Here is a 55,472-nt window from a genome sequence, read left to right as displayed (position 1 = left end):
GCCTGGGCCAGCGGGATGTGGATGAGGGCGCTGAAGCCGCACAGCATCGAGGCCAGCGTGATCAGGCCGCGGAAGATCTGCAGGCTTGGCCGATCGGTCTTGAAAGCCAGAGGCAGGCTGCGGCCAGCGATGACGAAGACCACCGCGCTCATGATGATCTGGCGGATCATCAACGTCTCGATCAGCGGAATCGCGGTGCCCAGATATTTGAAGGCGCCGACCATCACCGCGTAAACCAGGAGCGCCGTGATCATGTAGACGGTGCCGCGCAGATTGGGGCTCGCCCCGCGCCACCAGAGGCGCGCGCGATTGCGGCGCGCGGCGAGCCAGGTCTCGCGGGAGGGGGCGGACAGAACCGGCGGCAACGGCCGCTCGGGCTGACGCGTTTCCGGAGGTTCCGGCGGAGTGCCGTCCTCGTCCGTGGCAGCGGGCCGCGCTTCGGCCAGGCCGATGGCCTCGCTGCCGCGACCGGTCGTGTCCGAAAGGCGATCTTCGCTCATCGCTGCCCCGAGCCGGGCGGACGACGCCGACGGCCTGTCAGATATCCTGCAGGATTCGACTGTTGCCGATTTTCCGCCCGTTCGTCAGTAACTTGCGGGCATGGCAGGGTTGCCTGTCACGGCTGCCGCCGCGTCCATTCGCTCCGCCACGAGGGCAGAGGCGGCATGCCGACAAAGCCCTGTCATCGCCATGCGGATGGCGTATAGCAGCGCCGTGGCGCGGCCATGGGTATGCGTCTCAGGGAGGTGAGCGGGGCGATGCGGGATCTGCTGAGGGACGCGGTCGATGGCATCCGCGAATTGTCGTCGCGACGATTTCCCTGGCGCCGGTTCCTGTTCGCCCTCGCGCTCGGCACGATCGGCGGCTGGCTCTTTGCCTATTACCGCCTGCCATTGCCCTGGATGCTGGGCTCGATGGTGTTCTGCACCATAGCCGCAATCGCCCGCGCGCCGGTCGCTGCGCCGCCGGTGATCCGCCCGCCCATGTCGGCGGTGATCGGGGTGATGCTGGGCTCCGGCTTCAAGCCGGAGATCGTCGCGCAGATGCCGAACTGGCTGCCGACCATTGGCGGTCTCGTGCTGTTCATGGCTGCCTGCGGCCTGTGCTGCGTCACTTACTTTCGCCGCGTCGCCGGCTACGACCCCGTGACCGCGTTCTTCTCCGGCATGCCGGGCGGCCTGGTCGAGATGGTGATTACCGGCGAGGAGAAGGGCGGCGATGCCCGCACCATCGCGCTGATCCACTCGGCTCGCATCCTCTTGGTGGTGATGACGCTGCCTTTCATCGTGCAATGGCTCGAAGGCGTCTCGCTCGGGATCAACCGCAACCAGGGGCCGTCGATGTTCCAGACGCCGGCCCTGGGCTGGTTCTGGCTGGTCGCCAGCGCGATCGCCGGGGTGATGCTCGCCCATGCGCTGCGCCTGCCGGCGAAGCAATTGCTCGGGCCGATGCTGGTCTCGGCCATCGTGCATCTCGTGGGGTTCAGCGATTCCGTGCCGCCCTACGAGATCGTCAACGTCGCCCAGCTCATTCTCGGCGTCACCATCGGCTGTCGCTTCGTCGGCACGCCGCCGCAGGCGATCCTGCGCATCCTGCTGATCTCGGTCGGCTCGACCGTGATCCTGGTGGTGCTGACGCTGATCTTCGCCTTCCTGGTGGCCCACATCTCGAGCTACAAGCCGGTGCCGCTGATCCTGGCCTATTCGCCGGGGGGGCTCGCCGAGATGAGCCTGATCGCGCTGGCGCTGCACACCGAGGTCGCCTTCGTCGCGGCCCATCACATCATCCGGGTCTTCCTGGTGATGATCGGTGCCGGCCCGTTCTTCGGCTTCATCGTCGGGAAGAAGGCCTAGCGTCGGACCGAAAAGTGGAATCCGCTTTTCGGGGCAATCCGACGCGTCACTGAAAGGTCTGATCGCCCTCAGCCGCCGCGCCGCGCTAGCTTCTGGCGCAGCACGCGCAGGAGGAAGGCCGGGTTGCCGACGACATAGCGCCGCCAGAGCCGGCGCGGTTCGAGCCAGAGGCGGTAGGTCCATTCGATCCGCAGGGCCCGGAACGCTTCCGGCGCCCGCGCCACCTCGCCGGCGAGGAAGTCGAACAGCGCGCCGATGCCGGCCGCGACGGCGCAATGGCGGGCATCGATATGGTCGGCGATCCACTGCTCCTGCCGCGGATTGCCGAAGGCGACCAGCAGGAGATCGGGCCGCTCATGCGCGAGCCGCGCCAGCAGGGCCGCTTCCTCGTCCGGTCCGAAATAGCCGTGGCTCAGCACCGAGAAGCGATGCTGCGGATGGTCGGCCCGCAGCCTCGCCGCGGCACGGTCCGCAACGCCCGGCCGGCCGCCCAGCAGCATCACGCGCAACGGCTGCTTGCGGGCGGAGAGGATGGCGGGCGTGAAGTCGGTGCCATTGAGATTGGCGGGGAAGGGCGCGCCGTAGAGCAGGCGCGAGGCGATGTCGACGCCGATCCCGTCGGGCAGGATCAGGAAGTCGGCGAGACGCTCGCGCAAGGCGGCATCGTGGGCGGCGATGTTGACGAGGTTGGCGTTGCAATAGGCCAGGTGGAGATGGCTGCCGCCGTCGAAGGCGTGTTCGATCAGCGCGAGCGCCTCCTCGCGCGTCAGCGCCGCGACCGGGACGCCGGCGATGTCGCGGCGCGGCGGTTCGGGCGGGACGCCGAGGGCAGCCGGTCGCTGCGAGGGTTTGAAGAGAACGACGTTCATCTCGATCGCTGCTGGCGCACGCATCGCCATGCTGACGGCGTAGGCCTTTGTCTTCGTTGCGTTTCTGGCCAGGGTCAAGCGAAACCCCGCCATAGGATGAATGCGGCCTTTCCCTGATCTTGTAGCCGATCTTGCCGCCTCGCGGCGCCTTGTCCCGGCGGTTGTCCCGTTATGGCACGCCTTGTCGTCATGCCTCGCTCGACATTGGCCGGACCAGCTAGATTCCAGCGCGTTTTCGCCGGAATTGCCGCGATGCCGCTGCGGCATCGCCCTTGCCACCTCGACCGCCAAGGCGGCCGCCGGCGCATCCCCTGTGCCGAAACCGGACCGCTTGCGACCGAGTGTGAGCGCGGCATGATGAGCGTAAACGACCTGGACTATGAAGTCGCAACAGCAGCCGACCAGCGCGCCAATGCGCTGCGGCATTGGATCGGGTTGATCACGGCGATGGTCGACGCGGCGACTGTGGCGACCGTGGTCGCCGGCACCTCGATCGTCTATCACTTCGTCGCCTATCGCCATCTCGGCAACGACAAGGTCACGGTCGAGCTCGCCTCGATGATCGCCGCGATCTTCGTCTTCACCAATATGATGCGCGGCCGCTACCGGCTGGAGAATTACCTCTCGACCAAGGGTCAGATCGCCTCCGCCTTCGCGGTCTGGAACCTGACGATGATTGCCTTCGTCGCCATCGTCTTCATGGCCAAGATCAACGACCAGTATTCGCGCGCGGTCGTGCTCGCCACCTATGTCGCCGGCGCCCCGCTGATCGCGCTCGCCCGCTCGGCGATCGTGCGCACCATCTCGATGGCCTCGAAGACCGGCCGCATCACCTCCGAGCGGGTCTTCCTGATCGGCCGCGAGAGCGAGGTGATGTCCTTCGTCTCGCGTCATCAGCCGTGGAACATCGGCTTCTCGATCGTCGACGTCGCCTTCCTGCGCAGCAACGATCCGCGCCGCATCAATGATCCGCAGGCGGCGCTCGCCGCCGACCTCGTCACCGCTTCGGCCCGCGCCCGCGACCTCAAGCCGGACGCCGTCTTCATTGCCCTGCCCTGGTCGGACCAGGAGACCATCGACGCCTGCATCGACGCCTTCATGAACCTGCCGGTCGCGATCCACCTGACGCCGGAACGCGTCATGGACCGTTTCGACAACCCTCATATCGTGCGGATCGGCTCGCTGGCTTCGCTGCGGCTGACGCGCCCGGCCCTGTCCTTCGCCCAGATCATGTTCAAGCGCGTCTTCGACGTCTTCGCCGCGAGCGCCATCCTGCTGGCCAGCCTGCCGGTGCTGCTGCTCGTCGCGATCGCGATCAAGCTCGACTCGCAGGGGCCGGTGCTGTTCCTGCAGCGCCGCTACGGCTTCAATCAGGAGCCGTTCCGCATCTTCAAATTCCGCACGATGACGACGACGGACGATGGCGAGGTGGTCAAGCAGGCGACGCGCAACGATCCGCGCATCACAAGGATCGGCGGTTTCCTGCGGCGCTACAATCTCGACGAGCTGCCGCAGCTCCTGAACGTGATCGCCGGGCAGATGTCGCTGGTCGGCCCGCGCCCGCATGCGCTCGCCCATGACCGCGAGTTCCAGCGCAAGATCGCGCTCTATGCCAGGCGCCACAACGTCAAGCCCGGGATCACCGGCTGGGCCCAGGTCAACGGCCTGCGCGGCGAGACCGACACCGACGACAAGATGGCCCGGCGTATCGCCTATGATCACTGGTACATCGACAACTGGTCGTTCTGGCTCGACATCGGCATCCTCCTGCGCACCGCGTTCAGCCCGCGCGCCTTCCGCAACGCCCGCTGAGGGATTCCGACGCCGTAAGTCCGATACGATAAGCAAATAGGTAGATCACGGTTGCCGCGTCCATTCGGGCGCGGCGATCTAGGGAATGGTCACGACGACGTTGCCGATCGTCCCCTGTTCCACCGCTTCATGCGCTGCGGCAGTTTCGGCAAGCGGAAAGCTCGGCCCGATGCGGCTGACCAACCACCCTTGCTCGAGCGCGCGGGTGACGCCGGCGATGGCGCGATCACGCTGCTCCGCGTCGAGCTGGTAGATCAGGAAGAAGCGCAGCGTGACGGAGTTGACCAGGCAGGCGAAGGCCGGGATCGTCGCCTCCGCATCGGTGCCGTAGACAATCACGCGGCCGTTCGGCCGCAAGGTTGCGGATATCAGGCCGGCATTGGCCGCCAGGTTCATCTCGATGATCGCATCGACGCCGCGCCCGCCGGTGATCTCGGTGACGCGCGCACCCACATCCTCGCGCCTGTAGTCGATGCAATGATCGGCGCCGGCTTCGCGTGCGGCCGCGGCCTTGTCCGGCGAGGATATCGTCGTGATGACGCTCGCGCCCCGCGCTTTGGCAAATTGGATGGCGTATTGGCTCACGCAGCCCGCGCCGCCCGATACGAGCAAGGTCGCGCCGTTCTCGGCTCCGGCCAGCTCGACGACATGGAAGCCGGTCAGCGCGGGTATCCCGAGCGTAGCCCCTTCCGGAAAGCCGACATCGTCAGGCAGGCGCACCGCCTGCCGGGCAGGCAGCGCGATCTGCTCGGCGGCCGTTCCGAACGGGCGCTGCCATTGCCCGTTCCAGATCCAGACGCGCTCGCCGATACGCGATTGCGGGACGCCCGCACCGACCGCCTCGATCTCGCCGGCGCCGTCGCTATGCGGGATCACCCTGGGAAAGGCCGATTTGCGGTGGCCGCGGCTCTTCACGTCCGAGGGATTGACGCCCGAGGTCCGCAGGCGCACTCGCACCTCACCGGCGCCAGGATCAGGTGTCGGCATCTCGCCGATCCGCAGCACGTCCCGAGCAGGCCCATTGGCTTCGTAGAACACGGCGCGCATGACGGCCGCCTCCACATTCAGGAGCACGCTCGGCAGAATAACGGGATGGAGCCGCTCTGACGAGCCTTGATACGATCGAGACGCCGGGCGAATGCAACCCTCTCATGTGAAATGGGATGTTCGTCAGCGCGCCCTTTCGGTTAGGCTTCTCCCGACGTCACAAGGGGCATTCTTTCCATGAACCAAATCGATTTAAAGGGCCGGGTCGCCATCATTACGGGCGGCGCGCAGGGGATCGGCCGTGCCGTTGCGGAGCGTCTCGCCGCCAGCGGCGCCAAGGTCGCGATCTGGGATCTCGACGGCAAGCTCGCCAGTGAGGCGGCCGCGGCGATCGGCCCGGCTGCGAGCGGCCTCTCCATCGACGTCACCGACGCCAAAGCGGTGAATGCCGCCGCTGCCGAGCTCGAACAGCGCCATGGCAGCGTCGACATCCTCGTCACCAGCGCCGGCATCGCCGGGCCGAACCTGAAGACCTGGGAATACCCGCTCGACGAATGGGCCAGGATCATGCGCCTCAATGTCGACGGCACCCTGCATTGCTGCCAGGCGGTGATCCCCGGCATGATCAAGCGCAATTACGGCCGGCTCGTGCTGGTCGCCTCGATCGCCGGCAAGGAGGGTAACCCCAACGCCTCGGCCTATTCGGCCTCGAAGGCGGCGGTGATCGCCCTGACCAAATCGCTCGGCAAGGAGCTGGCGCAGCAGGACATCGCGGTGAACTGCATCACCCCGGCCGCCGCCCGCACCCGCATCTTCGACCAGATGAGCGAGGAGCATATCGGCTACATGCTGGCCAAGATCCCGCGCGGGCGCTTCCTGCAGCCCGACGAAGTCGCCTCCATGGTCGCCTTCCTGGCCTCGGCCGAGAACAGCTTCACGACGGGGGCGGTCTTCGACCTCTCGGGCGGACGCGCGACCTACTGACAGCCAAATCGATCCCACCGCGCTAAAGCGGGCTGGCCACGTCCACGGCCGGCCCGCTAGATTGAAGCCATGACCACGACCCTGCCTTCTCCCGCCGTTCTCGGCGCCCGTGCCTTCGCCACGCTCGCCGGCCTCAACCGCTTCACCGACGAGCCGGGCAAGCTGACCCGGCTTTACCTCTCGCCCTCGCACCGGCAGGGCGCGGAATACGTCAAGGGCGCGATGGAGGTCGCGGGCCTCGCTGCCTTCATCGACGCGGCCGGCTCGGTGCAGGGGCGGCGCGAAGGCGCGAGCCTCGGCCTGCCGGCGGTTCTGATCGGCTCGCATATCGACACGGTCCGCGATGGCGGCCGCTTCGACGGCAATCTCGGCGTCGTCGCCGGTATCCTGGCGGCGCAGGCAATCCGCGACGCCGGCATCATCCTGCCCTTCGCGCTCGAAGTGATCGCTTTCGGCGACGAGGAGACGGTGCGCTTCCCGACCTCGCTCTCGACCTCCTCGGCGCTGATCGGCCATTACGATCCGGCCTGGCTCGATTCACGCGATGCCGACGGCGTCGTGCTGCGTGACGCCCTCGTCGCCTTCGGCGGCGATCCCGCGGGGATCGCGGCGCTCGCCCGCAAGCCGGGCTCGGTCAAGGCCTATCTCGAGGTCCATATCGAGCAGGGCCCGGTGCTCGAGGTCGAGAACGAGGCGGTCGGCATCGTCACCGCGATCAATGCCCAGAGCCGCGCTGCCGTGCGCGTCAGCGGTGAGGCCGGCCATGCCGGCACCGTGCCGATGAAGCTCCGCAAGGATGCGCTCACCGCTGCCGCGGAGATGGCGCTGGCGCTGGAGGAGATCGCAGGCAGCCATGACCAGGCGGTCGGCACGGTCGGCGTGTTCCGACCCGATCCCGGCGCGACCAATGTCGTGCCTGGCGCTGTCGACTTCACCATCGACTATCGTGCGCCCATCGGTGCGACCGTCTCCGCCATGGAACGGCAGATCCAGGAGCGCTTTGGCGAGATCGCGGCCCGGCGTGGCGTTAGCCTGACCATCACGCCCTATTCGCGCGAGGATGCGACGCCGATGGCGGCCGGGCTGCAGGAGGCGCTCGCTACCGGCATTGCCCGCACCGGCTCGAATCTCTCGGCCCGCCGCCTGCCCTCCGGCGCCGGCCACGACGCCATGGCGATGGCGCGGCTCTGCCCCTCGGCCATGCTGTTCGTGCGCTGCGAGAAGGGCATCAGCCATTCGCCGCTGGAGAACATGACTGAGCTCGATGCCGGCATCGCTATCCGCGTGCTGATCGAGACGATCCTGGAACTGGCGCGGCGCGAGGGCTGAACCTCAGCCGCCGGCGGCCTCTGAAGCCATCGCGGGCCGGCGTTGGCGCCGCTCCGGCTTCGGTGCAGGCTTGCGGAAGAGGTGCAGAATCGCCAGCGCGAGCCCGGTGAGCGCGATCCAGTGGCCGGGCCGCAGCGCGGTCCAGTCCTGATAGACGACGAGGTCGGCATTGGCCTGGAAGATCAGCCAGGCCGAGGCGCCGGTGGCGAAGGCGTACCAGGCCGTTTCAGCCAAAGCGGTCGCGAGGCCGGCGCCGAGCGCCGTCAGCGCCAGCGAGCCGAAGCTCAGGGGAATCCCGAGGCGACCAAGCCCGCGATAAGCCATCAGCAGCGCGAACAGGCCGGTCAGCAGCACCGGCTGGGTGACGTCGATCTTCGACTGCAGCGCGAAATGGAACAGGCCGAGGCAGGCGATCAGGTAGACGATGTTGTGCAGGCGCTGCCAACGGCCCGAGCCGAGCCGGCGGATCATGCTGTCGGTCGAGGTGATGCCGAGCACGACCAGGCCGATCAGGGCGGTGATGCCGACGACGAGATAGAAGCGCTTGACGATCTCGGAGAGGATCAGCCCCCAGTCGAAGGCGAGGTCGATGCAATAGAGCGCGAGATGGCCGAGCGCATACGCCATAGCCGACAAGCCGAGCATGCGGCGGATGCCGATCAGCTTGTTCCAGTCGAGGATGCGGCGCAGCGGAGTCACCGCGAGGGTGATGACGAGGATGCGCAGGGCCCAGGTGCCGGTATCGTGCACGGCCTGCGTCCACGGCTTCGAGCCGAGCTGGTGCGCCCAGGCTTGCCAGGCGAGGATCAGCGCCGGGACGAGCACGAGCGCGAAGCAGCCGGCGCGCAGGGCAGAGAAGCGCCCCTGCCGATCATTCCATGGCCAATAGCTGCCTGTTCCCACTGAAGCCATGAACTGTGCCTTGTTGCCGAGCCTCAACGCGAATACGCCAGAATCGGCGTGAAGGTTACGCCAGCCCGCACACAAGGGCGTGAGTCGCGTCGACCCCGTCGCCGCAAACGGAGTGGAGAAGCCTATCCATGCCTGCCAATCGCAAGGTCGTGTTCGACGTCGGCAATGTCCTGCTGCGCTGGGATCCGTTCCATCTCTACCGCAACCTGATCCCGGATGACGCCAAGCGCGACTGGTTCCTCAGGAATGTCTGCACCGCCGCCTGGAATATCGAGCAGGATCGCGGTCGGCCCTGGCCCGAAGCTGTCGCGCTGCTGGTCGCCGAGCATCCGGAATGGGAGGCCGAGATCAAGGCCTATGACGAGCGCTGGCACGAGACGGTGCCCTCGACGATCGAAACCAGCGTCGCGACGCTTGCCGCGCTCAAGGCGAAGGGCGAACAGGTCTACGCCATCACCAATTTCTCGCGCGAGAAATGGGCGGAGTGCCTGATCCGCTTCCCGTTCCTGCAGAGCTTCGACGGCGTCATCGTCTCGGCGCATGAGCGGCTGCTCAAGCCCGATCCGGCGATCTACAACGTCCTGCTGGAGCGCTACGGGCTCGATGCCGGCGAGTGCATCTTCGTCGACGATAGCGCCAAGAATGTCGAGGCGGCCCGCTCGGTCGGGATGCAGGCGGTGCATTTCGTCGAGCCGATCGACCTCAGGGCTGAGCTGCGCGGTCTCGGCGCCAATCTCTGATCGACGTGCTTCCATCCTGCGCAGCCCGGCTGCGCAGGATGGTCACGCTGGAACGCTACCAGTAGCGGCGGCGATAATAATAGCGCGGCCGGTAATAGCGGCGCCGGTAGTAGTAACGCGGCCGGTAGTAGTAGCGGCGGCGGCGCCAGTAACGCCTGCGCCAGCGCCGCCGACGGCGATAATAATACCGGGCGTAGTCGGCGTCGGCCTTGTCGAGCGCTTCCGCATCGACCTGCGGCGCCGGCTCGGGTACAGGCGGCTCAACGGCAGGCTTCGGCTGCGGGGCCGCGAGCGCCGCCGTGCCGAGGCTGCTGGCCGCCGCAAGGCCGCCGATCAGGCTCACGAGGAATGAGCGTCTGTCCATGATGCTGTCCTCCCTTCGGGTGAAGGCTTGAGGGTCAACATCGTGCCGGGGGAAATGGTTCCCGACCTCTCGACGCTTCGGCCGAGTCTTGCGGCTCAGTCGTCCATCTTCAGCGCCGCGATGAAGGCTTCCTGCGGGATCTCGACGCGGCCAAACTGCCGCATCTTCTTCTTGCCTTCCTTCTGCTTGTCCAGGAGCTTGCGCTTGCGCGAGGCGTCGCCGCCATAGCACTTGGCGGTCACGTCCTTGCGCAGCGCCCGGATGGTCTCGCGGGCGATGATCTTGCCGCCGATCGCCGCCTGGACAGGAATCTGGAACATGTGCGGCGGGATCAGCTCCTTGAGCTTCTCGCACATCGCGCGGCCGCGGGCGTCGGCGCGCGAGCGGTGGACCAGCATGGAGAGCGCGTCGACCGGCTCGGCATTGACCAGGATCGACATGCGCACGAGGTCGCCCTCGCGATAGTCGGTGATGTTGTAGTCGAAGGAGGCATAGCCCTTCGAGATCGACTTCAGCCGGTCGTAGAAGTCGAACACCACCTCGTTCAGCGGCAGGTCGTAGACGACCTTGGCGCGCGAGCCGACATAGTTGAGGTCGATCTGCAGGCCGCGCCGGTCCTGGCAGAGCTTCAGCACCGAGCCGAGATACTCGTCCGGCGTGAAGATCGTCGCCCGGATCCAAGGCTCCTCGATGAACTCGATCTTCATCACGTCCGGCATGTCGGCCGGATTGTGCAGTTCGAGCGTCGTGCCGTCGCGCAGCTTGAGATGGTAGACGACCGAGGGCGCCGTCGAGATCAGGTTGAGGTTGAACTCGCGCTCGAGCCGCTCCTGGATGATCTCCAGGTGCAGCAGCCCGAGGAAGCCGCAGCGGAAGCCGAAGCCGAGCGCCGCGCTCGTCTCCATCTCATAGGAGAAGCTCGCGTCGTTCAGCCGCAGCCGCGACATGGCGCTGCGCAGCACCTCGAAATCGGCGGCGTCGACCGGGAAGATGCCGCAGAACACCACCGGCTGCACCGGCTTGAAGCCCGGCAGCGGCTCGGCGATCGGCTTCTTGTCGTCGGTGATGGTGTCACCGACGGCGGTGTCGGCGACTTCCTTGATCGAGGCGGTGAAGAAGCCGACCTCGCCGGGGCCGAGTTCCTTCACTTCGAGCATCTTCGGCTTGAACACGCCGACGCGGTCGACGCCGTAGCTGGCGTTGGCGCGCATCATCCGGATGGTCATGCCCTTCTTCAGCACGCCGTCGATGATGCGCACGAGCACGACGACGCCGAGATAGGCGTCGTACCAGCTGTCGACCAGCAGGGCCTTGAGCGGGGCTTCGAGATCGCCCTTGGGCGCCGGCAGTTTCTTGACGATCGCTTCGAGCACGCCCTCGATGTTGAGGCCGGTCTTGGCCGAGATCGGCACCGCCTCGGAGGCGTCGAGCCCGATCACGTCCTCGATCTGCTGCTTGATCCGCTCCGGCTCGGCGGCCGGCAGGTCGATCTTGTTGAGGACCGTGACGATCTCGTGGTTGGCGTCGAGCGCCTGGTAGACATTGGCCAGCGTCTGCGCCTCCACCCCCTGCGAGGCGTCGACGACGAGGAGCGAGCCTTCGCAAGCCGCCAGCGAGCGCGAGACCTCATAGGCGAAGTCGACGTGCCCGGGCGTGTCCATCAGGTTGAGAATATAGGTCTTGCCATCCTCGGCCAGGTAATCCAGCCGGACGGTCTGCGCCTTGATGGTGATGCCGCGTTCCTTCTCGATATCCATCGAGTCGAGGATCTGCTCGCTCATGTCGCGCGCCGCCACCGTGCCGGTCTGCTGGATCAGCCGGTCGGCGAGGGTCGACTTGCCGTGGTCGATATGCGCCACGATCGAGAAATTGCGGATGTTGTCGAAACTGCGGGTGCTCATGCGCGCGCCATAGCAGTGCGCGCGGGTTGCGCCAAGGGTGGCGCCACCGGTTTGCTGCGCCGCTGCGCTATTCTGCCGCGAGTTGGCGCTCCTGCGCCCAGTTCAGCGCCCGATAGTCGAACCCGGCTTCCAGCGTCGGCTTGACCACGGCGAAATAGGGCGAGATGTCGAAATCGCGCGGCATGTAGAGCGAATGATGCCGGATGTGCAGGACTTCACGAAGCTCTTCCGCGCCCATCGCCTGCGCATATTCGACGGTCGGCAGCACCGGATAGCGCGCCGCCTCGAAGGCCTGGGCGATCAGCGTCGAGCAGATCGCCCGCGTCGGATCGCCGGAGCCGAGCGCGATCATGCGCCGGCGCCAGCTCGCCGGTGCCCACGGGATCGGGGCCAGCCAGCGCGCCAGGTCGAGGATGTTCTTGAGGTCGTATTGCGTGCCGAGCCGGGCGAGGACGTAATCGACGGCGCTCTGACGGCCTTCGCGGTCGAGCGCCTGAGGCCGGCAGATGCGGGTGCCGAAGGCGCCGTATTTCGACAGCGGCGAGAGCACGCAGCCGACATCCATCTCGACCTCGGCCAGCACCAGCGGCTCGCCTTCGGGGCTGACCTTGCCGGTATCGCCGACATAGAGCGCGGCATGCGACCAGGTCGATTGCGTCAGGTACTTGATCGCGGCCGAGACCTTCATGTGCCCTTCGACCAGCAGCACATCGCCCGGCCGCAGCGCCGCCTTGAGCCGGGCCAGCGCCTTCGCGTCGACCGCACCTGCCTGCGGTTTGCCGCGCGTGATGAAGCGGACCACCGATCGGCCGATGAAGTCCAGTCCCCTGTTCATCGACGCCTCCCCTTGCGCCGGCGCCGTTTCCGGCGTCTTCCGGCTCTTAGTAGAACGCGAGCCCGTGACTTTTTCGGAAATCACCTGGCTGATTTGGGCAGGGGTGACCGGAATTCGCCGAACGTCGTAAAATCCGGGTTGACGGCGAGCTGCGGCGATCTTGCTCTGGCGTGATCCATTATGTTGGAATTAATCTTGCATAATGGATTGTGCCGCCGATTTTCGGTGCGAGGAGATGGATCATGACGGCGCCCGACACTATGACCATCGAGCGGCTCGACGGGGATGGGACACGGGCCGCGGTGCCGGCCTTGGCGGAGATTCTGCGCGATTCCGTGGCGAACGGTGCCTCGGTCGGCTTCATGGACTGGAACACATCCGCTGATTTCGAGAATTTCTGGCGCGGCATCGCAGTGGAGGTTGGCGCCGGGCGCATTCTGCTCTTCGTCGCGCGTGACGACAGCGGCATCGTCGGCACGGCGCAGCTCCACCCGGTCGGAAAGCCGAACCAGCCGCATCGCGCCGAGATCGCCAAGGTGCTGGTGCATTCTCGGGCCCGCCGCCGCGGCATCGGCGAGGCGCTGATGCTGGCGGCGGAGGCCGCCGCGCGGGCGCTCGGGCGCGATCTCCTGGTGCTTGATACCGACGAGGCCGGAGCCGCACGCCGGCTCTACAACCGCCTGGGCTGGACCGAGCTCGGCACCATCCCGCGCTATGCGTTGATGCCCGATGGGCGCGATTGCGGTTCGACCTTCTTTTACAAGCAGTTGGGCTAGGAGAGTTCCCTCTCGAACGGAACCACACCGTCCTTCCGGGGCAGGCCGTAGGCCTGAGCCCGGAATCCAGAACCGCGGCAGCAGGGGAGGAGGCGTATCGGCCGTCGCACCATCGTCGCAACCGGTATCGGTTCTGGGTTCCGGGCTCTTCGCTGCGCGAAGCCCCGGAATGACGGCGCGGTTCCGTGCAAAGTCAGCGCTGCGCTAGCCGAGTTCCGCGCCGCGCGAGAGCGCGCCGACGATCCGGCGCATGCCGGTCAGCAGCGCCTCGCGTTCCGCTTCGGAAAAGCCGGCCAAAGCGCGCGCATTGACGCCCTTGGCGGCGGCGAGCGCCGGCTCCTGCAACGCCCGGGCTCGTGCAGTGAGCTGAATACGGCGGGCGCGGGCATCGGCCTGGTCAGGCCGGCGCTCGACCAGGCCGTCGCGCTCCATCCGGGCCAGCGTCGCCGCCATGGTCGCCTGCTCGACATCGAGCCGGCCGACCAGATCCTTCTGCGTCAGCCCTTCCTCGCGCCAGAGCTCGAGCAGCACCATGAACTGCGCCGGGGCGAGGCCGAGCGGACGCACCGCCTCGGCGAGCTCGCGCGCGAACAGGCGGGCGACATGGTTGGCGAGATAGCCGGCGGAGTTGGTCTTGAAGCTGGTCATGCAGGGCTCGATCCGGAAAGCTTGCAGTTGAACAGCATGCTATGCAATGATATATAGCATGCTGTTCATTTCAAGGAGATGGCCATGCCTGACTCCAGTCTCGATGCGACCGCGCCGAAAAGCGGTGCTTCCGCCACGGGCCTCGTCGCGCTGATCCTGGCGACGCTGTTTGCTGGAGCGGCGATCTACATCCTCGTCGCCGAGCAGCCGGCGCGGCTCGCGCTCACGGATACCCCGCTGCTGCTGCACTGGCAGGAAAGCTACCCCCGCGCGGCACGGATGCAGGCCGGGCTCGCGGTGCTGGCGAGCCTTGTCGGTGTGCTCGCCTTCTGGCGGGCGCGAAGCCCGCTCTGGCTGGTCGGCGGGGCGCTGATGCTCGCCAACCTGCCGTTCACGCTGATCGTGATCGCGCCGGTGAACAACGCGCTCTTGGCGCTCGGCACCGAGCAGGCGGGAGCGGCGAGCCGGGCATTGATCGAGCGCTGGGGATCGCTCCACGCCGTGCGCGCCGGACTATCGGTGCTGGCGATCGCCGCTTTCGCGCTGGCGATCGCCCGCGGCAAGCCTCATTCGGCGCTGCGGAAATAGGGCTCGACCGCGCCCTTGAGCTTCACCGTCATCGGGTTGCCGTGGCGGTCCTTGGCATTGCCGGCGGTGAGGCGGACCCAGCCCTCGCTGATGCAATATTCCTCGACATTGGTCTTCTCGACGCCCTTGAAGCGGACGCCGATGTCCTTCGCCAGCAGCTCTTCGTTGTAGAAGGGGCTGTTGGGGTTGGAGGACAGCCGGTCGGGGAGGGTGTCGGTCATGGCGCTACTCGTCTGCGAAGTGATTTGCCGGACAGGTAGCAGGCCATGGCGCGTTCGGCAAAAGCGCAGGGCGGACCGTGAATGCAGAGCGGCCGGCCTGAAGGTACAGGCCGGCCGCTCTGAATGATCTACGCCGGATCTCAGCGTTCGGCGAAGGCCTTCTCGATGACATAGTCGCCGGCCTCGCCGTGATTGCCTTCCTGGAGGCCGCGCTCCTCGAAGATCTGCTTGAGGTCGACCAGCATCTGCGGGCTGCCGCAGAGCATGAAGCGGTCGCCGGCTGGATCGAACGGGCCCAGGCCGGTATCGCTGAAGATCTGGCCGGAGGTGATGAGGTCGGTGATGCGGCCGCGGTTCCGGAACGGCTCGCGCGTCACGGTCGGGTAGTAGATCAGCTGCTCGCGGATCATCTCGCCCAAAAACTCGTCGTTCGGCAGTTCCTTCTGGATGCGCTCGCCATAGGCGAGTTCCGAGACCTGGCGGCAGCCATGCATGAGCACGACCTTCTCATAGCGCTCATAGGTCTCGGGATCGCGGATCAGCGACAGGAAGGGGGCAAGGCCCGTGCCGGTGCCGAGCAGGAACAGGCGCTTGCCGTCCTTGAGGTTGTCGAGCACCAGCGTGCCCGTCGCCTTCTTGCCGATGATGATGGGGTCGCCGACCTGCAGGTTCTGCAGGCGGGAGGTCAGCGGGCCGTCCGGCACCTTGATCGAGAAGAATTCGAGGTTCTCGTCGTAATTCGTGCTGGCGACGCTGTAGGCGCGCAGCAGCGGCTTCTCGCCGACCTTGAGCCCGATCATCGTGAACTGGCCGTTCTTGAAGCGGAAGGTCGTGTCGCGGGTCGTCGTGAAGCTGAAGAGCGTATCGGTCCAGTGGTGGACGGAGAGGACGCGCTCCTCGTAGAAATTGCTCATCTCGTCGATCCTCAGATAGTCTAGCGATTTAGCAGATTATCGGATACAGGCCACCCAATATCACATTGCTGGGCGTTCGGAAAGCAGGTCGATCTTGTCCGGTATTCCCTTCCAGTCGTCGGCATCGGCCGGCGGCTCGCTCTTCTGCGTGATGTTCGGCCAGAGCGGCGCCAGCCGGGCATTCAAGGCCAGCCATTGCTCGGCTCCGTCGGCGCTGTCGGCGACGATCGCCTCGGCCGGGCATTCCGGCTCGCAGACGCCGCAGTCGATGCACTCGTCCGGATGGATGACGAGCATGTTCTCGCCCTCATAGAAGCAGTCGACCGGGCAGACCTCGACGCAATCCATGTACTTGCAACGGATGCAGGCGCTGGTGACGGCGTAAGGCATGCGCGATCCTTGCTGCTTGACAGCCGGGTCCGGACGGGGCAAGAATTCATTCGTATACAAACAATATGTCGTGTCCTGCGGTGCTTGTCAATCGGGCTTGTGGCGATGAGGATGACGGCGGATTCCGGACAACGACGACAGGGCGGATACGATGGCTGAACAGCAGGCGACCACGGTCAGCAGCACCCACAAGCTGGTGGTGAAGAATATCGGCCTGATGCTCTCCGGCGACATCGAGCGTCCGATCCTCGAAGCCGACACGCTCATTGCCATCGGCGGCAGGATCGCCGCGGTCGGCCGATTCAAGGATCTCGATACAGAAGGGGCCGATACCGTCATCGACGCCAACGGCACGGTGCTCTCGCCCGGGCTGATCGACAGCCATGTCCACCCGGTCGCCGGCGACTGGACGCCACGCCAGAACCAGCTCGGCTGGATCGACTCGACCATGCATGGCGGCGTCACCACGATGATCTCGGCCGGCGAGGTTCACACCCCCGGTCGGCCCAAGGACATTGTCGGCCTGAAGGCGATGGCGATCTACGCGCAGCGCGCCTTCACCGCCTTCCGCCCCGGCGGGGTCAAGGTCCATGCCGGCGCGCCGGTGATCGAGCCCGGCATGGTCGAGCAGGACTTCAAGGACCTGGCCGATGCCGGCGTGAAGCTGCTCGGCGAGGTCGGTCTCGGCGGCGTCAAGGACGGCGCGCGGGCGAGGGAAATGGTGGCCTGGGCCCGCAAATACGGGATCCAGTCGACCATCCACACCGGCGGCCCCTCGATCCCCGGCTCCGGGCTGATCGGCGCCGACGTTGTCCTCGAGGCCGATACCGACGTGGTCGGCCACATCAATGGCGGCCACACTGCTCTGCCGGACAAGGAGATCCGCTGCATCTGCGAGGGCTGCAAGCGCGGCCTCGAACTGGTCCATAACGGCAATGAGCGCGCCGCGCTCTATACGCTGCGGGTCGCTCGCGAGATGGGCGATCTCAAGCGTGTCATCCTCGGCACCGACGGACCGGCGGGCTCCGGCGTCCAGCCGCTCGGCATTGTCCGCATGGTCTCGATGCTGTCCTCGCTCGGCGATGTCCCGGCCGAGGTCGCGTTCTGCTTCGCCACCGGCAACACCGCCCGGATGCGCAGCCTCGATTGCGGGCTGATCGAGGTCGGCCGCTCCGCCGATTTCGTCTTCATGGACAAGGCCCAGCACTCGGCCGGCAGGAACTTCCTCGACTCGATCCAGCTCGGCGACCTGCCCGGCATCGGCATGATCGTGATCGACGGCATCGTCCGCAGCGGCATCAGCCGCAACACCCCGCCGGCAGAGAAGATCCCGTCGGTGGGGCACTAGGCGCCTGAGAGACGAGACATCCGCGGGATCCCCTCTCCTGGAAGGAGAGGGGTAGGGGTGAGGTGTTCGGACTGAAAACGTTGGCCTGAACCCGACTGCGGGGTTGGCGATTGCGAAACTGGTCTGACCACCTACACCTCACCCTGCCCTCTCCTTACAGGAGAGGGTTCCCCGCGCCTTTCTCGCTCAGGTCGCGTTGCGGCGGCACGGTGTGCCTCCGCCGCTGAAATCCCACTTGCAGCCCCCTTCGATTTATCATTATTCTCATTCGTATACGAACGATCTCGGTGGCCGTGACGATCAGGACGATCAGGCGCGCCTCGCCCCGCCTGGGCGAGCCATGAGGACGACGAAGCGCTTCACGCTTCGCGTCAACGGCGCGAGCCATGAGGTCGAGGGCGAAGCCCAAACGCCACTGCTGTTCTTCCTGCGCAACGACCTCTGCCTCAACAGTCCGAAATTCGGCTGCGGCCTTGGCGAATGCGGCGCCTGCACGGTGCTGATCGACGGCCAGGCGGCGCGCGCCTGTGCTCTGCCGGTCAGGCTGGCGGAGGGCCGTGAGATTGTCACGCTCGAAGGGCTCGGCAGCGTCGAGGCGCCGCATCCGCTGCAGCAGGCCTTCATCGACGCGCAGGCGGCGCAATGCGGCTACTGCATCTCGGGCATGGTGATGACGGCGAAGGCTTTCCTCGATGCCCAGCCCGACCCGAGCGAGGCAGAAGTTCGCGAGGCGCTGCGCCACAATCTCTGTCGCTGCGGCACCCATGTCGAGATCGTCAGGGCTGTGCTGCTCGCCGCCGAGCGCGGCCGGCAGGACGTGGCGCTATGATAATCCGAGTCTCCATGCTTTCGATCGAGCGCCACCGCGCTCCCTCCCCCCTTGTGGGGGAGGGTTGGGGAGGGGGGTATGCCACCCTCGACGGTTCTCCCGTCGGCGATCGCGTTTTGCCAACCCCGCAAGCTCACGGCTGGCTACCCCCCTCTCCAGCTCTCCCCCACAAGGGGGGAGAGGGTAGCGCGTGGTTCCGGCCCGCTTCCTGCCCCCCTTGGCAGGCGGCGTCATGAGCGAAGCGCCAGCTCCCATCTCCCGCAAGGCGCTGTTGAAGCGCGCCGGCGTGATCGGCGTTGTGGTGCTGCGCAAGGGCGCAGCCGCGGACGCCGCGCCGGAGGACGGGCTTGACCTGCATGTCTGCCTGACAGCGGAAGGCCGCGTCCTCGCTTTCAACGGCCATGTCGATCTCGGCACCGGCATCCGCACCGCTCTCGCCCAGATGGTGGCGGAGGAGCTCGATTTCCCCTTCGAAGCGGTCGAGATGGTGCTCGGCGACACCACCGAGACGCCCGATCAGGGCCCGACCATCGCCAGCGAAACCATCCAGGTCACCTCGGCGGCGATAAGGATCGCGGCGACGCAGATTCGGGCCAGATTGATCACGCTCGCGGCCGCCGCACTCAGCTGCAACGAGAACGAGATCGCGCTCAGCCACGGCGTGATCTCGCGCAAGGGTGAAACGGGCCAAGCCATCGCCCTCGACACGCTGCTTGCCAATGAGCGCATCCTGCTGCCATTGGCGCAGAGTGCAGACTTCAAGCAGGTCGACCGACACAGGCTCGTCGGCCGCTCGGTCGCCCGGGTCGACATCCCCGCCAAGGTCACCGGCAGTTTCGCATATGTCCACGACGTTCGCGTGGCCGGCATGCTGCATGGCCGGGTGGTGCGCCCGCCCTATGCCGGTATGGACGCAGGCGATTTCGTCGGCAGGAGCCTGATCGCTGTCGATCGCGATTCGATCGCCGATGTGCCCGGCATCCGCGCCGTGGTGGTCGAGGGCGATTTCATCGGCATCGTCGCCGAGCGCGAGGAATGGGCGGCAGAAGCTGCACTGAAGCTCAAGGCGCAATGGCGCGAGTTCACCTTGCCCGACCTCTCCGATCTCGGGCAGGCGCTGCGCACCCATCCCTCGACGCCGCGGCTCCTCGCCGAAGAGGGCGATGTCGACACGGCGCTGGGGAGCCTCGAGACGCGGCTCGACCGCACCTACGTCTGGCCCTACCACATGCACGGCTCGATCGGCCCGTCCTGCGCCGTCGCCGATGTGCGCGAGGACGGGATCACCGTCTGGACCGGCAGCCAGAATCCCTATCCCCTGCAGAACGACCTCGCCCTGCTCACCGGCCTGCCCAAGGAGCGGATCGACGTCATCCGCTTCGAGGCCGCCGGCTGCTATGGCCGCAACTGCGCCGATGATGTCGTCGCCGACGCGGTGCTGTTGTCGCGCGCAGTCGGTGCGCCCGTCCGCGTCCAGCTCACCCGCGAGCAGGAGCATCTCTGGGAGCCCAAGGGCGCGGCCCAGCTGATCGACATCAAGGGCGGACTCGGCCCCGGCGGCTCGCTGAAGGCCTATGACTTCCACACCTGGTACCCGTCGAACGCCGCCCCGACCCTGGCGCTGCTGCTGACCGGGCGCATCCCCAACCAGCCGGCGACGCTGCAGATGGGCGATCGCACCGCGCTGCCCTCGTATAATTACGAGACCATGCGCCTGACGGCCTATGACATGCCGCCGATCGTGCGGGCGTCCTGGCTGCGCGGCGTCTCGGCGATGCCGAACGTCTTCGCCCATGAGAGCTATATCGACGAGCTCGCGCATGAGGCCGGCGTCGATCCCGTCGCGTTCCGCCTGCGCCATATCAATGACGAGCGCGCCGCCGAACTGACGCGGGCGACCGCCGAGCGGGCGAACTGGCAGCCGCATGTCGGCCCGCGCATGCAGGCCGATGGCGAGGTGCTGCGCGGGCGCGGCTTCGCCCAGGCGCGCTATGTCCATGGCAGCTGGCCGGGCGTCGGCGCCGCCTGGGCCGCCTGGGTCGCCGATGTCGCGGTCAATCGGACGACCGGCGAGGTCACCGTCAATCGCGTCACCGTCGGCCAGGACACCGGCATGATGGTCAACCCCGCCGGGGTGACGCACCAGATCCATGGCAACGTCCTGCAATCGACCAGCCGGGTGCTGCGCGAGGAGGTGACGTTCTCGCAGACCACCGCCGTCGCCAGCCGCGACTGGGGCTCCTATCCGGTGCTGACCTTCCCGGAATTGCCGGCGATCGACGTCATGCTGATGGATCGCCAGCATTTGCCGCCGATGGGTGCGGGCGAATCCGCCTCGGTCCCGAGCGCGGCGGCAATCGTCAACGCGGTCTATGATGCGACCGGTGTGCGCTTCCGCGAATTGCCGCTGACGCCGGAGCGCGTGCTCGCCGGGCTCAACGGCACGACGCTGCTGAAAGCCCCGCCGCGCGAGCCGGCGAAACGCCTGCCCTGGTGGAGCAAGCTCGGCGTGGCCGTGGCCGGCGCCGCGACCTTCGCCGCGGTCTCGCTCGCCTTCGCGCCCGCGATCGCCCCGATCGCCCGGCCGGACCCGTCGACCTGGTCGGCGGCGACGATCGAGCGCGGCCGCCAGCTTGCGGCGCTCGGCGCCTGCGCGGTCTGCCACACCGGCAAGGACGGCGTGCCCTATGCTGGCGGCTTCGCACTGCCGACACCGTTCGGCACGGTAATGACCACCAACATCACGCCCGATCTGGAGACCGGCATCGGCAACTGGTCCTATGCCGCCTTCGAGCGGGCGATGCGCGCCGGCCTGCATCGCGACGGTCGCCAGCTCTACCCGGCCTTCCCGTATCCGAGCTTTGCCAAGGCGAGCGAGGCCGACCTGCAGGCGCTCTATGCCTTCCTGATGTCGCAGCCGGCGGTGCGGCAAGAGAACGAACCAAGCAAGCTCACCTTCCCGTTCAACCTGCGCCCGCTGCTGGCAGGCTGGAACCTGCTGTTCAACCGGGGCGGCGAGCTGAAGTCCGATCCCGCCCGCTCCGCCGAATGGAATCGCGGGCGCTATCTCGTCGACGGGCTCGGCCATTGCGGCGCCTGTCACACGCCGCGCAACGCGCTCGGCGCCGAGAAGCGCGGCAGCGCCTATCTCGCTGGCGGCGAAGCCGAGGGTTGGATTGCACCGGCGCTGACGAAACTTTCGGCCGGACCGATTCCCTGGAGCGAGGCGCAGCTCTACACCTATCTGAAAACCGGCACCTCGCAGCATCATGGCGCGGCTGCCGGCCCGATGGCGCCTGTCATCGCCGAGCTGAAAGAGCTGCCGGACGCCGATATCCGGGCGATGGCGACCTATCTTGCGTCCCTGAATGAATCGCTACCCGCAGCTGAAGCCGAAGCGCTGGCGGCGCGGGTCGGGCAACAGACAGCGCGGGCTGCCAACCCAGCAACCTCGCCGGTCGCACGCCTCTATGAGGGCGCCTGCGCTGCCTGCCACGAGACCGGCCGCGCCGCGCCGCTGCTCAATGCCGGGCCGGCGCTTGGCCTCTCATCGAAGCTGCATGCGGGAACGCCGACCAACCTCGTCAACATGCTGCTCGAAGGCGGCCAGCACGGCATCGGCTCGATGCCCTCCTTCGCCACCGCGCTTGACGATCGCCAGCTTGCCGAGTTGGCGGCCTATCTGCGCAGGCGCTTTGCACCGGAGCAACTGGCCTGGAGCGGCATCGAGGATGCGATCGCGCGGGCGCGCAAGGTGGGACACTGAGCGTGCAGGTTCTGGCTACTTCCGCTGTCCCAGACAGCGGAAACCGGGCCCGCTGGTCGAGCGAGCCCGGCCGATCGTTCAGGCCGTGGCATGCGGCTCGTGCCGATAGTCCCAGACCGCCCAGGCCGAGACGAGCGCCGTCAGCAGGCCGAGGATCAGATGCGTCCGGAACGCGCCGGTATTGCCGGTGAAGCCGAGCATCCAGGGCGCGGCGATCAGCCAGAGGCCGAGCGCCAGGTTCACCCATTCCTCCCATTCGGCGAAGGCGGTGAGCGCCGCGATCGCGATCAGGGCGAGCACGGCCCCGACCAGCCAGGCATTGCGGGTCGGCATGGTGTCGGCCAGGAAACCCATCATCCAGGGCGAGATGAACAGGAGTGCGCCGAGGATCAGGTTGAGCCAGTCCTGCGGTCGTTTTCCACTCATATTCGCGGTCAACATGATCACCTCCATCGGTGAAGATCATCCAACCACGGCGCCTCACGCACGAGGCGCTTGGTCGCGATCATTATACGCCTAAGATAGAAGCAGCTCAAGGACTGGGCGATAAACGGACATGGCCGGCGAGAGCCGGCCATGAGACGCCTGACGACTTGGTGCAGGTAGTATTCGACTTCGCCGTGACTTGGCGAGCCACGCGGCTCATTTGGCCGTGAGCAGTTCCTTGACCTGCAGCAGCACCAGTTCGTTGTCATCGGCCTTTTTCGGGTCGCGCGACGACGAGAACGGCAGATTGTTGTCGTTGCCGACGACGATGATGCCATTGGCGAGATCGACCACGTCGACGTTCTCGATGGTGAAGAACGGGAAGGGCAGCACGCCGTCGATCGCGCCCTGCTTCGCCTTCTTGTCGGGATCGGCGATCTTCATCAGGTCGATATAGCCGACCTTGCGCACGGGCTTGCCGACATTGGCGTCGGTCATCTCGATCTTGACGATGCGCTTGAACTTGGCGAGGTCGTGGAAGCAGTCCGGGCCCTTCTGGCCGGCGGCGCAGGCCTTGTCGGCGGTGCCCTCGCCGTTATCGCGCTCGATGATCAGCGCGGTGGTGGCGTCGATCATGTTGAAGTCGCCGATGGCGAGACCCTTCTGCTCGAGCGGGAAGAACCAGGAGCGGCCGGTCCACTTCTCGTTCTGGACGTCGAATTCGAGGATGCGCAGCACTTCCTTGCCGTCGACCTCTTCATTGCCCTTGGTCTCGGCGTTCCAGAGTGGGCCTTCCAGCAGCGGATAGAGGAAGCGGCCGTCCGGCGACTGGGCCATGCCCTCATAGCCCTTGGAGCGGCGGACATTGAACTCGACCGGCAGGTTCGGCGCAGCCGGAGTGGTCACGGCGTAATGGTCGGGCGAGCGGGCCGGCTTGCCGTCGACCGTGGTCTCGAACACCGCCTCGACCTTGCCATTGGCGTCGACGCGGATCAGGTAGGGGCCGAACTCGTCGCCGATCCAGTACTTGCCACCGATCGGCTGGATCGACTCAGGGTCGAAATCGGCGCCGGTCAGGTAGCGCTTCTCGGTGCCCTCGTTGGCGATGCGGAACGGCACCTTCTTGTCGGGATCGTGCAGGAAGGTGGTCGCGGTGCGCTCGATCTTGCCGCCCTCGAAATCGGCCTTGAGCTTGTGGAAGAACAGCATCGCGTCCGGCGAGTTCGCCTTGGCGCCGAAGCCGTTGTCGGTCAGCACCAGGAACTCGCCGTTGCCGAGCGAGCGGATGCCGGAAAAGCCCTGGACGGGCTGGCCGGCGAAGGGGGTGGAGAGCCCGGTCGGGCGCCCGCCCGAGGTGCCCATCACCGAGCCGACCTGCTCGACGCGCTTGCCCGGCGTGGTGAACTTGCCGGAGACCTTGAGATCGGCCGGCGCATCGGCCGGGGCCGGGATGATGGTGTTGGCCGGCAGCAGGGCATGGCCGACCAGCTTGGCCGGGAACTCTTTCGGCGCTCCTTGCGGCGCATCCTGCGCGCCGGCGAGCATTGTGGACGACAGAAGCAGGGCGGCGGCGAGGCGCAGACGCATGGGACACTCCGGTTTCAGGAAAAGCGGGACGGCCCCGCTTCGCGTCCGGAGTTTGCAGTCGCGCGACAGCGCCGTGACGCTTGCGTGACCTCCTCAGCCCGTGGCGGCGAATCTGCGTCCGAAACGCGTTCGTCCTTCATCGGCCGAGACCTCGCCGACCCGCGCCAACGATATCAGGATCGCCCCTATGGCCGCGCGGACCTTGAGTCCTTGCCGGAAGCGCTGCGCGATGGCCTCCGCGTCGAGCGGCGCGCTCGCCGTGGCCAGCACCGCCAGAACGGCAGCCACCCGCTCGACCGGCTGGGTCGGGAAGACGGGTTTGACGCTGCCCGCAGCCGGCAGCGACAGCAACTCGGCCGCCTCGATCTGCTCGCCGACCGCGGCCTCCCGCCCGAAGCGTGGGCGCTGATAGTCAGGCCGCAGCCAGCGCGTCGTTCCGCGCTCTTCCTCGCGCGCCCGCTCACGATTGAGCGCGACCAGTGTCGCCAGGATCGTCTCGTCGTCCGCAGTGGCCGGCAGCCCGTAGGCGGCCGCGACCGCCGCGTCGATCGCCTCGTGATGCTCGCTCAGGATCAGCACCAGCCCGCGGTCGCGGATATCGGCCTCGGCGCCGGACAGCGGCCTGCCGGCGAGGATCGCCTCGCGGACATTGTAGAGCCGGGTCAGCGTTAGTTCCGGATGCCGGGCCAGCACGTCCTTGCGCAGGGCATCGAGCGCTTCGGCCGCCTCGCGGATCGCCTGCTTCTGCGCTTCCGCGATCTCGGGGAAGGGGAAGGGGTCGAAACAGCGCGATTTGGAATAGCGCGGATCGTTGCCGACGCCGAGCCAGCCGCCGGCCTGCAAGGCCCAGACACAGTGGATACGCGAAGACAGCACGCCGAGATGGAAGGCGTCCGACAATGCGACGGCAACCAGCATGTTGTCGGGCAGGATGCTCGAGTCGAGGAACTGGAAGACGCGGTGCTTGGCCGTCTCGACCGTCGCGATGTAGCGCTGGAGACCTGCGAGGGCCGGGCGCAGTTCCTTGCGTGGTTCGCCGAACAGCCACCATAGCTCGCGATAGCTCGCCCGGTTGTTGGCATCGCGCCCGACGACACGCCCGCTCGCGTCCTTCTCTTCCTTCACGCGCAGCTTGACGTGCTGGTAGATCTCCGGAAAGCGCTCGCGCACCTCGGCGGCGGAGAGTCCGAACAGATCGATCGCCAGGACGTTGCGTGAGCGCGCGGTAAGGTCGCGGCCATTGCGGTAGTGACGGATATGGTCGGCGAGCCCCGGCCGCTTGCCGAGCCCGAGCGCTTCGGCCTCGGCGGAGGTGACGAGGAAGCCGGCGCCATGCAGCTTCACGCCCGGTGAGCACAGGCCCTCGTTCGCGAGCAGGCCCGTGGTCCGGGTGATGTCGACGCCGATGCTGAGATCGGAATTGATCACCCCCTGCCGCTCGCGCACCTCCACCCGCGGCTGGTCGGTGTCGAGACCTGATTCCGCGACCACCTCGAGCAGCCGCCCGTGCTGCGAGCCCGCTTCCGCGACCGTCATCGCGATCCGCACCGCTGCCGCATCCTTGTCGGCCTTGGTCCAGGGGTGGTCGGCGATGGCGAGCAGCAGCGAGATCGGCTTCTTCGCGCTGAGGTGCCGCTCGACCACGCGGCGCTGGAACAGCTGCGTGATCGAGTTGGTGGTGACGAAGCCAAAGCGCCGGAGCTTCGTTCCCGGCAGGGCGAGCAGTTCAGCTGCCCGATCCCACCAGTACATGACGAGGTCGGCGCTCTCGTTCATCTGCGGATAGGCGGCGCGCAACGCCCCGACATAGCTCTCGCCCAGTCGCCCGCGCAGGTCCTTGCCACCGATGAAGGGTGGATTGCCGACGATGAACTCGACCTCCGGCCAGTCCGGCCGACGCGGATTGCGCGGCGCGACCTCGCGCCCGCCTTCGACGAGCGGCACCGGCCAGTCGTCCCAGACGAGCAGGGCATCGCCCGGGACGATTTGGATCAGCTCTTCCAGGATCGGCTCTGTCGGCGCGAAGGCACGGGTGCGCAGATGCCATTGCAGATAGCCGATCCACAGCATCAGGTCGGCGATCGCGACGGCGCGGCGATTGGCGTCGATGCCGAAGAATTGCCAGGGGCCGACGCCGCGCGCCCCGAAACCGCCGAGCTGTTCGGTCGCCCCGAGCTCGGCGGCGACTTCCAGGACTTCGCCTTCCAGCCGCTTCATCAGGTCCTGGGCAACATGCAGGAAGTTGCCGGTTCCGCAGGCCGGGTCGAGGACGCGTGTCTTGCTGAGCTGGCTATGGAAATCTTCGACGAGCGCGAGCGCGCTCTTCAGGCTGCCGCCGTCACGGGCCTGCTGCGCCGCGGTCAGCACGTTGCGCCAGTCGTCGCGCAGCGGAGCGATCACCGTCTCGACGACCAGGCGTTCGACATAGGCGCGCGGCGTATAATGCGCGCCCAGCCTGGCCCGCTCGGCCGGTTCCAGCGCCTGTTCGAGCAAGGTGCCGAAGATGGCGGGATCGACCAGGCTCCAGTCATGCTCGGCGGCCGCGAGCAGTTCGGCTATGCCGTCCCGGCCCAGCGCGAACACCTGCGGCTCCGCGAACATGCGGCCGTTGAAGCGCTTCAGCTCGGCGCGGACGGCAGAGGAGTAGCGGCCGAGATCCATGGCGCGCCAGAGGTCCTCGACCAGCGGCTTGAAGCTCTTCGGCGCTTCCAGGCACTCGCGCAGCAGCCGCTTGAAGCTGTCGGCCGGAATCAGGCGGACATCCTCGGCGAACATGGTGAAGACGCAGCGCATCAGGAACAGCGCGACGTCCTCCGGATCGTGCCGGCGCTCCAGCGCCTTGGAGACCAAAGCGAGGCGCTGGGCGATCTGGCGTGTCGCCAGGGCCGCCTGGCGGGCCGGGTCGAGCGAGAACGGATCGCTCCAGATGCGCGTGATCCAGGTCCGAATGGCGGGATCGCGCAGGTCTTCGAGATAGACGCGGAAACGGTGTCTGTCCGGGAACTGGGCGTAGTTCTTCCCCTGCCCGGAGAAATCCGCATAGAACTCGAAGCAGTGGCCGACATCGCAGAGGATGATGAAGGGCGGCCAGCCATGCGAGGCGGGCAGGGCGCGGCAATACTGTTCCGCCTGGCGCTTGGCGTTCAGCATCATCACGTCGAGGCCGCGATCGGCGCCACGCCGCCCGCGCGGCGCGCCGCTCGGCTCCTCGCCGATGCCGCCGACCGGCAGGATTTCCTTGGGCTGGCCCCTCAGCCGGCTCTGCTTGGCCTCCATGACGAAGCAGATCTTGCGGTAGAGGTCGATCCGGCCGGTGGTCTCCGTCCCGTCCGGCCCGGACAGCTTCACCGGATACTCGAAGCGATAGGCCACCGCCTCGGCATCGCTCGTCGGAGGCTGCGGGCGCTCCGTCCGCAGCAGCTCGCAGAACTCGCTGATGAAGGATGGAAACGAGGCCCGTTCGGCCCCTTCAGACGCACGCCAGCGCGCGATGAAGGCTTCCACCTTCACCGCATCCGGCGCGACCTTGCCCCCCGACATGGTCTCGGCTCCGAATTGCAATTCAATCTATATACAACTTAAGGTTGATTTAATTCCTCCTGTCAACTCCTGTCACCAACGCGTGCCGTCTACGCTTTCACCCTCTCGCATCCGGCGCAAATCGCGCCCATATTCCGGCCATGCCCAAGAGCACCGACACCACGCCCGACGCGACCTCCGCCAAGCCCAAAGTCGCGAGCAAATCCGCCGCGAAGAAATCCGCCGCGACCCGCACGCCGAACTCGAAGGCGAGCAAGCCCGAGCTCAAGCCGCTGGAAGGCTATCTCGCCGATCTGCTCAATCCGGCGATCAACCGCGGCAAGGCGGTGCCCGGCGGCGCGTCAGGCTTCAGCGACATGCCGCAGGCGGGCTATGAGGCGCGGCCGGGCGATGCCGGCGAGGCAAAGCCGCGCAAGCTCTCGAAGAAGGCCGACTCGGCCTTCGATCCCGACAGCGACAGCGCGGCCTCGCTGACGGCGAAGTCGCTGCAGGCGCTGCTCGAGACCGGCAGCCCCTTCATCGAGCCTGGCAAGCCCTGGACGCCGCATCGGCCCGATCGTCCCGAGAAGTCGGAAGGCGGCGTCCGCTTCCAGATGAAGTCGGATTTCGAGCCGGCCGGCGACCAGCCGACCGCGATCGCCGATCTCGTCGACGGCGTCCGGCGGCAGGAGCGCGACCAGGTACTGCTCGGCGTCACCGGCTCGGGCAAGACCTTCACCATGGCCAAGGTGATCGAGGAGACGCAGCGCCCGGCGCTGATCCTCGCCCCGAACAAGACGCTGGCCGCCCAGCTCTACGGGGAATTCAAGAGCTTCTTCCCCGATAACGCGGTCGAGTACTTCGTCTCCTATTACGACTATTACCAGCCGGAGGCCTACGTCCCGCGCTCGGACACCTATATCGAGAAGGAATCCTCGATCAACGAGCAGATCGACCGCATGCGCCATTCGGCGACGCGCTCGCTGCTGGAGCGCGACGACGTCATCATCGTCGCCTCGGTCTCCTGCATCTACGGTATCGGCTCGGTCGAGACCTATACGGCGATGACCTTCTCGCTGAAGCTCGGCGAGCGCATCGAGCAGCGCCAGCTGATCGCCGACCTCGTCGCGCTGCAATACAAGCGCACCCAGCACGACTTCGCCCGCGGCTCGTTCCGGGTCCGCGGCGACACGGTCGAGCTCTTCCCGGCCCACTATGAGGATCGCGCCTGGCGCATCGGCCTGTTCGGCGACGAGGTCGAGAGCATTTCCGAATTCGATCCGCTCACCGGCCAGAAGACCGGCGAGCTCGAATTCATCAAGGTCTACGGCAATTCGCACTACACCACGCCGCGCCCGACGCTGAACCAGGCGGTCAAGTCGATCAAGGAGGAGCTCAAGGGTCGGCTCGACGAGCTCAACCGCATGGGCCGCTATCTCGAGGCGCAGCGGCTCGACCAGCGCTGCACCTTCGACATCGAGATGATCGAGGCGACCGGCTCCTGCAACGGCATCGAGAATTATTCGCGCTATCTCACCGGCCGCAAGCCGGGCGAGCCGCCGCCGACCTTGTTCGAATACCTGCCCGACAACGCTCTCGTCTTCACCGATGAGAGCCATGTCACCGTGCCGCAGATCGGCGCGATGTACAAAGGTGACTTCCGTCGCAAGGCGACGCTGGCGGAATACGGCTTCCGCCTGCCCTCCTGCATGGACAACCGGCCGCTGCGCTTCGAGGAATGGGACGCGATGCGCCCGTCCTCGGTCCATGTCTCGGCGACGCCCGGCGGCTGGGAGATGGACCAGACCGGCGGCGTCTTCACCGAGCAGGTCATCCGCCCGACCGGGCTGATCGACCCGCCGGTCGAGATCCGTCCGGCCAAGCACCAGGTCGCCGACCTCTTGGACGAGGTCAAGGAGGTCGCGGCCAAGGGCTACCGCACCCTCGTCACCGTGCTGACCAAGCGCATGGCCGAGGACCTGACCGAGTACCTGCACGAGAACGGCGTGCGCGTGCGCTACATGCACTCCGACATCGACACGATCGAGCGCATCGAGATCCTGCGCGACCTGCGCCTCGGCGCCTTCGACGTGCTGGTCGGCATCAACCTGCTGCGCGAGGGCCTCGACATTCCCGAATGCGGCTTCGTCGCCATTCTCGACGCCGACAAGGAAGGCTTCCTGCGCTCCGAGACCTCATTGATCCAGACCATCGGCCGCGCCGCCCGCAATGTCGACGGCAAGGTCGTGCTCTATGCCGACCACATCACCGGCTCGATGGAGCGGGCGATGGCCGAGACCAATCGCCGGCGCGAGAAGCAGGAGGCCTATAACGCCCAGCACGGTATCACGCCGCAGACGATCAAGCGCGCCATCGGCGACATCCTCGGCTCGGTCTACGAGCGCGACCATGTCACCGTCGACAAGGGCCTGGTCGAGGGCCCGGTCGCCGGCCACAACCTCAAGGCCGCGATCGCCGATCTCGAGAAGCGCATGCGCGAGGCCGCCGCCGACCTCGAATTCGAGACTGCCGCCCGCCTGCGCGACGAGATCAAGCGCCTGCAGGCAACCGAGCTCGCCATCGCCGACGACCCGCTCGCCCGCCAAAGCGATGTCGAGTCCTCGGCCGGCAAGTATCGCGGCGAGCGCAGCTACGGCGCCTCGGCCAACCTGCCGACCCGAGCCCGCAAGCCGACCGACGCCGATATGGGCCCGCACAACTGGGGCGGCGGCGAGGGGAGGCCGAAGGCGAGCGTGGCGCGGCCGAGGAAGCCGACGCTGGACGAGATGGGGCCGGTGCCGGAAGCGCGGCCGAAGGGAGCGGGGGAGAGACGGGGACGGCGGAGGTGATGGTATGGAGTAAAGGCCGGCTACATAGAAATTATATCATTTATGAGACCGGTTACGTCTTCCGCGACATCGACCGCTTCCATCGCTTTGGCGATCTGCAACGGCGTTACTCCAAATGTATTTCTTATGGAGCCCGCCCCTTTTTGAGTGAGCTCTTTGCCTCGTGCATCAATCATCGGCAAGACGACGTCGCGAGATTTAAAATCTGCCGGAATAACAAGGCCATTCTCGGCGAAAAAATTCTCCACATCGGCAACTGGGCGCCCTGACGCCTTGGCGATTGCTGGAGGCCACAGTAAGTAATTCTCTATATGCCTTCGTCTCCACACCCGCAGCGATAAATTTTCTTCCTTGTTATCGACGGACTTGTCTCTTAGTGATGCTTTGTCAACTTGATCCAAAGCAAGGTCGTCTCTGTCTCTCAAGCTTATTGCCTTCAAATCGGGAACCTCCGCTTTGAGTTGCAGATAAAGCTGCTTTCGTTCTGCGCTCCCGCCCGTCCAGGGCCATATAACCAAGTCTTTTGGCCATTCCCTTTTTAAGGAGTCGGAGAAGGCTTTCAATATTCGTGCATCACTATCATTTTCGACGATAATCATCTTTTTTGATCTTCGCAGAGGGTCGATCTTAGGCGCGTAATCGCTCCCAAGTCCGATAAAAAGACTTATCTTTTGATCGTCTTGCTTAAGGTACTTTGCTTTGCTGCCATGAAACGCGAGGATTTTGTCGCAATCTGCGCGGCGTAAAATTTCCGTGCTATGCGTAGCCATTAGTATTTGTCGACCCGATGACTCAACTATCTCTTCCAAAGCCTCAATCAGCTGTGATTGTAGAGACGGGTGCAAATGTGCATCTGGCTCGTCGAGTAGCAGTGTACGAACGCTCGGGCTGAGGGCTAGCGTGTACACGCTCAGCCATTGCAAGAACCCGCTTCCTTCCGCCATGAGGTCACGGGCCTGGAAATTCGGGTATCGTTTGAACTTTCCATCCCAATCGCCCTTAACGCACTTTACCCGAATGTAGCTATGATAGAGTTCATTAAATGGGTCTACGTCTAATTGTAGGTTGAATATACGACCCATCGTAAATTGAAGCACTTCCCATGGGTCTTCTTTTCTTAGTTTAGCTAGATCAGAGTTTTTTATCTTAGTTTTTCCTTCTTTCAGTTTAGCTCTTGCTTCTTGATTGATTTTGAACATGTCATGCAAGAGATTACGAATAATGCCTCCAGCAAGACCGCGTCCGACCATAGCCCGCCGCTCTGCGCCAGACATTTGATTTTCTCGGACCGAAATACCTGCAAATGGAGGCAGATAGGCAACCGAAGGCAGGATATCGTTATCACTGATGTTTGTATCTGCAGTTTTAATAAATAGACGATCGTTCGTTAGGGCCAGCGACAGCTTTAGTCGCTTTTCCGCTTTAAGGACATCGATCCATCTGCACTCAATAGCGAGAGAGTAACCGTCCTCTCCAGCGATCTGCGTTTTCAAATTTGTCCATAAATGCTTAAGGCTTGCTACGGCGATTGGAGAAAATTCGTCGTCAGATAGACCCAATCCTTGGCCCGAGTAGCCAGGTTGTAGGCTAGGTCTACCTTTTTCCATTTCGAGAACAAAGCGGCAATATTCCCAGACGGCTAGGGCATGAAGAAGTGTCGATTTCCCCGAGTTATTTCCTCCGGCTAAGAAAGGAATTCCATCAGGATGAAGATCTATTGTGGTGTTGTTGAATTTTTTGAATCGAGTTAAACGAACGGACGTGATCATAACATGCTCTCTCCCCAATTGAGAGCATAGCAACCCATCGCTCCAGTCGGTATTGGCCAATCCGTCGTGAGCGAGGGTGTCAACAAGTAATTGCTATGACACCCCCGAAATTTGTGTACGTCACGCGCAATCTTGAGCGTTTCCGCTTGATCCTCGCAATGAAGTAGAGCGCGGGGACCCCCTCTCCCATCCGGGAGAGGCGTTCTATCGAGGTTCCCCCGCCCCACGGGGATAGACCACAACCTTATCCCCGCCCTCCCGACCCCCCGTATAATCCCCCGCATCCCATCCCCGAGGGGCGGCCGACCGGAGGCATGTCGTTTGGCGGGGTGGGTGCGGCGCCTGCGGGTGGGTTTGCACCCCACTCCCGGGAGGCTTCGGGAACCGACCTGGGGACACTACGATCCCTGCGCGAGGAGCTCGCTAGACCGCGCTGGCTCACGCTGGCGCGAAAGAAGCGCGGCCCGGAGCTTTCAAATCGCCGCCTGGCGGAGCGCCACGGGGCGTGCGGATGGTGGCTCAATCCATCCGCGCCGCTTCCGTAGCTCACGGAAGCGGATCATCAAACCAGCGCCTCGCGGCGCTCCGCTGCCCCTCAGATACGACAACGCCCGCAGGATGAGCCTGCGGGCGGGGAAAAGCTTGGGCGGGGGAGGCGCGACGCGCACCCTTCTCCCCTCGGGGGAGAAGGTGGCCCGGCGTAGCCGGGTCGGATGAGGGAAGTGAGGCGCTATACTTGAAAGAGGCTCACCCGGTCGTCCCGCCCTCATCCCCTGCCGGACCTTCTCCCCCGAGGGGAGAAGGAGGCTGAAAAACTCCCGCGCCCTTCGCCCTGGGGGGACAGGGAGGCGAAGGGCGCGGGGCACGGCCGCCTAGAAGCGGTCGTAGCGGTCGTGATGGCGGCGGCCATGGGCCGGGGCCCAGGGCGGCGGGCCGCCGCGGTGGCGGCCGTAGCCATAGCCGCGGTCATAGCCGCGATGGTGGCGGCCATAGCGCTGCTGGCGCTCCATATTGCGCTGGATCTCCCACATCCGGTGCTCGCGGTTGTGGCGGACATAGGTCGCCTCGACCTTGTCGAGGCCGGCCGCGCCGCTGAAGGTTTCGCTGGCGGCGGCCGGGGTCACGGCAGCGCCGAGTGCTATCGCCGCGGCGATGAGAAGGTGTCGCATGGGGCATCTCCTTTGGTTGCCGCGATAAAAGCGGGTCTGTCCAGAACTCCGCCTGAACGGAATAGTTCGCTGGCGTTCATCTTCGTTGTGCTCCCGCAGCGCCCCGGGGACGTCAGGCGTTCGGCCCGCCCTCGATCTCGCTCGCCCAGGCCAAAGCCGCGTTGAAGGCATCCGGCTTGAAGCTCCTGACCTCGACGAAGGGCACGAGCGGCCCGGCGATGGCGACCAGCATCTCGATCCAGCCCTTGTCGGTGACGACAGCCTCGCGCGGGAAGCGATGCCATTGCAGGATCTTGCCGAAGCCGTAGCGGGCATCCTTCAGGCCGGCGCGGAACGTCATGTCCTCGAAACCGGTGAGATCGGCGAGAATGCCGAGCTTCTCGTGGCGTTCGAGCTTGCTCTCGATCTCGGCGATCAGCCTGTCGAAATCGGGCTCGTCGAGCGTGCCGGTGATGCGGAAGGCCGCGACATGGTCGGCGGCGGGCAGGATGTCGAGCATGGACGCCTCCTGGGCTGCATCAGGGACAACGCAGGGCTGCCGGCGAAGTTCGCAGGCGAACCATCGCCGGGCCGAGGCGTTGGCTAAGCGAGGGGGCTCAACGCACGCAAAGGAGACGATGATGGCCAATGCAGGCGGCAAGCTCGGTCCGAGCATCAAGGGCAAGGGCGATGGCACCGGCGCGACGAGCACGCGGCCGGTCTCGCTTCAGGACCACAAGGTGCTCTCCAATCGCGACAAGACGCAGCTCAACCGCGGCCGCGGCCTCGACGGCAAATGGATCGAGAACGAGCAGGTCTACGAGACGCAAGGAAACCAGCGCTCGCAGGGCGAGTGAGCCTTATTTCAACGCGATGATCAGCATCAGGAAGACGAGGATGATCAGGACCTGCTTCAGGCTCCAGTTGATCCGCCGGAGCTGTTCGGCGACCGGGTCCTCCGGCGGCTCGGCTTCCTGATCCGGCTGCCCGGCCGGAAGGAGGGCCGGGTCGGCCGCTTCCGCAGGCTGCCAGCTGATGCTCTGCACCCGGCCATGCGCCTGCGCCGGCCGGCTATCGGTCTCCGGTGCGAAATGGAAGACCGGCGGCTCCTCGTCGCCGGCGCCCTCGTGCAGCCAGAGATTGGTCGTCGCGGTCAAGGAGAGGCTGCCGGCGCGACCCTCGGCGAGATCTTTCCGCAGCCCTGCGAACAAGGGCTGCGGCAGGAAGAGCTCGGCGGCGAGCCGGGCGTCGAGATCGCCCTGTGCCCCCGCGGGAAAGCTCAGCCGCAGCAATGGCGCGCTGTCGCCGGGGAAGGAGCGGATCGTCAGCGACAGCTCCTGCGCCGGTCCCGCCTGGTCGATCCGGGCGAGCGTCGCGCCATCGGGCCGGGCATGGCCTTCGATCCGGGCGGCGTCGTGCAGCACGCCATCGCGCCACTCATGCCCGGAGATCGCGACGAGCCCGTTCGCCGTGAAGGCGAGCGGCCTGGCTACGTCCTGCACGAAGGCACCGGCCACGCCCGGCAGCGTCATCCGCCCGTCCACGATGCTGGCGCTGTCCGTCCTGTCGTTCATCGCATCCCCGCCGTGAGTCGGTGCGGACGATAGCAGGTCGGCCTCGCGAAGCCAGAATGGCATGTTGTTCTACGACGAGGGAGGAATGGGCTGCACCGGAAAAGAAAATTTCCTTCTCCGCCCGTTCGGCGAAAGGCTCTTCCTGATCGGAGCGTACCTTTAAAAGAACGTTTGGATTGACATGCAGAACGAGATTGCCTAGATTGCGGACGTCGTCGGGTCACCGATGGCCGCGGAGATTTGAGCGAGCAGCTTGCGCCGCGTCACCAAACGCTAAAGCGCCACGACGTGGTCGTGGGCTCCCCAGCTTGAGGAGATGAACATGACCGGCTCCGTTCTTCGCCCTGTCGAACCGATCGTCCGTTCGATGATGTGTTGTTGTCGTCGCTGATCCAGCGCTGACGCCGTTCCGCGGCATCACCTCCGACATCACCGCCATACAGGGCGCCGCAACGCGGCGAAGATCACCATGTCGTTCCAGTCCCAGGTCATTCCCAGCCCGCCGGCCCGCCAAGCCTATGTCATCGAGATCGGCGAAACCCAGGCGGGCCTCGTCGCCCGCGGCGCCGATGAGCGCTTCTTCACCTTCATCTCCGCCTCGGCCGCCTTCGACCGGCTCGAAGGCCAGCGTTTCGCCACGCCGGTCGCGGCCGAACTGGCAGCGCGCCAGCTCGTCCGTTCGCGCCCCGGCCTGCGCCTGGCGGCCTGAGGAGCACGTCGGTGACGCTGTTCGAGACACTGCGCGCGGCGATCACCGCCTGGTTCGAGCGGGCCGTGCCCGCCGAACCGAGCGAGCCGCGCTGGCTGGAGCGCTCCCTCGCCGAGCTCGGCGCCGAGGAGCGCCGCCGCTCGATCCGCGAGGTCACGCTCGAGCAATTGGGCATTGCGCACTGGTCGTGCCACACGCATTTCTGAGGACATGATGAACGCCCCCGTGAAGCCCGGCGCCTTTCGCGTCGAGGACATCCTTCCAGTGCCGTCCGCCGATGCGATCATTCGCTTCGAGGGAGTCGGCAAGACCTTCGCTGGCCGTGACAGCCAGGAGCCGGTGACGGCGCTCGCCGGCATCGATCTCGTCGTGCCGCGCGGCAGCATCGTCGGCGTGATCGGCCGCTCCGGCGCCGGCAAGTCGACGCTGATCCGCCTCGTCAACGGGCTGGAGCGCGCCACCTCCGGCCGCATCCTGATCGAGGGCGAGGACGTCACCAACCTGACCGAGGCCGGCTGGCGCGAGCGTCGGCGCGCCACTGGCATGATCTTCCAGCATTTCAACCTGCTGTCGTCGCGCACGGTGTTCGACAATGTCGCGCTGCCGCTGGAGATCGCCGGCGTGCCCAGGGCGAAGATCGAGGCGCAGGTCTCTCGCCTGCTCGCTTTGGTCGGGCTCGCCGACAAGCGCGAGCGCTACCCGGCCGAGCTCTCCGGCGGCCAGAAGCAGCGCGTCGGCATCGCCCGGGCGCTGGCGACCGAGCCGAAGGTATTGCTCTGCGACGAGGCGACCTCGGCGCTCGACCCCGAGACGACCCGCGCGATCCTCGCGCTGCTGAAGCAGGTCAACCGCGAGCTCGGCATCACCATCCTGCTGATCACCCACGAGATTCCGGTGATCAAGGAAATCTGCGACCGCGTCGCGGTGATCGAGGGCGGCCACATCGTCGAGGAGGGCGAGACCTTCGAGGTGATGACCCGGCCGCGCCATCCGACCACGGCGAGCTTCGTCGAGGCGGTGACCGGCGTCGAGGTTCCCGAATACCTGGCCGGCCGCATCCATAAACAGGCGCTCGCCGGCGACAGCGCCGTACTGCGCATCGCCTTCACCGGCGAGAATGCGACGACGCCGGTGATCAGCCGCCTCAGCGCCGTGATCGGCGTCGACGTCAACATCCTCGCCGGCCGCATCGATGCGATCGGCGACAAGCCCTTCGGCAGCCTGCTGGTCTCGGTGCCGGCGAGCGAACCCGAGCTTGCCGCCGTCTTCGGCGCGCTGAAATCCCTCGATCTCAAGGCGGAGCTGGTCGGCCATGTCTCCTGAACTCATCCGTCTGATCATCGAGGCGACCGGCGACACGCTATTGATGGTCGCGATCGCCGCCGGCCTCGGCACGGCGCTCGGCCTGCCGCTCGGTGTCTTCCTCGCCACCAGCAAGAAGGGCGAGCTCTTCGCGGCGCCTGCGGTCAATGCGGTGCTCGGTGCGCTGGTCAATGCGACGCGTTCGACGCCCTTTATCATCCTGGTCGTCGCAATCATTCCCTTCACCCGGCTGATCGCTGGTACCTCGATCGGCACCTTCGCCGCGACCGTGCCGCTGACCGTGGCGGCGACGCCGTTCATCGCGCGCCTGATCGAAGGCGCGATCCGCGAGGTCGACCAGGGCCTGGTCGAGGCGGCCCGTTCGATGGGTGCGACCCCGCTGCAGATCGTCCGCAAGGTGCTGGTGCCCGAGGCGCTGCCGGCGATCGTGCTCGGCCTGACGCTCGCTCTCGTCAGCCTGCTCGGCTTCTCGGCCATGGTCGGTGCGGTCGGCGGCGGGGGCTTGGGCGATCTCGGCATCCGCTATGGCTATCAGCGCTTCATGCCGGATGTGATGGCGATCGTCGTCGCCGTACTGATCGTTCTCGTCCAGACCGTGCAGAGCGTCGGCGACCGACTGTCGCGCCGCCTCAACAAGCGCCTGCGCCACGCCTGAGCGACTGCCTACTCACTACTGATTGCTGGAAACAGAAGATGCCTGATCTCCTCTCCCGCCGTAGCCTGCTCGCTGCGGCCGCCGCCCTCTCCTTGTCCGCTAGCGGCGCTTTCGCCCAGCAGAACCAGGTGATCCGCATCGGTGTCACGCCGGGCCCGCATGCCGAGATCGTCGAGCAGATCAAGCCGGTGCTCGCCAAGAAGGGCTACGATCTCAAGATCTTCGAGTTCTCGGACTTCGTCATCCCGAACCAGGCGCTCGACACCGGCGACCTCGAGGCCAATGCCTTCCAGCACCAGCCCTATCTCGACAATCAGGTGAAGGATCGCGGCTTCAAGATCGTCAGCGCTGCGACGACCGTGAACTTCCCGATGGGCATCTACTCCCAGAAGTACAAGAGCTGGGCCGAAGTGCCGGAGGGCGCGACCGTCGCCATCCAGAACGACCCGACCAATGGCGGCCGCGCGCTCCTGCTGCTGCAGGACAAGGGCGTGATCAAGCTGAAGCCGGGCACCGGCTTCAAGCCGACCGTCCTCGACATCACCGAGAACCCGAAAAAGCTCAAGGTCATCGAGATCGAGGCGGGGCAGACCGTCCGCTCGCTCGCCGATGTCGCGGCGGCCGCGATCAACACCAGCTATGCCGTTGACGCCAAGATCGACCCAAACTCGGCGATCCTGCGCGAGGAGCCGAAGGGTCCCTATACCAACCTGATCGCAGTGCGCAGCGCCGACAAGGACAAGCCTTTCGTCCAGGCGCTGGTCGAGAGCTATCGTTCTCCCGAAATCAAGACGTTCGTCGCCGAGCGCTTCAAGGGCTCGATCCTTCCGAGCTGGTGAAACCCAAAGCCTTCCTCCCAATCCCTCTTCGTAACGGAGCTCCTCCCATGACCACCCGCAGGATCATCCTCGCGACCGCGCTCGCCGCCGTCGCCTTCACCGCCCCGGCACTCGCCCAGCAGAACCAGGTCGTCCGCATCGGCGCCTCGCCCGGCCCGCATGCCGAGATCCTCGAGAAGGTGAAGCCGATCGCCGCCAAGAACGGCCTCGACCTCAAGATCATCGAGTTCTCCGACTATGTCGTGCCGAACCAGGCGCTGGCCGCCGGCGAGCTCGAGGCGAACTCGTTCCAGAACCAGCCCTATCTCGACAACCAGGTGAAGGATCGCGGCTTCAAGCTGGTCAGCGTCGGCCTGACCGTGAACTTCCCGCTCGGCATCTACTCGTCGAAGTACAAGAGCTGGACCGAGGTGCCGGACGGCGCCACCGTCGCGATCCAGAACGACCCGACCAATGGCGGCCGCTCGCTGCTGCTGCTGCAGGACAAGGGCGCGATCAAGCTGAAGGACGGCGTCGGCTTCAAGCCGACCGTCGCCGACATCGTCAGCAACCCGAAGAAGCTGAAGATCATCGAGATCGAGGCCGCCCAGACGCCGCGCTCGCTGGCCGACGTCGCCGCCGCTGCGATCAACACCAACTACGCCGTCGACGCCAAGATCGAGCCGACCTCGGCGATCCTGCGCGAGGACCCGAAGGGCCCCTATGTCAACCTGATCGCCGTGCGCGAGGCCGACAAGGACAAGCCCTGGGTCAAGGCGCTGCTCGCCTCCTATCACACCCCCGAGATCAAGGCCTTCGTTGCCGAGCGCTTCAAGGGCTCGGTCCTCGCCGGCTGGTAAAGACTCCTCCCCCTGGCCGTGGTCACGGCCGGGCACCTGCCCCGGAAGCGCGAGCTTCCGGGGTTTTTTGTTTGGGCGCCACTTGTCGTCTTTTCGGGGCTTCGCGAAGCGAAGAGCCCGGAATCCATGAACACCGCACTACCGTCATGGTCGGGCTCGTCCCGACCATCCACGTCTTTGCATTGCTGATGAAACGCGGTGTTCAAGACGTGGATGCTCGCCACAAGGGCGAGCATGACGATCTGGAACGACGTCGTGATCATGGGTTCCGGGCTCGCTGCTGCGCAGCGCCCCGGAATGACGGCGCGGTTCCGCAAACGATCGCTCACACCGACAGATACTGCGCCCGCACCGCCTCATCCGCCTTGAGCTCGTCCATCGTGCCGGTGAAGTGGATCAAGCCCTTCTCGATGATGGTGGCGCGGTCGGCGACCGAGCCGGCGAAGTGCAGGTTCTGCTCCGAGATCAGCACCGAGAGCCCTTCGCCCTTCAGCGCCAGGATGGTCTTGGCCATCTCCTCGACGATCACCGGCGCGAGGCCTTCGGAGGGCTCGTCGAGCAGGACGAGCTTGGGATTGCCCATCAGCGTGCGGGCGATCGTCAGCATCTGTTGCTCGCCGCCCGACATCGCTCCGCCGGGCCGGTCGCGCATGCGCCCGAGATTGGGGAAGAGCTGGAACAACCGCTCCGGCGTCCAGTGCGGCGCGCCCTCGCGCTTCGGCCGCTGCGCGACGGAAAGGTTCTCCATCACGCTGAGTTCGGAGAAGACGCGGCGCTCCTCCGGCACATAGCCGATGCCGAGGCGGGCGATCTCGAACGGCTCGCGCCCGACGATGGTGTGCCCCTCGAAGGTGACGCGGCCGGCCTGCGGCGGCACCAGCCCCATCACCGCCTTCATCGTCGTCGACTTGCCGGCGCCGTTGCGGCCCATCAGCGCCAGCACCTCGCCGCGCCCCATCGAGAAGCCGACGCCGTGCAGGATATGGGCGCGGCCATAATAGGCGTTGAGGCCTTCGATCTCGAGCATCAGTGCCCTCCCGAGGTCGCGCCGGAGCCGAGATAGACCGCGCGCACGGCCGGATCGTTGCGGACCTCCTCGGCCCGGCCCTTGGCGATCAGCTTGCCGCGGTCGAGCACCAGGATCGCGTCGGAATGGGCGAAGACCACGTCCATATCGTGCTCGGTGAACAGCACGGCGATGCCGCGCTCCCGGGCGATCTCGGCGGTCAGCGCCATGAGCGCGATGCGCTCGCGCGGTGCCATGCCGGCGGTCGGCTCGTCCATCAGCAGAAGCTTCGGCTTGTTGGCGATCGCGACCGCGAGCTCGACCCGCTTCAGATCACCATAGGCGAGGACGCCGCAGGCACGCTCGGCCTGGTCGAGCATGCCGACTTGGCTAAGCAGCGCGTCGGCCTCGGCGACATGGCGGTCCTTGGCCCGGCCGAACAGGGTCCAGGTCTCGCCGGCATGCGAGATCAGCGCCATCTGCACGTTCTCGCGTACGCTCATCGAGGCGAAGGTCGCGGTGATCTGGAAGGTGCGGCCGACGCCGAGGCGCCAGACCTCGCGGGGCTTCAGGCCGGTGATCGTCCGGCCGTCGAAGATCACCTCGCCGCGGTCGGACGGGAGCTGGCCGTTCAGCATGTTGAAGCAGGTCGTCTTGCCGGCGCCGTTCGGGCCGATCAGCGCCAAGAGCTTGCCGGCCTCAACCGAGAAGCTGACATCGTCGACGGCGCGCACGCCGCCGAAGGATTTCCCGAGATTGCGGACTTCGAGGACCGGGGTCATCGCGCGGGCTCCGGCGTGGCGGCGACTGGAGCGGCGGGTTCAGCTTCGCGGCGTCGCTCGGCGAAGGCGAGCGCCGTGCCGACGAGGCCGCGCGGGAACAGGATGACGAGCAGCACGATCGAGGCGCCCAGGACGAAACGCCAGTACATCGTAGCCTTCATCAGCTGCTCCTGCAGGCCCATATAGGCGAAGGCGCCGACGATCGGGCCCGACACGGTCTGGACGCCGCCGAGCAGCACCATCAGCAGCCCGTCGACCGAGCGCGGGATCGCCATATAGGTCGGGAAGACCGAGCCCTTGAAGAAGGCGAAAAGGGCGCCGGCGATGCCGGCGGCGAAGGCGGCGATGATGAAGGCGATCCACTGGATGCGCATCACCGGCAGGCCGATCGCCTCGGCCCGGAGCGGGCTGTCGCGCCCGGCCCGCAAGGCATAGCCGAAGGGCGCAAAGACGATGACGCGAAGGCAGAGGATCGCGGCGACGCAGATCGCCAGTGCGAGATAGTAATAGACCAGCTTCGAGCTCGCCCAGGCCGCCGGCCAGACGCCCAGAATGCCGTTGTCGCCGCCGGTGACGTCGACCCATTGGAAGGCGGTCGCCCAGGCGATCTGGGCGAAGGCCAGCGTCAGCATGGCCAAGTAGACGCCGGAGAGCCGCACGCAGAACCAGCCGAAGACGAAGCCGGCGATGCCGGCGAGGAAGGGCGCGAAGGCGAGCGCCGGCAGCATCGGCATGCCCAGCCACTTCACCGCCAGCGCCGCGCCATAGGCGCCGAGGCCGAAATAGGCGGCGTGGCCGAAGGACGCCATGCCGCCCGGCCCCATCATGAAGTGCAGCGATGCCGCGAAGAGCGCGAAGATCGAGAGCTCGGTCAGCGTCAGCAGCCAGTGGTCGGCAACGATGAAGGGCGCGAGCAGCAGCACGGCGAGCGCGGCGAGGCCGATCAGCTTGACGTTATGGCTGGCGGGCAGCAGCAGCGGCTCGACCGGGCCATGGGCATGGGCGCTGCCGACCGGGCGCTTGCCCATCAGCCCATAGGGCTTGATCACCAGCACGACGGCCATCACCAGGAAAACCAGAACCAGCGTGATCTTCGGGAAGACCAGGATGCCGAAGGCGTGGATGATGCCGATCAGCACCGCCGCGAGATAGGCGCCGGTGACGCTGCCGAGCCCGCCGACGACCACGACGACGAAGGCCTCCGAGATCATGGAGAGGTCCATGTGCAGGTTCACCGCCTCGCGCGGGAGCTGCAGCGCCCCGCCGAGAGCTGCAAGGCCGGCGCCGAAGGCGAAGACGGAGGTGAAGAGCAGGCGCTGGTTGACGCCGAGCGCGCCGACCATCTCGCGATCCTGCGTCGCGGCGCGCACCAAAGTGCCCCAGCGCGTCTTCTGGAACAGGAACCAGAGCAGGCCGAGCATGATCGGCCCGACCACGATCAGGAAGAGCTCGTAGCTCGGGAAGCGGCTGCCCATCAGCACGACGAAGCTCTTGAAGCCCGGCGCGCGCGGGCCGAGCTTGTCCTCCGGTCCCCAGATGCCGAGCGCAATGTCCTGCACCATCAGCACGAGGCCGAAGGTCGCGAGCAGCTGGAACAGCTCCGGCGCCTGGTAGATCCGGCGCAGGATGATGATCTCGACGATGGCGCCGAGCGCCGCGACGATCAGCGCCGCGAGCAGCACCCCGCCCCAGAAGCCGAGCGCATCGGCCGGGCCGAAGCGGGACACCAGCGTGAAGGCGAGATAGGCGCCGAGCATGTAGAAGGAGCCGTGCGCGAAATTCACGATCCGCGTCACGCCGAAGATGATCGACAGCCCGCAGGCGACGAGGAAGAGCGACGAGGCCGAGGCCAGGCCGTTGAGCGTCTGCGCGAAGATCAGATCGATCATGCGAGGTCCCGTCGAAACAACCGAAAAAAGGGCGCAATCCTCCCGCGGCCGCAGCGGGGCGCTGCGGCCGGGTATCCTAGTCTAGATCAGGTCGAACTCCGGCGCTTCAGCCCGCCGGGCGGAGCGTCTTCACCTCTGCATCCGAAGGCAGGTATTTGGCGCCGTCGGCGTAGCGCCAGTCGACCATCACGCCCTTGCCGTCCTTGACCGCGGTCTTGCCGACATAGGCGCCGAGCGTCGACTGATGGTCGGAGGCGCGGAACTCCACCGGGCCGAAGGCCGAGGTGAACTTCAACCCCTTCATGGCGTCGATGAGCTTCTCGTTGTCGGTCGTGCCGGCCTTGGCGATGCCGGCAGCGATGGCGTTCATGGTGTCGAAGCCGACGACCGAGCCGAGGCGCGGATAGTCGTTGTACTTCGCCTTGTAGGCGTCGCGGAACTTGACGTGATCTGGCGTCTGGATGTCGGCATGCGGATAGCCGGTGACGATCCAGCCGACCGGCGTCTCGGCACCGAGCGGGTCGAGATATTCAGGCTCGCCGGTCAGCATCGAGACGACCGTGCGGCCTTCGAACAGCCCGCGGGTATTGCCCTGGCGCACGAAGTTCGAGAGGTCGGCGGCGAAGGTGACGTTGAAGATCGCGTCGGGCTTGGCCGCCTCGAGCGCCTGCACGGTCGCGCCGGCGTCGATGCGCCCGAGCGCCGGGAACTGCTCGGCGACGAACTCGACGTCCGGCTTGGCCTTCTTCAGCAGCTCCTTGAACCACTTCACCGCCGACTGGCCGTATTCGTAGTTCGGCGCAACGAGCGCCCACTTCTTGGCCGGGAGCTTGGCCGCTTCCTCGACCAGCATCGCCGCCTGCATGTAGGTCGAGGGCCGCAGGCGGAAGGTGTAGCGGTTGCCCTTGGCCCAGACGATCGCGTCCGAGAGCGGCTCGGAGGCGACATAGAGCCGCTTGTTCTGCAGGGCGTAGTCGGCGATGGCGAGGCCGACATTGGAGAGGAAGCCGCCCGAAAGCAGGTCGACCTTCTCGGCGTTGATCAGTTCGCCGGCGAGCCGCACCGAATCCTCGGGCTTGCCGGCATCGTCGCGGAACAGGGTCTCGACCTTGCGGCCGAGCACGCCGCCGGCGGCGTTGACCTGCTCCAGCGCCAGCTCCCAGCCCTGGCGATAGGGCTTCAGGAAGGCCGGCTGAGAGGTGTAGCTGTTGATCTCGCCGATCTTGATCGGCGCGCCTTGGGCGCGCAGCAGAGACGGCGTGGCCAGCGCGACGGCGCCGAGCGCAGCTCCGCTGACGAATTGGCGACGGTCCATTCGATGGCTCTCCCGTTGATCGCACGTCTTACGCATCCACAGCCCCTCGCTGCGCGATTTCCTACCCTAGGCCAGTGCAGCGCACTGCAACAAGCCAAGGTGGAAATTCGTTTGTATGCGTATGAAATCTCGACTGCGTTTCGCAGTTTGTCAATCGTCGAAAAACAGGCGGGGCTGCCGCCGGCTTGAGCAGTTCGCGGTCTGGTGATGCCGATGGGCGTCGCGAGCGTCTGGTCCTCTCAGGACCGGCCGCCATCGACCGAGAGGATCTGGCCGGTTACCCAGCCTGCCTGCTCGGAGAGGAAGAACAGGCTGGCATGGGCGATGTCCTCGGCTGTGCCGAGCTTGCGGGTATGGATGCCCTCGATCAGCCGCTTCTGGCCGTCCGTGCCGTAGGACTCCCATTGCCGCTCGGTCGCCGGGTTGGAGCGGACGAAGCCGGGCGCGACCGAGTTCACGGTGATGCCATCAGGGCCGAATTCCCAGGCGAGCTGCTTGGTCAGCCCGACCAAAGCGTGCTTGGCGCTGGCATAGGCCTGGATGCCGGTCAGGCTCGGCCGCAGGCCGGCGCCGGAGGAAATGTTGACGATGCGGCCATATCCCGCCTGCTTCATCGCCGGCGCCGCCGCCTGCGACAGGAAGAAGGCGGCATCGACATTGGCGGCGAAGACGGCGCGCCAGTCGCTCTCGGATATCTCCTCGATCGGCCGGCCGACCTGGCCGCGCACGCCGCCGGCGGCGTTGACCAGCAGGTCGAGTCGGCCCTCGCTCGCAAGGAGCTTGCCGACCAGCTCCTTCGTGGTCTCCGGGCTGCCGAGATCGGCGACATGGGCGCTCGCGCCGAGTGCGTCCGCGCTGGCGGTGACGCCCTCCGCATCGAGATCGGCGAGATGGACCTTCGCGCCGGCCTCGGCCAGCGCGGCGGCGATGGCGCGGCCGATGCCCTGGGCGGCGCCGGTAACGAGGGCTACGCGGTTGTCGAAGCGGATCTGCATTGCTCGATCAGGACCTTCAGCGTGTCCAGGGACATCGGGCGGTGGCCGCCCTCGATGTCCTGAATCAGGGATACCAACAGTTCCAGGGCCGGCGTGGCGACGCCGACCTCGTGGCCGAGCCGTGAGATGATGCCGATCTGCGCCTGGCCTTCGGTCTTGCGCTTGCGCACGGCAAGATCGCGCCAGATGCCGGAATGGGTCTTGGCCGTCTTCGAGGTGTAGTCGGCGAGCCAGGCAATCGTCTCGACCTGCGGACCTTCCGGCGCGCCCGGCGCGAACACGGCAGGGTCGAATTCGCCGAAGCCGAGCGAGGTGACGCCGCGTGCCGCCGCGACCGCGCCGACCTCGCGCCCGAGCGCCAGCCAGACCGGCAGCCGCTGCGGATCGGCGAAATTCGCCGACATCGAGTCGTTGGTGAGGGCGGTGCCGAACAGCATCGCGCCATAGGCGAGCTTGCCCCAGAGGTAGCCGTAGATGTTGTCGGTCAGAATCGCGTCCGGCTCGAAAATTGCGAGCAGCCGGTGCATCTCGCGCACGCGGTCGGTCATCGCCCCGTCAAGCTCGCCGACGACCACGGCGCCGCGATTGCCGTAGAGGATCTCGCCCGGCCCATGCCAGTCGGCGCCGAAATTGACGAAGCAGCCCATCGTCCGCTGCTCGCCGACCGCCTTGGCGATGGTGATCTCGTTGAGCCCGTTCTGGGCCGAGAGCACGAAGCCATCGGCGGCGAGATGCGGCTTCAGGGCGGCAAGCGCAGCTTCGGTGGCGCCAGCCTTCACCGCCAGCACGATGCGCGAATAGGTACCGGTCAATTCCTGCGGCGTTACCGCCGGGACCACCTGCCGGAATTCTTCGACCGGCCCGGTGATCGCCAGCCCCGTCGTCCGGCAGGCCTCGACATGTTCCGCGACGATGTCGACCAGCAGCACAGGAACCCCGGCCCTTGCCCAATAAGCGCCGAGCACGCCGCCGATCGCGCCGGCGCCCCAGATCAGGATGGGTTCGGTCGTCATGCCTGCCCCATCACCTCGACATCGGCATGGGTTGCGACATGGACGAGCCCGTCCGGCGTCACCCAGCCCCGATACATGCCCTCGGAATTATAGGGCGCGACGATCGCGCCATCGGCGCCGACGGCGACGAGCCCGGCTCCGATCTTGTGCGCGGTGAGCTCGGCGATGGCGCGGTCGGCCGCCTCCTTCAGCGAGAGGCCGGCATAGCCGACCAGCGACGCGATCTCGTGGCCGATGCAGTAGCGGATGAAGAACTCGCCCTTGCCCGTACCCGAGACCGCGCAGCGCCCGTCGCGGGCATAGGTGCCGGCGCCGATGATCGGGGAATCGCCGACGCGGCCCGGAGGCTTGTTGGTGTAGCCGCCGGTCGAGGTCGCGGCGGCGAGATGGCCGTTGGCGTCGAGCGCGACCGCGCCGACCGTGCCGTGCTTCTCGGCCTCGCTCGCTTCGCCGGCGGTGCCGACAAGCTCGCGGATCTTCATCGAGGCGAGGTTCTTGCGCCGCCGCTCCGTCGAGAAATACTCGTTCTCGACGATGTCGAGACCCTCGGTCTGGGCGAAGGCATCGCCGGCCGGGCCGGTCAGCAGGAGCGGATCGCCGCGATGCATCAGCGCCTTGGCGGCGCTGACCGGGTTGCGGATACGCTTGACCGCGCAGAGCGCGCCGGCCGCCAGGGTCGAGCCGTCCATGATCGAGGCGTCGAGCTCATGCTCGCCATCGGCATTGAAGGCGGCGCCATGGCCGGCGTTGAAATGGACGGAATCCTCCATCACCAGCACGGCGGCCTCGACGGCATCGACAGCGCTGCCGCCATTGGCGAGGACGGCCCAGCCGGCACGCAGCGATTTGGCAAGATGGGCCTTGGCCTCGGCCCATTCGGCGTCGGTCATCTCGGCCTTGGGCAAGGTGCCGCAGCCGCCATGGATGGCGAGGGCGATGGTCATGCTGAAATCCTCAGGTGCAATCCCTTCTCCCCTCGGGGGAGAAGGAAGAACAGCCTCACTTCGCCGGCTTGATGTCCATCGCGAGGGTGTCCTCGTCGACGCGCGGGCGGATCGTCACCTTGGCTTTCTGCATCGCCCAGGCCGAGCCGACGGCGAGGATCGGCAGGCGCGGCCGGTCCTTGGCGACGATGGCATTGGCCTGCGAGAGCAGGTCGTTGCGCTTGGCCTCGTTCATCTCGACCGCGGCATCCTCTATCAGCTTGTCGAGCTCGGCGTTCTTGTAGGCGAGCACGTTGAAGGCGCCGAGCTTCTTGGCCGGGTCGTTCGAGTGCACGACAGAGGAGAGCGTGTAATTCGCCTCGCCCGTCAGCGTGCCCCAGCCCGACATCGACATCGAGAACTCGCCGCGCAGGCGCGCCGGGAAGAAGACGGCGCCGGGCTGGGCGTTCGCGTTCACCTCGATGCCGATCCGCGCCAGCATCTGCGCGATCGAGGTGCCGACCTGGCGATCGCCCGGCAGACGGTCATTGGTGAAGGAGAACGAGACCTTGAAGCCGCCCGGATAGCCGGCTTCCTCCATCAGCTTCTTCGCCTTGGCGAGATCCGGCTTCAGCGGCGGCAGGCTCTTGTTGTAGCCGGCGATATCGGGGGTCACCAGCTGATTGACCGGGGCGCCCAGGCCCTCCATCGCGATCTCGGCCAGCGCCGGCCGGTCGATGGCAAGGTCGATCGCCTCGCGCACCTTGGCGTCCTGCAGCGGGTTCTTCGGCAGGGCCGAGCCGTCCTTGGCGCTGACCTGCGGGGACTTGTCCCGCATGTCGAGCTCCATGTTGAAGACATAGACCGTGTCGATCGTGGCGACCGTGAGCTTGGCGTCGCGCTTCAGCGTCGGCACGTCGGAGGCCGGAGCGCGCACGATGATGTCGACCTGGCCGGCCTTGAGCTGGGCGACGCGGGCGGCGTCGTTCGGTAATTCCTTGCGCAGCACGCGCTGCCACGGCTCCTTCTCGCCCCAATAGCCGTCGAAGCGCTCGAGCACGAGCTGGTCCTTCGGGGTCCACGACACGAACTTGTAGGGGCCAGTGCCGATCGCCGCCTTGCCGGTGTTGAAGGCGTCGTTGGCATTGTCCTTGGTCAGCCCGGCCGCAGCCTTGTGCGAGACGATGAACAGGCGGATGAAATCGTTCGGCAGGTTCGGCGCGGGCCCGTCGGTGACGATGTGGACGGTGAGCGGATCGACGATCTTCACCTCCTTGACGCGCCGGACATAGATCGTCGTCGGGTTCGGGCCGGCAACGACCGGGATGCGCTCGATCGAGAACTTGACGTCCTCGGCGGTGAAGTCGGAGCCGTCATGGAACTTGACGCCGGGGCGCAACTTGAACTCCCAGACGGCGGGCTCGATCGCCTTCCAGCTCAAGGCGAGGCGCGGCTCGATCTGGAGCTTGTCGCCCGACCAGGTCAGGGTGTCGAAGACATGCTTCAGCGCTTCGGCATGGGTGCCGGTCGCGGTGAAATGCGGGTCGATCGATTCAGGTCCGGCCCGCACGCCGATCGTCAGCGTCTGCGCCATCGCGGCGCCGGACAGCGGCAACCCGATCAGGGCGGCGAGGGCGGCGGTCCGCCAGCGCGGGGACCAGTGCGGCAAAGGCTTGGTCATGTTGAGGTCCCTTCGGGTTCGAGATCGGCAGGCCACGCCGGGGAGGCGATCACCATCTTGTCCATCAATTCGCAGAGCTGCTTCTGCTCGGCTTCGGTCAGCACCGCGAGCATCGCAGTCTGCTGTCCCACCATCATCGGCATGGTCTCGTCGAAGATGGCGCGCCCGGCTGGCGTCAGCGCCAGCACATAGCTGCGCAGATCGGCCGGATCGGTCTCGCGCTTGAGCAGGCGCCGCTGCAGCAGCTTCTGGATCGCGCGCGAGAGCGTGTTCTTCGGCAGGCCGGCGGAGGCGACGATGTTCTTGGCCGCGACGCCGCCCTTGAGTCCGACGGCGTAAAGCGCGACGAATTCCGGCCGCACCAGGCCGTAGCGTGTCTCGATCCAGCGATAGACCGGGTCGTTGAAGCGGAAGGCGATGAAATTGAGCCTGAACGACAGCCAGCAGGGATTGTCCCAGAGCTTGGTGACGGTCAGCGGGTCGAGCGCGCGCAGCGCCGCCTCGCGGTCGCGGTCGAGCTTGGACAAGGAAGTCGGGGCGCGTGCCATCGCGGACATCCAATTTAGTTCCATATGGAACTTGACGGTCCCGTATACCGCTGTCAAGGATGACGCGGTTTCGCCGAAACGCAAGGATCAGGCCGTGCTCGTCGCCCGGATGAACTGGATGCAGATCGAGGAACAGGCGAAGCGCGACGATCGCTGCGTGCTGCCGCTCGGCTGCGTCGAACAACACGCCTATTTGAGCCTTGCCACTGACGCGATCCTGTCGGAGCGTGTCGCCGCCGAGGCGGCAGAGCCGCTCGGCATCCCGGTCTTCCCGGTGCAGGCCTATGGCATGACGCCGGGTTTCGCCGCCTATCCGGGCACGATCTCGCTGCGGATGACCACTTATGTTGCGCTGCTCGAAGACCTGCTCGAAGGCGTCTACCGTTCCGGCTTCCGCCGCATCGTGCTGGTCAACGGCCATGGCGGCAATGCGCCGGTGATGACGGCGGTGACCGAGTGGATGGGCAAGCGGCCCGACGCCAGCGTCAAGATGCACAATTGGTGGGCGGGTTCCCGCTTCCAGGAGGCAGTCAAGGCAGTCGACCCGGCCGCCTCGCATGCCTCGTGGATGGAGAACTTCCCCTGGACCCGCCTCGAAGGCGTGAGCTTGCCCGATGGGGTGAAACCGCCTTTCGATGCCGCGCTCTACCAGGCCGCCAGTCCGCAGCGGAAGCGCGAGATCCTCGGCGACGGCAATTTCCATGGCCGCTACCAGCGGCCGGACGAGGAAATGCTGGCACTCTGGGCCGTCGGCGTCGAGGAAACGCGCGCGGTGATGGTCGAGAGCTGGCCGTGATGACCTATATCGCCGCTGTCTCGATCCAGGAGAGCGGCAACGAATCCCCTCTCCTTGGCATGGAGGTTGCGAAGCAGCGGCGACGAATGTCCATCCGATGCTGACCCACGTCATCGAGCGCGTCCTGCAGGCGCTGGCCGTCATGCTGGTCATGTCGGTGCTGGTCTTCGTTGGCGTCTACGCCATCGGCAACCCGATCGATGTTCTGATCGGCCCCGATGTCAGCCAGGACATCCGGCTCGAGACGATCGCCCGCTACGGGCTGGATAAGCCGCTCTGGGAACAGTATCTCACCTTTCTCGACCGTGTCCTGCACGGCGATTTCGGCCGCTCCTTCGTCTTCGGCATGCCGGTGCTCCAGCTCATCCTGTCGCGCCTGCCGGCGACGCTGGAGCTGACCCTCGCGGCCGTCCTGGGGGCGGCGCTGATCGGCATTCCCGCCGGCATCTATGCCGGCTACCGGCCGGATAGCCCGCTCTCCAAGCTGATCATGGCGCTGTCGATCCTCGGCTTCTCGGTGCCGACTTTCTGGATCGGCCTCGTCCTGATCATGGCCTTCGCGGTCGAGCTGCAATGGCTGCCAGCCGGCGGGCGCGGCGAGACCGCCGCGCTCTTCGGGGTCGAATGGAGCTTCCTGACCCTCAACGGACTCTCGCACCTCCTGCTGCCGGCGCTGAACCTCGCCTTCTTCAAGCTCGCGCTGATGACGCGGCTGGCGCGGGCCGGCACGCGCGAAGTCATGCTGACCGACACCGTGAAATTCGCCCGCGCCGCCGGCATCTCGGAGGGCGTCATCCTGCGCCGGCATGTCCTGCGCCTGATCTCGATTCCGCTCGTCACCGTCTTCGGGCTGGAATTTGCCTCGACGCTCGCCTTCGCGGTGGTGACCGAGACGATCTTCTCCTGGCCCGGCATCGGCAAGCTGATCATCGACTCCATCCAGTCGCTCGATAGGCCAGTGATGGTCGCCTATCTGATGCTGGTCGCGTTCGCCTTCATCATGATCAACTTCCTGGTCGACATGACCTATTTCGCGCTCGATCCGCGCTTGCGGAAGGGCCGGACGGGATGAAGACCGAAACGCCCATCGCCCGCTTCTGGAGCGAGTTCAGGGAGAGCCGCATCGCGGTCGCGGCGCTCGTCGTCGTCGTCCTGATGATCGGCGTCGCCCTGCTCGCCCCACTGATCGCGCCGCAGAACCCTTACGACCTCGCCAATCTCGTCCTCTCCGATGCGCGCCGGCCCCCCGGCTATGTCGGCTCCAGCGGCTATACCCATTGGCTCGGCACCGACGCGCAGGGGCGCGACCTGCTCTCGGCCATCCTCTATGGCCTGCGCATCTCCCTGCAGATGGGGCTGGTCGCCGGGACCTTCGCCTTCGCCATCGGCGTCACGCTCGGCATCGCCGCCGCCTATCTCGGCGGACGGCGCGAGGCCTTCATCATGCGCGTGATCGACCTGCAGCTGGCCTTCCCGGCGATCCTGCTGGCGCTGGTGATTTCGGCACTGCTCGGCCAGGGCAAGGCGCAGCTCATCGCCGCGCTGGTCGCCGCGCAATACGCCTATTTCGCCCGCACTGCCCATGGCGCCGCCTCGGCCGAGCGCGGCAAGGACTATGTCGAGGCGGCGCTGTCGACGCCGCTGCCGGCCCGGCAGGTGATCTGGCGGCACATCCTGCCGAACTGCCTGCCGCCTTTGATCGTGGTCGCGACTGTGCAGGTCGCCAACGCCATCGCGCTGGAGGCGACGCTCTCCTTCCTCGGCGTCGGCCTGCCGGTGACCGAGCCTTCGCTGGGCTCGCTGATCGCCAACGGCTTCCAGTACATGCTGTCGGGCCGCTACTGGATCTCGATCTATCCCGGCCTTGCCCTGATCCTGCTGATCGTGGCGATCAACCTGGTCGGCGACCAGATCCGCGACCAGGTCAATCCGAGGCTGAAGCGATGAGGGCAGTCTCGTCAGGACTGGCCGCCGCCCTGCCCCCTCTCCCCCTGCGGGAGAGGGTTGGGGTGAGGGGTCGCGCGACGCGGATCGGTTGCTGTTTTGAAGGGGCATGGGCGTTCAAGGTCGCGCGACCCCTCATCCGCCTGCCGGCACCTTCTCCCGCAGGGGGAGAAGGGAGCACGCCATGACCGACGCCCCGCTCCTCGAGGTCGCCGACCTCACCACGCAGTTCTTCGCCCGCGCCAGTGTGGTCAAGGCGGTTGACGGCGTCTCCTTCTCGCTGCGGCGCGGCGAGGTGATGGGGCTCGTCGGCGAATCCGGGTCGGGCAAGAGCGTCACCGGCTTCTCGATCATCGGCCTGATCGACCCGCCCGGTCGTGTCGCCGGCGGTTCGGTGAAGCTCGATGGCCGCGAACTGGTCGGCCTTCCGCCGGATGAGTTGCGCAAGCTGCGCGGGCGCATCGTCTCGATGGTCTTCCAGGACCCGCTGATGACGCTGAACCCGGTCCTGACCATCGGCGAACAGATCCGGCTGGCGCTGGAGGCGCATGAGAAGGTCTCCGCCGCCGAGGCCCGCCGGCGCGCCATCGCCGGCCTCGCGCAGGTCCGCATCCCGCGCCCCGAAGCGACCGTCGACTTCTATCCGCACCAGCTCTCCGGCGGCATGCGCCAGCGCGTTGCCATCGCGATCGCGCTGCTCCACCGGCCGAAGCTGATCATCTGCGACGAGCCGACGACGGCGCTCGACGTCTCCATCCAGGCCGAGATCCTGGCCGAGATGAAGGAGCTCGTCGCCGAGCTCGGCACGGCGCTGATCTGGATCAGCCATGATCTTGCCACCGTCGCTTCGATCGCCCAGCACGTCGCGGTGATGCGGCTCGGCAAGATCGTCGAGGCTGGCCCGACGCTGGATGTGCTGACGCGCCCGCAGCACGCCTATACCCGTGCCCTCCTCGACTCGCTGCCTTCGCGCGCCAGGCCAGGCGAACTGCTGCTGCGTGGCGGTGGCGTCCCTGATGCCGCCCCGCCTGCCCGCAAGCTGGCGGCGGCCGCTGCCGCGCCGGTACCCGGCGCGCCCTATTTTGTCGCCGATCGGGTCAGCAAGTGCTTCGAGTCGCGGCCCGGCGCCCTGCGTGGCCTCGGCCAGAAGCTCGGCCTGCTGCAGCCGCCTCCCACCGTGATGGCGGTCGACGAGGTCAGCTTGACCGTGCCGCGTGGCGAAGCGCTCGGGCTGGTCGGCGAATCCGGCTCGGGCAAGTCGACGCTCGGGCGCATGGCGGCGGGCATTTATGCGCCGTCCTCGGGCACCGTTCGCCTCGAGGGCCGGCCGGTGATGAGCGAGGGGGCCGAGCCGAAGAAGCTCACCACTCGGATCCAGACGATCTTCCAGGACCCGTTCGCCTCGCTTAATCCCCGCATGCGCATCGGCCAGGGCATCGCCGAGGGGCCGCTCGCCCATGGGCTGGTCGGCAAGGCCGACAGTGCAACCTATGTCCGCGACTGGCTGGCCGCGGTCGGGCTCGATCCGGCCTTCGCCGACCGCTACCCGCACCAGTTCTCCGGTGGCCAGCGCCAGCGCGTCGCGATCGCCCGCGCGCTCGCCATGCAGCCCGATCTCGTCGTCTGCGACGAGCCGGTCGCCTCGCTCGACGTCTCGATCCAGGCGCAGATCATCAATCTGCTGATGCGCCTGCGGGCCGAGCTCGGCCTGACCCTGATCTTCATCTCGCACGACCTCTCGGTGGTCCGGCATCTCTGCGACCGGGTCGCGGTGATGTATCGCGGCCGCATCGTCGAGGAGGGGCCGGCAGGCGAGGTCTACGACAACCCGCAGCACGACTACACTAGGCGGCTGCTCGCGGCCGTACCGGTGCTGCCCGAAGCGGCAGCGTGAGCATAGATCATCGCGCGTCCGAACGGACGCGATCACGATGATCTATCACATTGTTATCGCATCGGATTATTCCGAAAAGTGGATTCCACGTTTCGGTCCGATGCTAGAGGAGGAACGCCATGACCGAACTGAAGCCCTGGCAATGGCCGGAGGAGATTTGGCGCGGCAAGGTCGAGCAGGTGAGAGCCGGCCGCAATCTCAAGCCGAAGAGCTGGCCGGGCGGGGCGCGTTGCGCCGTGGCGCTCTCCTTCGACGTCGATCACGAGACCAACGAACTGCGCGATGGCGGCAAATCGGTCGGCCGGCTCTCGTGGGGCCAATACGGCAATCGCGCCGGCATGCCGCGCATCCTCTCCATGCTGGCGCGCGAGGAGATCAAGGCGAGCTTCTTCGTGCCGGCGGTGACGGCGCTGCTCTATCCCGACGAACAGCGCCGCGTCATCGCGGAAGGCCACGAGATCGGCCTCCATGGCTGGATCCACGAGGTCAACACCGCTGTGCCGCCCGAGGCGGAGCGCGAGCTGCACCTGCGCTCTGCCGATACGCTGGAGAAGATCACCGGCGTCCGGCCGGTCGGCATGCGCACGCCGTCCTGGGATTTTTCCGAGGTGACGCTCGCCATCGAGCGCGAGCTCGGCTTGATCTATGATTCATCGCTCTTCGCTGATGACGACCCCTATGAGCTCATCGAGAAGGGCGAGCCGACCGGCATGGTCGAGCTCCCGGTCGAGTGGATTCGCGACGACGCGGTCTATTTCAACATGAACCGCTTCCAGGCGCTGCGGCCCTACACCTCGCCCGAAGTGGTGTTCGACATCTTCAAGCGCGAATTCGACGGCGCCTATGCCGAAGGCGGGCTCTTCCTTCTGACCATGCATCCGCACATCATCACCTACCGTTCGCGCTTCTGGCTCCTCGAGGAGCTGGTGCGCCACGCCAAGGCCAAGGGCGATGTCTGGTTCGCGACGCATGCCGAGATCGCGGCCTATGTGAAGGCGCAGGCTGGGCTCTGATATCAGCGCGATTTTCGGGCGGTTGCCGCAGGGTCAGCGGGAACCGTGCCCGATTTCGGCCGTTTTCGGTTCATTCGGAATTCAGGGCGCGGGGGCGTTCATCTCCGGAAGAACAACTGGAAACGGATGTCATGATGCGTACGAAAAACCTGCTCCTGATCGGCACTCTCATCCCCGCCATCGTGTTGTCGCAGGGCAGTTTCGCCGCTCCATCGCTCCAGCTTGCGCAGGCGCAGTCCGGCGATGACGACCGGCCGGACCAGCGCCGCCAGCGGCCCGGCGGGCAGGAGCGCCCAGCACCGGGTGGCCAGGAACGTCCCGGCGCCCGCCCTGCACCGGGCCAGCCCCCGGCTCCGGGCCAGCCTCCCGC

Annotated in this window: 50 protein-coding genes and 1 pseudogene (1 of these 51 running past the window's edge); 24 read left to right on the top strand and 27 right to left on the bottom strand. The window is 66.3% G+C overall.

Going from position 1 to position 55,472, the window contains the following annotated elements:
• Nucleotides 1-500: the 5' end (the start) of a DMT family transporter gene (locus AC1DS0_RS24195; RefSeq protein WP_476816781.1), read on the bottom strand. It extends 595 nt beyond the left edge of the window; the window shows 500 of its 1,095 coding nt (coding positions 1-500); its start codon is at nucleotides 498-500; its stop codon lies beyond the left edge, outside the window.
• A gap of 258 nt (nucleotides 501-758) precedes the next feature.
• Here AC1DS0_RS24195 and AC1DS0_RS24190 point away from each other — a divergent pair, with 258 nt between their 5' ends.
• The gene (locus AC1DS0_RS24190) at nucleotides 759-1,853 is read left to right on the top strand and encodes an AbrB family transcriptional regulator (RefSeq protein WP_476816780.1); all 1,095 of its coding nucleotides are present in this window, start codon (nucleotides 759-761) and stop codon (nucleotides 1,851-1,853) included.
• 68 nt (nucleotides 1,854-1,921) lie between these two features.
• On the opposite strand, the gene AC1DS0_RS24185 is transcribed toward AC1DS0_RS24190, so the two are convergent.
• Nucleotides 1,922-2,722 (bottom strand): WecB/TagA/CpsF family glycosyltransferase, encoded by an 801-nt coding sequence (locus AC1DS0_RS24185; protein WP_476816779.1) that lies wholly within the window; start codon nucleotides 2,720-2,722, stop codon nucleotides 1,922-1,924.
• 357 nt (nucleotides 2,723-3,079) lie between these two features.
• On the opposite strand from AC1DS0_RS24185, the gene AC1DS0_RS24180 reads away from it, so the two are divergent.
• A complete protein-coding gene (locus AC1DS0_RS24180) occupies nucleotides 3,080-4,534 on the top strand; it encodes an undecaprenyl-phosphate glucose phosphotransferase (RefSeq protein ID WP_476816778.1) in 1,455 nt (484 codons plus the stop codon).
• A gap of 78 nt (nucleotides 4,535-4,612) precedes the next feature.
• Here the strand turns inward: AC1DS0_RS24180 and AC1DS0_RS24175 are convergent, their stop codons facing one another.
• The gene (locus tag AC1DS0_RS24175) at nucleotides 4,613-5,581 is read right to left on the bottom strand and encodes an NADPH:quinone reductase (RefSeq protein ID WP_476816777.1); all 969 of its coding nucleotides are present in this window, start codon (nucleotides 5,579-5,581) and stop codon (nucleotides 4,613-4,615) included.
• Between the two features lie 177 nt (nucleotides 5,582-5,758).
• Between AC1DS0_RS24175 and AC1DS0_RS24170 the strand changes: the two genes are divergently transcribed.
• The gene (locus AC1DS0_RS24170) at nucleotides 5,759-6,505 is read left to right on the top strand and encodes an SDR family NAD(P)-dependent oxidoreductase (protein ID WP_476816776.1); all 747 of its coding nucleotides are present in this window, start codon (nucleotides 5,759-5,761) and stop codon (nucleotides 6,503-6,505) included.
• Nucleotides 6,506-6,574: 69 nt separating this feature from the next.
• Nucleotides 6,575-7,834: an allantoate amidohydrolase gene (locus AC1DS0_RS24165; protein WP_476816775.1), complete on the top strand. Its 1,260-nt coding sequence runs from the start codon at nucleotides 6,575-6,577 to the stop codon at nucleotides 7,832-7,834.
• A gap of 3 nt (nucleotides 7,835-7,837) precedes the next feature.
• On the opposite strand, the gene AC1DS0_RS24160 is transcribed toward AC1DS0_RS24165, so the two are convergent.
• A complete protein-coding gene (locus AC1DS0_RS24160) occupies nucleotides 7,838-8,746 on the bottom strand; it encodes a protein-methionine-sulfoxide reductase heme-binding subunit MsrQ (protein WP_476816774.1) in 909 nt (302 codons plus the stop codon).
• Nucleotides 8,747-8,874: 128 nt separating this feature from the next.
• Between AC1DS0_RS24160 and AC1DS0_RS24155 the strand changes: the two genes are divergently transcribed.
• Nucleotides 8,875-9,486, top strand: coding sequence for an HAD family hydrolase (locus AC1DS0_RS24155; protein WP_476816773.1), 612 nt, complete (start codon nucleotides 8,875-8,877; stop codon nucleotides 9,484-9,486).
• Between the two features lie 55 nt (nucleotides 9,487-9,541).
• On the opposite strand, the gene AC1DS0_RS24150 is transcribed toward AC1DS0_RS24155, so the two are convergent.
• The 3 genes from AC1DS0_RS24150 to AC1DS0_RS24140 all read right to left on the bottom strand — a co-directional run bounded on the left by AC1DS0_RS24150 (nucleotide 9,542) and on the right by AC1DS0_RS24140 (nucleotide 12,586).
• Nucleotides 9,542-9,850, bottom strand: coding sequence for a hypothetical protein (locus tag AC1DS0_RS24150; RefSeq protein WP_476816772.1), 309 nt, complete (start codon nucleotides 9,848-9,850; stop codon nucleotides 9,542-9,544).
• A 95-nt stretch (nucleotides 9,851-9,945) separates the two neighbouring features.
• Nucleotides 9,946-11,751, bottom strand: coding sequence for a translation elongation factor 4 (gene lepA / locus AC1DS0_RS24145; protein WP_476816771.1), 1,806 nt, complete (start codon nucleotides 11,749-11,751; stop codon nucleotides 9,946-9,948).
• Nucleotides 11,752-11,818: 67 nt separating this feature from the next.
• On the bottom strand, nucleotides 11,819-12,586 hold the full coding sequence (locus AC1DS0_RS24140; RefSeq protein ID WP_476816770.1) for a YiiX/YebB-like N1pC/P60 family cysteine hydrolase: 768 nt from the start codon (nucleotides 12,584-12,586) through the stop codon (nucleotides 11,819-11,821).
• Nucleotides 12,587-12,828: 242 nt separating this feature from the next.
• On the opposite strand from AC1DS0_RS24140, the gene AC1DS0_RS24135 reads away from it, so the two are divergent.
• Nucleotides 12,829-13,362: an N-acetyltransferase family protein gene (locus AC1DS0_RS24135; protein ID WP_476816769.1), complete on the top strand. Its 534-nt coding sequence runs from the start codon at nucleotides 12,829-12,831 to the stop codon at nucleotides 13,360-13,362.
• Between the two features lie 204 nt (nucleotides 13,363-13,566).
• Here the strand turns inward: AC1DS0_RS24135 and AC1DS0_RS24130 are convergent, their stop codons facing one another.
• On the bottom strand, nucleotides 13,567-14,010 hold the full coding sequence (locus AC1DS0_RS24130) for a MarR family winged helix-turn-helix transcriptional regulator (protein WP_476816768.1): 444 nt from the start codon (nucleotides 14,008-14,010) through the stop codon (nucleotides 13,567-13,569).
• Nucleotides 14,011-14,094: 84 nt separating this feature from the next.
• On the opposite strand from AC1DS0_RS24130, the gene AC1DS0_RS24125 reads away from it, so the two are divergent.
• The gene (locus AC1DS0_RS24125) at nucleotides 14,095-14,598 is read left to right on the top strand and encodes an anthrone oxygenase family protein (RefSeq protein WP_476816767.1); all 504 of its coding nucleotides are present in this window, start codon (nucleotides 14,095-14,097) and stop codon (nucleotides 14,596-14,598) included.
• On the opposite strand, the gene AC1DS0_RS24120 is transcribed toward AC1DS0_RS24125, so the two are convergent.
• From AC1DS0_RS24120 to fdxA, 3 genes are all read right to left on the bottom strand, one after another.
• Entirely contained in the window at nucleotides 14,577-14,819 is a 243-nt protein-coding gene (locus AC1DS0_RS24120) for a DUF3297 family protein (RefSeq protein ID WP_476816766.1), read from the bottom strand. The genes AC1DS0_RS24125 and AC1DS0_RS24120 overlap by 22 nt on opposite strands.
• Nucleotides 14,820-14,959: 140 nt before the next feature.
• A complete protein-coding gene (locus AC1DS0_RS24115) occupies nucleotides 14,960-15,733 on the bottom strand; it encodes a ferredoxin--NADP reductase (RefSeq protein ID WP_476816765.1) in 774 nt (257 codons plus the stop codon).
• 60 nt (nucleotides 15,734-15,793) lie between these two features.
• The gene (gene fdxA, locus AC1DS0_RS24110; protein WP_091835349.1) at nucleotides 15,794-16,123 is read right to left on the bottom strand and encodes a ferredoxin FdxA; all 330 of its coding nucleotides are present in this window, start codon (nucleotides 16,121-16,123) and stop codon (nucleotides 15,794-15,796) included.
• A gap of 151 nt (nucleotides 16,124-16,274) precedes the next feature.
• Here fdxA and AC1DS0_RS24105 point away from each other — a divergent pair, with 151 nt between their 5' ends.
• The 3 genes from AC1DS0_RS24105 to AC1DS0_RS24095 all read left to right on the top strand — a co-directional run bounded on the left by AC1DS0_RS24105 (nucleotide 16,275) and on the right by AC1DS0_RS24095 (nucleotide 22,066).
• The gene (locus tag AC1DS0_RS24105; protein ID WP_476816764.1) at nucleotides 16,275-17,471 is read left to right on the top strand and encodes an amidohydrolase family protein; all 1,197 of its coding nucleotides are present in this window, start codon (nucleotides 16,275-16,277) and stop codon (nucleotides 17,469-17,471) included.
• Nucleotides 17,472-17,811: 340 nt separating this feature from the next.
• A complete protein-coding gene (locus tag AC1DS0_RS24100; protein WP_476816763.1) occupies nucleotides 17,812-18,300 on the top strand; it encodes a (2Fe-2S)-binding protein in 489 nt (162 codons plus the stop codon).
• A 232-nt stretch (nucleotides 18,301-18,532) separates the two neighbouring features.
• Nucleotides 18,533-22,066, top strand: coding sequence for a molybdopterin cofactor-binding domain-containing protein (locus tag AC1DS0_RS24095; protein ID WP_476816762.1), 3,534 nt, complete (start codon nucleotides 18,533-18,535; stop codon nucleotides 22,064-22,066).
• 78 nt (nucleotides 22,067-22,144) lie between these two features.
• Here AC1DS0_RS24095 and AC1DS0_RS24090 read toward each other — a convergent pair whose 3' ends face one another.
• The 3 genes from AC1DS0_RS24090 to AC1DS0_RS24080 all read right to left on the bottom strand — a co-directional run bounded on the left by AC1DS0_RS24090 (nucleotide 22,145) and on the right by AC1DS0_RS24080 (nucleotide 27,619).
• The gene (locus tag AC1DS0_RS24090) at nucleotides 22,145-22,507 is read right to left on the bottom strand and encodes an SPW repeat protein (RefSeq protein WP_476816761.1); all 363 of its coding nucleotides are present in this window, start codon (nucleotides 22,505-22,507) and stop codon (nucleotides 22,145-22,147) included.
• 201 nt (nucleotides 22,508-22,708) lie between these two features.
• Nucleotides 22,709-24,079 carry an esterase-like activity of phytase family protein gene (locus AC1DS0_RS24085; RefSeq protein WP_476816760.1) on the bottom strand — a complete coding sequence of 457 codons (1,371 nt, stop codon included), beginning with the start codon at nucleotides 24,077-24,079 and terminating at the stop codon, nucleotides 22,709-22,711.
• A gap of 93 nt (nucleotides 24,080-24,172) precedes the next feature.
• The gene (locus AC1DS0_RS24080) at nucleotides 24,173-27,619 is read right to left on the bottom strand and encodes a class I SAM-dependent DNA methyltransferase (protein WP_476816759.1); all 3,447 of its coding nucleotides are present in this window, start codon (nucleotides 27,617-27,619) and stop codon (nucleotides 24,173-24,175) included.
• A 140-nt stretch (nucleotides 27,620-27,759) separates the two neighbouring features.
• On the opposite strand from AC1DS0_RS24080, the gene uvrB reads away from it, so the two are divergent.
• Nucleotides 27,760-30,447 carry an excinuclease ABC subunit UvrB gene (gene uvrB / locus AC1DS0_RS24075; protein ID WP_476816758.1) on the top strand — a complete coding sequence of 896 codons (2,688 nt, stop codon included), beginning with the start codon at nucleotides 27,760-27,762 and terminating at the stop codon, nucleotides 30,445-30,447.
• 20 nt (nucleotides 30,448-30,467) lie between these two features.
• Here the strand turns inward: uvrB and AC1DS0_RS24070 are convergent, their stop codons facing one another.
• From AC1DS0_RS24070 to AC1DS0_RS24060, 3 genes are all read right to left on the bottom strand, one after another.
• Entirely contained in the window at nucleotides 30,468-32,216 is a 1,749-nt protein-coding gene (locus AC1DS0_RS24070; RefSeq protein ID WP_476816757.1) for an ATP-dependent nuclease, read from the bottom strand.
• Between the two features lie 872 nt (nucleotides 32,217-33,088).
• Nucleotides 33,089-33,385, bottom strand: coding sequence for a hypothetical protein (locus AC1DS0_RS24065; RefSeq protein ID WP_476816756.1), 297 nt, complete (start codon nucleotides 33,383-33,385; stop codon nucleotides 33,089-33,091).
• A 112-nt stretch (nucleotides 33,386-33,497) separates the two neighbouring features.
• The gene (locus AC1DS0_RS24060; protein WP_476816755.1) at nucleotides 33,498-33,884 is read right to left on the bottom strand and encodes a SpoIIAA family protein; all 387 of its coding nucleotides are present in this window, start codon (nucleotides 33,882-33,884) and stop codon (nucleotides 33,498-33,500) included.
• Nucleotides 33,885-34,005: 121 nt separating this feature from the next.
• Here AC1DS0_RS24060 and AC1DS0_RS24055 point away from each other — a divergent pair, with 121 nt between their 5' ends.
• Nucleotides 34,006-34,221, top strand: a complete 216-nt coding sequence (locus AC1DS0_RS24055; RefSeq protein WP_476816754.1) for a hypothetical protein — start codon at nucleotides 34,006-34,008, stop codon at nucleotides 34,219-34,221.
• 3 nt (nucleotides 34,222-34,224) lie between these two features.
• Here the strand turns inward: AC1DS0_RS24055 and AC1DS0_RS24050 are convergent, their stop codons facing one another.
• Nucleotides 34,225-34,938 carry a hypothetical protein gene (locus tag AC1DS0_RS24050; RefSeq protein WP_476816753.1) on the bottom strand — a complete coding sequence of 238 codons (714 nt, stop codon included), beginning with the start codon at nucleotides 34,936-34,938 and terminating at the stop codon, nucleotides 34,225-34,227.
• A gap of 469 nt (nucleotides 34,939-35,407) precedes the next feature.
• Between AC1DS0_RS24050 and AC1DS0_RS24045 the strand changes: the two genes are divergently transcribed.
• The 6 genes from AC1DS0_RS24045 to AC1DS0_RS24020 are packed head-to-tail and all read left to right on the top strand — an operon-like array spanning nucleotide 35,408 to nucleotide 39,303.
• Nucleotides 35,408-35,647 carry a hypothetical protein gene (locus AC1DS0_RS24045; RefSeq protein WP_091835058.1) on the top strand — a complete coding sequence of 80 codons (240 nt, stop codon included), beginning with the start codon at nucleotides 35,408-35,410 and terminating at the stop codon, nucleotides 35,645-35,647.
• Nucleotides 35,648-35,658: 11 nt separating this feature from the next.
• Complete coding sequence (locus AC1DS0_RS24040; protein WP_476816752.1) at nucleotides 35,659-35,853, top strand: hypothetical protein; 195 nt, start codon at nucleotides 35,659-35,661, stop codon at nucleotides 35,851-35,853.
• 7 nt (nucleotides 35,854-35,860) lie between these two features.
• Nucleotides 35,861-36,970, top strand: a complete 1,110-nt coding sequence (locus AC1DS0_RS24035; protein ID WP_476816751.1) for a methionine ABC transporter ATP-binding protein — start codon at nucleotides 35,861-35,863, stop codon at nucleotides 36,968-36,970.
• Nucleotides 36,960-37,625 (top strand): methionine ABC transporter permease, encoded by a 666-nt coding sequence (locus tag AC1DS0_RS24030; RefSeq protein ID WP_126114307.1) that lies wholly within the window; start codon nucleotides 36,960-36,962, stop codon nucleotides 37,623-37,625. Before AC1DS0_RS24035 ends, AC1DS0_RS24030 begins: the two co-directional genes overlap by 11 nt.
• A 38-nt stretch (nucleotides 37,626-37,663) precedes the next feature.
• Nucleotides 37,664-38,464, top strand: coding sequence for a MetQ/NlpA family ABC transporter substrate-binding protein (locus AC1DS0_RS24025; protein WP_476816750.1), 801 nt, complete (start codon nucleotides 37,664-37,666; stop codon nucleotides 38,462-38,464).
• Nucleotides 38,465-38,511: 47 nt separating this feature from the next.
• Nucleotides 38,512-39,303: a MetQ/NlpA family ABC transporter substrate-binding protein gene (locus AC1DS0_RS24020; protein ID WP_476816749.1), complete on the top strand. Its 792-nt coding sequence runs from the start codon at nucleotides 38,512-38,514 to the stop codon at nucleotides 39,301-39,303.
• Between the two features lie 325 nt (nucleotides 39,304-39,628).
• Here AC1DS0_RS24020 and AC1DS0_RS24015 read toward each other — a convergent pair whose 3' ends face one another.
• From AC1DS0_RS24015 to AC1DS0_RS23975, 9 genes are all read right to left on the bottom strand, one after another.
• Complete coding sequence (locus tag AC1DS0_RS24015; RefSeq protein WP_476816899.1) at nucleotides 39,629-40,333, bottom strand: ABC transporter ATP-binding protein; 705 nt, start codon at nucleotides 40,331-40,333, stop codon at nucleotides 39,629-39,631.
• A complete protein-coding gene (locus tag AC1DS0_RS24010) occupies nucleotides 40,330-41,091 on the bottom strand; it encodes an ABC transporter ATP-binding protein (protein ID WP_057189039.1) in 762 nt (253 codons plus the stop codon). Before AC1DS0_RS24010 ends, AC1DS0_RS24015 begins: the two co-directional genes overlap by 4 nt.
• Entirely contained in the window at nucleotides 41,088-42,980 is a 1,893-nt protein-coding gene (locus AC1DS0_RS24005) for an ABC transporter permease (protein ID WP_476816748.1), read from the bottom strand. The genes AC1DS0_RS24010 and AC1DS0_RS24005 overlap by 4 nt, the downstream gene beginning before the upstream one ends.
• A gap of 106 nt (nucleotides 42,981-43,086) precedes the next feature.
• Entirely contained in the window at nucleotides 43,087-44,295 is a 1,209-nt protein-coding gene (locus tag AC1DS0_RS24000; protein ID WP_152016057.1) for an ABC transporter substrate-binding protein, read from the bottom strand.
• A 239-nt stretch (nucleotides 44,296-44,534) separates the two neighbouring features.
• Nucleotides 44,535-45,290, bottom strand: coding sequence for an SDR family NAD(P)-dependent oxidoreductase (locus AC1DS0_RS23995; protein ID WP_476816747.1), 756 nt, complete (start codon nucleotides 45,288-45,290; stop codon nucleotides 44,535-44,537).
• Nucleotides 45,263-46,303: a ketopantoate reductase family protein gene (locus tag AC1DS0_RS23990; RefSeq protein ID WP_476816746.1), complete on the bottom strand. Its 1,041-nt coding sequence runs from the start codon at nucleotides 46,301-46,303 to the stop codon at nucleotides 45,263-45,265. The genes AC1DS0_RS23995 and AC1DS0_RS23990 overlap by 28 nt, the downstream gene beginning before the upstream one ends.
• Nucleotides 46,300-47,247 carry an isoaspartyl peptidase/L-asparaginase family protein gene (locus AC1DS0_RS23985; RefSeq protein ID WP_476816745.1) on the bottom strand — a complete coding sequence of 316 codons (948 nt, stop codon included), beginning with the start codon at nucleotides 47,245-47,247 and terminating at the stop codon, nucleotides 46,300-46,302. Before AC1DS0_RS23985 ends, AC1DS0_RS23990 begins: the two co-directional genes overlap by 4 nt.
• Nucleotides 47,248-47,302: 55 nt before the next feature.
• Entirely contained in the window at nucleotides 47,303-48,907 is a 1,605-nt protein-coding gene (locus AC1DS0_RS23980; RefSeq protein WP_476816744.1) for an ABC transporter substrate-binding protein, read from the bottom strand.
• Nucleotides 48,904-49,455: a MarR family winged helix-turn-helix transcriptional regulator gene (locus AC1DS0_RS23975; protein ID WP_159650236.1), complete on the bottom strand. Its 552-nt coding sequence runs from the start codon at nucleotides 49,453-49,455 to the stop codon at nucleotides 48,904-48,906. The genes AC1DS0_RS23980 and AC1DS0_RS23975 overlap by 4 nt, the downstream gene beginning before the upstream one ends.
• Before the next feature lie 94 nt (nucleotides 49,456-49,549).
• Between AC1DS0_RS23975 and AC1DS0_RS23970 the strand changes: the two genes are divergently transcribed.
• From AC1DS0_RS23970 to AC1DS0_RS23945, 6 genes and pseudogenes are all read left to right on the top strand, one after another.
• On the top strand, nucleotides 49,550-50,251 hold the full coding sequence (locus AC1DS0_RS23970) for a creatininase family protein (RefSeq protein ID WP_476816743.1): 702 nt from the start codon (nucleotides 49,550-49,552) through the stop codon (nucleotides 50,249-50,251).
• 97 nt (nucleotides 50,252-50,348) lie between these two features.
• A complete protein-coding gene (locus tag AC1DS0_RS23965; protein WP_476816742.1) occupies nucleotides 50,349-51,323 on the top strand; it encodes an ABC transporter permease in 975 nt (324 codons plus the stop codon).
• Nucleotides 51,320-52,198 (top strand): ABC transporter permease, encoded by an 879-nt coding sequence (locus AC1DS0_RS23960; RefSeq protein ID WP_476816741.1) that lies wholly within the window; start codon nucleotides 51,320-51,322, stop codon nucleotides 52,196-52,198. Before AC1DS0_RS23965 ends, AC1DS0_RS23960 begins: the two co-directional genes overlap by 4 nt.
• A 181-nt stretch (nucleotides 52,199-52,379) precedes the next feature.
• Nucleotides 52,380-54,089, top strand: coding sequence for a dipeptide ABC transporter ATP-binding protein (locus AC1DS0_RS23955; RefSeq protein ID WP_476816740.1), 1,710 nt, complete (start codon nucleotides 52,380-52,382; stop codon nucleotides 54,087-54,089).
• A gap of 119 nt (nucleotides 54,090-54,208) precedes the next feature.
• Nucleotides 54,209-55,102, top strand: coding sequence for a polysaccharide deacetylase family protein (locus tag AC1DS0_RS23950; protein ID WP_476816739.1), 894 nt, complete (start codon nucleotides 54,209-54,211; stop codon nucleotides 55,100-55,102).
• 131 nt (nucleotides 55,103-55,233) lie between these two features.
• Nucleotides 55,234-55,472 (top strand): annotated as a pseudogene (locus AC1DS0_RS23945) (hypothetical protein); the annotation flags it as partial.

The organism is Allobosea sp. P4_H5 (assembly GCF_056400825.1).
Note: the sequence above shows the minus strand (reverse complement) of the source record. Positions and strands in the feature narration are given on the sequence as shown.

Bases quoted from the DNA above. Each gene is read 5' to 3' on its own strand.
- AC1DS0_RS24190 (WP_476816780.1), top strand. From the start codon at position 759: ATGCGGGATCTGCTGAGGGACGCGGTCGATGGCATCCGCGAATTGTCG.
- AC1DS0_RS24185 (WP_476816779.1), bottom strand. From the start codon at position 2,722: ATGAACGTCGTTCTCTTCAAACCCTCGCAGCGACCGGCTGCCCTCGGC.
- AC1DS0_RS24180 (WP_476816778.1), top strand. From the start codon at position 3,080: ATGAGCGTAAACGACCTGGACTATGAAGTCGCAACAGCAGCCGACCAG.
- AC1DS0_RS24175 (WP_476816777.1), bottom strand. From the start codon at position 5,581: ATGCGCGCCGTGTTCTACGAAGCCAATGGGCCTGCTCGGGACGTGCTG.
- AC1DS0_RS24170 (WP_476816776.1), top strand. From the start codon at position 5,759: ATGAACCAAATCGATTTAAAGGGCCGGGTCGCCATCATTACGGGCGGC.
- AC1DS0_RS24165 (WP_476816775.1), top strand. From the start codon at position 6,575: ATGACCACGACCCTGCCTTCTCCCGCCGTTCTCGGCGCCCGTGCCTTC.
- AC1DS0_RS24160 (WP_476816774.1), bottom strand. From the start codon at position 8,746: ATGGCTTCAGTGGGAACAGGCAGCTATTGGCCATGGAATGATCGGCAG.
- AC1DS0_RS24155 (WP_476816773.1), top strand. From the start codon at position 8,875: ATGCCTGCCAATCGCAAGGTCGTGTTCGACGTCGGCAATGTCCTGCTG.
- AC1DS0_RS24150 (WP_476816772.1), bottom strand. From the start codon at position 9,850: ATGGACAGACGCTCATTCCTCGTGAGCCTGATCGGCGGCCTTGCGGCG.
- lepA (WP_476816771.1), bottom strand. From the start codon at position 11,751: ATGAGCACCCGCAGTTTCGACAACATCCGCAATTTCTCGATCGTGGCG.
- AC1DS0_RS24140 (WP_476816770.1), bottom strand. From the start codon at position 12,586: ATGAACAGGGGACTGGACTTCATCGGCCGATCGGTGGTCCGCTTCATC.
- AC1DS0_RS24135 (WP_476816769.1), top strand. From the start codon at position 12,829: ATGACGGCGCCCGACACTATGACCATCGAGCGGCTCGACGGGGATGGG.
- AC1DS0_RS24130 (WP_476816768.1), bottom strand. From the start codon at position 14,010: ATGACCAGCTTCAAGACCAACTCCGCCGGCTATCTCGCCAACCATGTC.
- AC1DS0_RS24125 (WP_476816767.1), top strand. From the start codon at position 14,095: ATGCCTGACTCCAGTCTCGATGCGACCGCGCCGAAAAGCGGTGCTTCC.
- AC1DS0_RS24120 (WP_476816766.1), bottom strand. From the start codon at position 14,819: ATGACCGACACCCTCCCCGACCGGCTGTCCTCCAACCCCAACAGCCCC.
- AC1DS0_RS24115 (WP_476816765.1), bottom strand. From the start codon at position 15,733: ATGAGCAATTTCTACGAGGAGCGCGTCCTCTCCGTCCACCACTGGACC.
- fdxA (WP_091835349.1), bottom strand. From the start codon at position 16,123: ATGCCTTACGCCGTCACCAGCGCCTGCATCCGTTGCAAGTACATGGAT.
- AC1DS0_RS24105 (WP_476816764.1), top strand. From the start codon at position 16,275: ATGGCTGAACAGCAGGCGACCACGGTCAGCAGCACCCACAAGCTGGTG.
- AC1DS0_RS24100 (WP_476816763.1), top strand. From the start codon at position 17,812: ATGAGGACGACGAAGCGCTTCACGCTTCGCGTCAACGGCGCGAGCCAT.
- AC1DS0_RS24095 (WP_476816762.1), top strand. From the start codon at position 18,533: ATGAGCGAAGCGCCAGCTCCCATCTCCCGCAAGGCGCTGTTGAAGCGC.
- AC1DS0_RS24090 (WP_476816761.1), bottom strand. From the start codon at position 22,507: ATGTTGACCGCGAATATGAGTGGAAAACGACCGCAGGACTGGCTCAAC.
- AC1DS0_RS24085 (WP_476816760.1), bottom strand. From the start codon at position 24,079: ATGCGTCTGCGCCTCGCCGCCGCCCTGCTTCTGTCGTCCACAATGCTC.
- AC1DS0_RS24080 (WP_476816759.1), bottom strand. From the start codon at position 27,619: ATGTCGGGGGGCAAGGTCGCGCCGGATGCGGTGAAGGTGGAAGCCTTC.
- uvrB (WP_476816758.1), top strand. From the start codon at position 27,760: ATGCCCAAGAGCACCGACACCACGCCCGACGCGACCTCCGCCAAGCCC.
- AC1DS0_RS24070 (WP_476816757.1), bottom strand. From the start codon at position 32,216: ATGATCACGTCCGTTCGTTTAACTCGATTCAAAAAATTCAACAACACC.
- AC1DS0_RS24065 (WP_476816756.1), bottom strand. From the start codon at position 33,385: ATGCGACACCTTCTCATCGCCGCGGCGATAGCACTCGGCGCTGCCGTG.
- AC1DS0_RS24060 (WP_476816755.1), bottom strand. From the start codon at position 33,884: ATGCTCGACATCCTGCCCGCCGCCGACCATGTCGCGGCCTTCCGCATC.
- AC1DS0_RS24055 (WP_476816754.1), top strand. From the start codon at position 34,006: ATGGCCAATGCAGGCGGCAAGCTCGGTCCGAGCATCAAGGGCAAGGGC.
- AC1DS0_RS24050 (WP_476816753.1), bottom strand. From the start codon at position 34,938: ATGAACGACAGGACGGACAGCGCCAGCATCGTGGACGGGCGGATGACG.
- AC1DS0_RS24045 (WP_091835058.1), top strand. From the start codon at position 35,408: ATGTCGTTCCAGTCCCAGGTCATTCCCAGCCCGCCGGCCCGCCAAGCC.
- AC1DS0_RS24035 (WP_476816751.1), top strand. From the start codon at position 35,861: ATGAACGCCCCCGTGAAGCCCGGCGCCTTTCGCGTCGAGGACATCCTT.
- AC1DS0_RS24030 (WP_126114307.1), top strand. From the start codon at position 36,960: ATGTCTCCTGAACTCATCCGTCTGATCATCGAGGCGACCGGCGACACG.
- AC1DS0_RS24025 (WP_476816750.1), top strand. From the start codon at position 37,664: ATGCCTGATCTCCTCTCCCGCCGTAGCCTGCTCGCTGCGGCCGCCGCC.
- AC1DS0_RS24020 (WP_476816749.1), top strand. From the start codon at position 38,512: ATGACCACCCGCAGGATCATCCTCGCGACCGCGCTCGCCGCCGTCGCC.
- AC1DS0_RS24010 (WP_057189039.1), bottom strand. From the start codon at position 41,091: ATGACCCCGGTCCTCGAAGTCCGCAATCTCGGGAAATCCTTCGGCGGC.
- AC1DS0_RS24005 (WP_476816748.1), bottom strand. From the start codon at position 42,980: ATGATCGATCTGATCTTCGCGCAGACGCTCAACGGCCTGGCCTCGGCC.
- AC1DS0_RS24000 (WP_152016057.1), bottom strand. From the start codon at position 44,295: ATGGACCGTCGCCAATTCGTCAGCGGAGCTGCGCTCGGCGCCGTCGCG.
- AC1DS0_RS23995 (WP_476816747.1), bottom strand. From the start codon at position 45,290: ATGCAGATCCGCTTCGACAACCGCGTAGCCCTCGTTACCGGCGCCGCC.
- AC1DS0_RS23990 (WP_476816746.1), bottom strand. From the start codon at position 46,303: ATGACGACCGAACCCATCCTGATCTGGGGCGCCGGCGCGATCGGCGGC.
- AC1DS0_RS23985 (WP_476816745.1), bottom strand. From the start codon at position 47,247: ATGACCATCGCCCTCGCCATCCATGGCGGCTGCGGCACCTTGCCCAAG.
- AC1DS0_RS23980 (WP_476816744.1), bottom strand. From the start codon at position 48,907: ATGACCAAGCCTTTGCCGCACTGGTCCCCGCGCTGGCGGACCGCCGCC.
- AC1DS0_RS23975 (WP_159650236.1), bottom strand. From the start codon at position 49,455: ATGGCACGCGCCCCGACTTCCTTGTCCAAGCTCGACCGCGACCGCGAG.
- AC1DS0_RS23965 (WP_476816742.1), top strand. From the start codon at position 50,349: ATGCTGACCCACGTCATCGAGCGCGTCCTGCAGGCGCTGGCCGTCATG.
- AC1DS0_RS23960 (WP_476816741.1), top strand. From the start codon at position 51,320: ATGAAGACCGAAACGCCCATCGCCCGCTTCTGGAGCGAGTTCAGGGAG.
- AC1DS0_RS23955 (WP_476816740.1), top strand. From the start codon at position 52,380: ATGACCGACGCCCCGCTCCTCGAGGTCGCCGACCTCACCACGCAGTTC.
- AC1DS0_RS23950 (WP_476816739.1), top strand. From the start codon at position 54,209: ATGACCGAACTGAAGCCCTGGCAATGGCCGGAGGAGATTTGGCGCGGC.